At 60.9% G+C, this 57391-nt stretch carries 50 protein-coding genes (1 of these 50 cut by a window edge); 24 read left to right on the forward strand and 26 right to left on the reverse strand.

Features of this window, described 5'->3' with window-relative positions; translation table 11 throughout:
- Positions 1-10 precede the first annotated feature (10 nt).
- On the reverse strand, positions 11-1963 hold the full coding sequence (acs, locus tag ACZ9IU_RS22370) for an acetate--CoA ligase (protein WP_038547318.1): 1953 nt from the start codon (positions 1961-1963) through the stop codon (positions 11-13).
- Between the two features lie 239 nt (positions 1964-2202).
- On the opposite strand from acs, the gene ACZ9IU_RS22375 reads away from it, so the two are divergent.
- Positions 2203-2919 carry a DUF1013 domain-containing protein gene (locus ACZ9IU_RS22375; protein ID WP_038547321.1) on the forward strand — a complete coding sequence of 239 codons (717 nt, stop codon included), beginning with the start codon at positions 2203-2205 and terminating at the stop codon, positions 2917-2919.
- Between the two features lie 56 nt (positions 2920-2975).
- On the opposite strand, the gene ACZ9IU_RS22380 is transcribed toward ACZ9IU_RS22375, so the two are convergent.
- Complete coding sequence (locus ACZ9IU_RS22380; protein WP_051899900.1) at positions 2976-4907, reverse strand: propionyl-CoA synthetase; 1932 nt, start codon at positions 4905-4907, stop codon at positions 2976-2978.
- Positions 4908-5013: 106 nt separating this feature from the next.
- Positions 5014-5673, reverse strand: coding sequence for a YggS family pyridoxal phosphate-dependent enzyme (locus ACZ9IU_RS22385; RefSeq protein WP_038547325.1), 660 nt, complete (start codon positions 5671-5673; stop codon positions 5014-5016).
- Between the two features lie 177 nt (positions 5674-5850).
- On the opposite strand from ACZ9IU_RS22385, the gene leuS reads away from it, so the two are divergent.
- From leuS to holA, 3 genes are read left to right on the forward strand one after another with little or no spacing between them, the layout of a single operon-like run.
- Complete coding sequence (gene leuS / locus ACZ9IU_RS22390) at positions 5851-8481, forward strand: leucine--tRNA ligase (RefSeq protein ID WP_038547328.1); 2631 nt, start codon at positions 5851-5853, stop codon at positions 8479-8481.
- Positions 8471-9031, forward strand: coding sequence for a hypothetical protein (locus ACZ9IU_RS22395; RefSeq protein ID WP_151045332.1), 561 nt, complete (start codon positions 8471-8473; stop codon positions 9029-9031). Before leuS ends, ACZ9IU_RS22395 begins: the two co-directional genes overlap by 11 nt.
- Complete coding sequence (holA, locus tag ACZ9IU_RS22400) at positions 9019-10050, forward strand: DNA polymerase III subunit delta (RefSeq protein WP_038547334.1); 1032 nt, start codon at positions 9019-9021, stop codon at positions 10048-10050. The genes ACZ9IU_RS22395 and holA overlap by 13 nt, the downstream gene beginning before the upstream one ends.
- A 10-nt stretch (positions 10051-10060) precedes the next feature.
- Here the strand turns inward: holA and ACZ9IU_RS22405 are convergent, their stop codons facing one another.
- From ACZ9IU_RS22405 to hemE, 8 genes are all read right to left on the reverse strand, one after another.
- A complete protein-coding gene (locus ACZ9IU_RS22405; RefSeq protein ID WP_038547337.1) occupies positions 10061-10942 on the reverse strand; it encodes a ParB/RepB/Spo0J family partition protein in 882 nt (293 codons plus the stop codon).
- Between the two features lie 23 nt (positions 10943-10965).
- On the reverse strand, positions 10966-11757 hold the full coding sequence (locus tag ACZ9IU_RS22410) for a ParA family protein (RefSeq protein WP_038547340.1): 792 nt from the start codon (positions 11755-11757) through the stop codon (positions 10966-10968).
- A gap of 15 nt (positions 11758-11772) precedes the next feature.
- Positions 11773-12390: a 16S rRNA (guanine(527)-N(7))-methyltransferase RsmG gene (gene rsmG / locus ACZ9IU_RS22415; protein ID WP_038547343.1), complete on the reverse strand. Its 618-nt coding sequence runs from the start codon at positions 12388-12390 to the stop codon at positions 11773-11775.
- Positions 12390-14270, reverse strand: coding sequence for a tRNA uridine-5-carboxymethylaminomethyl(34) synthesis enzyme MnmG (mnmG, locus tag ACZ9IU_RS22420; RefSeq protein WP_038547346.1), 1881 nt, complete (start codon positions 14268-14270; stop codon positions 12390-12392). Before mnmG ends, rsmG begins: the two co-directional genes overlap by 1 nt.
- 45 nt (positions 14271-14315) lie before the next feature.
- The gene (gene mnmE, locus ACZ9IU_RS22425) at positions 14316-15620 is read right to left on the reverse strand and encodes a tRNA uridine-5-carboxymethylaminomethyl(34) synthesis GTPase MnmE (RefSeq protein ID WP_038547349.1); all 1305 of its coding nucleotides are present in this window, start codon (positions 15618-15620) and stop codon (positions 14316-14318) included.
- 86 nt (positions 15621-15706) lie between these two features.
- The gene (rho, locus tag ACZ9IU_RS22430) at positions 15707-16972 is read right to left on the reverse strand and encodes a transcription termination factor Rho (RefSeq protein WP_105404823.1); all 1266 of its coding nucleotides are present in this window, start codon (positions 16970-16972) and stop codon (positions 15707-15709) included.
- Between the two features lie 191 nt (positions 16973-17163).
- Positions 17164-17709 carry a protoporphyrinogen oxidase HemJ gene (hemJ, locus tag ACZ9IU_RS22435; RefSeq protein WP_038547352.1) on the reverse strand — a complete coding sequence of 182 codons (546 nt, stop codon included), beginning with the start codon at positions 17707-17709 and terminating at the stop codon, positions 17164-17166.
- On the reverse strand, positions 17706-18668 hold the full coding sequence (hemE, locus tag ACZ9IU_RS22440) for a uroporphyrinogen decarboxylase (protein WP_437179063.1): 963 nt from the start codon (positions 18666-18668) through the stop codon (positions 17706-17708). Before hemE ends, hemJ begins: the two co-directional genes overlap by 4 nt.
- A 476-nt stretch (positions 18669-19144) precedes the next feature.
- Here hemE and ACZ9IU_RS22445 point away from each other — a divergent pair, with 476 nt between their 5' ends.
- The 5 genes from ACZ9IU_RS22445 to dnaQ are packed head-to-tail and all read left to right on the forward strand — an operon-like array spanning position 19145 to position 22750.
- On the forward strand, positions 19145-19966 hold the full coding sequence (locus ACZ9IU_RS22445) for a pyruvate, water dikinase regulatory protein (RefSeq protein WP_038547357.1): 822 nt from the start codon (positions 19145-19147) through the stop codon (positions 19964-19966).
- Between the two features lie 32 nt (positions 19967-19998).
- Positions 19999-20592 carry a Maf-like protein gene (locus ACZ9IU_RS22450; protein ID WP_038547360.1) on the forward strand — a complete coding sequence of 198 codons (594 nt, stop codon included), beginning with the start codon at positions 19999-20001 and terminating at the stop codon, positions 20590-20592.
- Complete coding sequence (locus ACZ9IU_RS22455; protein ID WP_038547363.1) at positions 20585-21445, forward strand: shikimate dehydrogenase; 861 nt, start codon at positions 20585-20587, stop codon at positions 21443-21445. Before ACZ9IU_RS22450 ends, ACZ9IU_RS22455 begins: the two co-directional genes overlap by 8 nt.
- A complete protein-coding gene (gene coaE / locus ACZ9IU_RS22460) occupies positions 21442-22053 on the forward strand; it encodes a dephospho-CoA kinase (protein WP_038547366.1) in 612 nt (203 codons plus the stop codon). The genes ACZ9IU_RS22455 and coaE overlap by 4 nt, the downstream gene beginning before the upstream one ends.
- On the forward strand, positions 22046-22750 hold the full coding sequence (gene dnaQ, locus ACZ9IU_RS22465) for a DNA polymerase III subunit epsilon (protein WP_038547368.1): 705 nt from the start codon (positions 22046-22048) through the stop codon (positions 22748-22750). The genes coaE and dnaQ overlap by 8 nt, the downstream gene beginning before the upstream one ends.
- Before the next feature lie 50 nt (positions 22751-22800).
- Here dnaQ and secB read toward each other — a convergent pair whose 3' ends face one another.
- Together secB and ACZ9IU_RS22475 are read right to left on the reverse strand one after the other, a co-directional pair.
- Positions 22801-23277 carry a protein-export chaperone SecB gene (secB, locus tag ACZ9IU_RS22470; RefSeq protein ID WP_038547371.1) on the reverse strand — a complete coding sequence of 159 codons (477 nt, stop codon included), beginning with the start codon at positions 23275-23277 and terminating at the stop codon, positions 22801-22803.
- A gap of 85 nt (positions 23278-23362) precedes the next feature.
- Positions 23363-23878 carry an FxsA family protein gene (locus ACZ9IU_RS22475; protein ID WP_038547374.1) on the reverse strand — a complete coding sequence of 172 codons (516 nt, stop codon included), beginning with the start codon at positions 23876-23878 and terminating at the stop codon, positions 23363-23365.
- A 126-nt stretch (positions 23879-24004) separates the two neighbouring features.
- On the opposite strand from ACZ9IU_RS22475, the gene ACZ9IU_RS22480 reads away from it, so the two are divergent.
- The 5 genes from ACZ9IU_RS22480 to gyrB all read left to right on the forward strand — a co-directional run bounded on the left by ACZ9IU_RS22480 (position 24005) and on the right by gyrB (position 29333).
- A complete protein-coding gene (locus tag ACZ9IU_RS22480; RefSeq protein WP_038549860.1) occupies positions 24005-24703 on the forward strand; it encodes a Tim44/TimA family putative adaptor protein in 699 nt (232 codons plus the stop codon).
- Positions 24700-25818, forward strand: coding sequence for a murein transglycosylase A (gene mltA / locus ACZ9IU_RS22485; RefSeq protein ID WP_038547376.1), 1119 nt, complete (start codon positions 24700-24702; stop codon positions 25816-25818). Before ACZ9IU_RS22480 ends, mltA begins: the two co-directional genes overlap by 4 nt.
- On the forward strand, positions 25815-26396 hold the full coding sequence (locus tag ACZ9IU_RS22490) for a Smr/MutS family protein (RefSeq protein ID WP_038547379.1): 582 nt from the start codon (positions 25815-25817) through the stop codon (positions 26394-26396). Before mltA ends, ACZ9IU_RS22490 begins: the two co-directional genes overlap by 4 nt.
- Complete coding sequence (locus ACZ9IU_RS22495; RefSeq protein WP_038547381.1) at positions 26393-26758, forward strand: helix-turn-helix domain-containing protein; 366 nt, start codon at positions 26393-26395, stop codon at positions 26756-26758. The genes ACZ9IU_RS22490 and ACZ9IU_RS22495 overlap by 4 nt, the downstream gene beginning before the upstream one ends.
- Positions 26759-26897: 139 nt before the next feature.
- On the forward strand, positions 26898-29333 hold the full coding sequence (gyrB, locus tag ACZ9IU_RS22500; protein ID WP_038547383.1) for a DNA topoisomerase (ATP-hydrolyzing) subunit B: 2436 nt from the start codon (positions 26898-26900) through the stop codon (positions 29331-29333).
- 139 nt (positions 29334-29472) lie between these two features.
- Here the strand turns inward: gyrB and ACZ9IU_RS22505 are convergent, their stop codons facing one another.
- Entirely contained in the window at positions 29473-30072 is a 600-nt protein-coding gene (locus ACZ9IU_RS22505; RefSeq protein WP_038547385.1) for a nitroreductase family protein, read from the reverse strand.
- Between the two features lie 154 nt (positions 30073-30226).
- Here ACZ9IU_RS22505 and ACZ9IU_RS22510 point away from each other — a divergent pair, with 154 nt between their 5' ends.
- The 9 genes from ACZ9IU_RS22510 to ACZ9IU_RS22550 all read left to right on the forward strand — a co-directional run bounded on the left by ACZ9IU_RS22510 (position 30227) and on the right by ACZ9IU_RS22550 (position 39790).
- Positions 30227-31069: a fumarylacetoacetate hydrolase family protein gene (locus tag ACZ9IU_RS22510; protein WP_038547387.1), complete on the forward strand. Its 843-nt coding sequence runs from the start codon at positions 30227-30229 to the stop codon at positions 31067-31069.
- Positions 31070-31329: 260 nt separating this feature from the next.
- Positions 31330-32613 (forward strand): polyhydroxyalkanoate depolymerase, encoded by a 1284-nt coding sequence (locus tag ACZ9IU_RS22515; protein WP_038549862.1) that lies wholly within the window; start codon positions 31330-31332, stop codon positions 32611-32613.
- Positions 32614-32760: 147 nt separating this feature from the next.
- Positions 32761-33183: a DUF2852 domain-containing protein gene (locus tag ACZ9IU_RS22520; RefSeq protein ID WP_038547389.1), complete on the forward strand. Its 423-nt coding sequence runs from the start codon at positions 32761-32763 to the stop codon at positions 33181-33183.
- A 91-nt stretch (positions 33184-33274) separates the two neighbouring features.
- Positions 33275-34036, forward strand: coding sequence for a M48 family metallopeptidase (locus ACZ9IU_RS22525; RefSeq protein ID WP_038547391.1), 762 nt, complete (start codon positions 33275-33277; stop codon positions 34034-34036).
- Between the two features lie 702 nt (positions 34037-34738).
- The gene (locus ACZ9IU_RS22530; RefSeq protein WP_038547394.1) at positions 34739-35395 is read left to right on the forward strand and encodes a phosphoribosylanthranilate isomerase; all 657 of its coding nucleotides are present in this window, start codon (positions 34739-34741) and stop codon (positions 35393-35395) included.
- A gap of 11 nt (positions 35396-35406) precedes the next feature.
- Complete coding sequence (gene trpB, locus ACZ9IU_RS22535) at positions 35407-36627, forward strand: tryptophan synthase subunit beta (RefSeq protein WP_038547397.1); 1221 nt, start codon at positions 35407-35409, stop codon at positions 36625-36627.
- 1 nt (position 36628) lies between these two features.
- Positions 36629-37468, forward strand: coding sequence for a tryptophan synthase subunit alpha (gene trpA / locus ACZ9IU_RS22540; protein ID WP_038547400.1), 840 nt, complete (start codon positions 36629-36631; stop codon positions 37466-37468).
- 39 nt (positions 37469-37507) lie between these two features.
- A complete protein-coding gene (gene accD / locus ACZ9IU_RS22545; protein WP_038547403.1) occupies positions 37508-38404 on the forward strand; it encodes an acetyl-CoA carboxylase, carboxyltransferase subunit beta in 897 nt (298 codons plus the stop codon).
- 33 nt (positions 38405-38437) lie between these two features.
- Positions 38438-39790 carry a bifunctional folylpolyglutamate synthase/dihydrofolate synthase gene (locus ACZ9IU_RS22550; RefSeq protein ID WP_038547406.1) on the forward strand — a complete coding sequence of 451 codons (1353 nt, stop codon included), beginning with the start codon at positions 38438-38440 and terminating at the stop codon, positions 39788-39790.
- Positions 39791-39870: 80 nt separating this feature from the next.
- Here the strand turns inward: ACZ9IU_RS22550 and trxA are convergent, their stop codons facing one another.
- The 6 genes from trxA to ACZ9IU_RS22580 all read right to left on the reverse strand — a co-directional run bounded on the left by trxA (position 39871) and on the right by ACZ9IU_RS22580 (position 51866).
- The gene (gene trxA / locus ACZ9IU_RS22555; RefSeq protein ID WP_038547409.1) at positions 39871-40191 is read right to left on the reverse strand and encodes a thioredoxin; all 321 of its coding nucleotides are present in this window, start codon (positions 40189-40191) and stop codon (positions 39871-39873) included.
- 72 nt (positions 40192-40263) lie between these two features.
- Positions 40264-43812, reverse strand: a complete 3549-nt coding sequence (gene addA, locus ACZ9IU_RS22560) for a double-strand break repair helicase AddA (RefSeq protein WP_038547412.1) — start codon at positions 43810-43812, stop codon at positions 40264-40266.
- Entirely contained in the window at positions 43805-47008 is a 3204-nt protein-coding gene (addB, locus tag ACZ9IU_RS22565) for a double-strand break repair protein AddB (protein WP_038547415.1), read from the reverse strand. The genes addA and addB overlap by 8 nt, the downstream gene beginning before the upstream one ends.
- Positions 47005-47751, reverse strand: coding sequence for a nucleotidyltransferase family protein (locus tag ACZ9IU_RS22570; protein WP_038547418.1), 747 nt, complete (start codon positions 47749-47751; stop codon positions 47005-47007). Before ACZ9IU_RS22570 ends, addB begins: the two co-directional genes overlap by 4 nt.
- Positions 47752-47763: 12 nt before the next feature.
- Entirely contained in the window at positions 47764-49275 is a 1512-nt protein-coding gene (tsaE, locus tag ACZ9IU_RS22575) for a tRNA (adenosine(37)-N6)-threonylcarbamoyltransferase complex ATPase subunit type 1 TsaE (protein ID WP_038549863.1), read from the reverse strand.
- On the reverse strand, positions 49272-51866 hold the full coding sequence (locus ACZ9IU_RS22580) for a PAS domain-containing sensor histidine kinase (RefSeq protein WP_437179035.1): 2595 nt from the start codon (positions 51864-51866) through the stop codon (positions 49272-49274). The genes tsaE and ACZ9IU_RS22580 overlap by 4 nt, the downstream gene beginning before the upstream one ends.
- A 102-nt stretch (positions 51867-51968) precedes the next feature.
- Between ACZ9IU_RS22580 and ACZ9IU_RS22585 the strand changes: the two genes are divergently transcribed.
- Positions 51969-52139, forward strand: coding sequence for a hypothetical protein (locus ACZ9IU_RS22585; protein ID WP_157884632.1), 171 nt, complete (start codon positions 51969-51971; stop codon positions 52137-52139).
- Here the strand turns inward: ACZ9IU_RS22585 and ahcY are convergent, their stop codons facing one another.
- The 6 genes from ahcY to chvI form a co-directional block, all read right to left on the reverse strand.
- Positions 52140-53540: an adenosylhomocysteinase gene (gene ahcY, locus ACZ9IU_RS22590; RefSeq protein ID WP_038547421.1), complete on the reverse strand. Its 1401-nt coding sequence runs from the start codon at positions 53538-53540 to the stop codon at positions 52140-52142.
- Between the two features lie 174 nt (positions 53541-53714).
- Entirely contained in the window at positions 53715-54038 is a 324-nt protein-coding gene (locus tag ACZ9IU_RS22595) for an HPr family phosphocarrier protein (protein WP_405029368.1), read from the reverse strand.
- Positions 54007-54408, reverse strand: a complete 402-nt coding sequence (locus ACZ9IU_RS22600; RefSeq protein WP_038547428.1) for a PTS sugar transporter subunit IIA — start codon at positions 54406-54408, stop codon at positions 54007-54009. Before ACZ9IU_RS22600 ends, ACZ9IU_RS22595 begins: the two co-directional genes overlap by 32 nt.
- Positions 54409-54510: 102 nt before the next feature.
- Positions 54511-54999, reverse strand: coding sequence for an HPr kinase/phosphorylase (locus tag ACZ9IU_RS22605; protein WP_038547431.1), 489 nt, complete (start codon positions 54997-54999; stop codon positions 54511-54513).
- Positions 54996-56759, reverse strand: a complete 1764-nt coding sequence (locus tag ACZ9IU_RS22610; RefSeq protein WP_038547435.1) for a sensor histidine kinase — start codon at positions 56757-56759, stop codon at positions 54996-54998. Before ACZ9IU_RS22610 ends, ACZ9IU_RS22605 begins: the two co-directional genes overlap by 4 nt.
- A gap of 95 nt (positions 56760-56854) precedes the next feature.
- Positions 56855-57391, reverse strand: the 3' portion of a protein-coding gene (gene chvI, locus ACZ9IU_RS22615) for a two-component system response regulator ChvI (protein WP_038547438.1). Its footprint extends 192 nt past the window's final position; the window shows 537 of its 729 coding nt (coding positions 193-729); the start codon falls outside the window, past its right edge — the gene reads right to left on this strand; the stop codon is at positions 56855-56857.

Consider the following 57391-nt stretch of genomic DNA (forward strand, 5'->3'; position numbering starts at 1 on the left):
TTAAGTTCAATCAGCCCGCCTTGTTCTGGCGGTTGGCGATCAGATCGTCCACCACGCCCGGATCAGCGAGCGTCGAGATATCCCCCAGCGAGCCAAAGTCGTCCTCGGCGATCTTGCGCAGGATGCGGCGCATGATCTTGCCGGAACGGGTTTTTGGCAGGCCGGGCGCGAATTGGATCTTGTCCGGCTGGGCAATCGGGCCGATCTCTTGGCGCACATGCTTCACCAGTTCCTGGCGCAGCGCGTCGCTGCCTTCGTGGCCGGACATCAGGGTCACGTAGCAATAGATGCCCTGGCCCTTGATATTGTGCGGATAACCGACGACCGCCGCTTCCGACACGAGATTGTGTGAGACGAGCGCCGATTCCACTTCCGCCGTGCCGAGCCGGTGACCGGAGACGTTCAGCACGTCGTCGACGCGGCCGGTAATCCAGTAATAACCGTCCTCGTCCCGCCGGCAGCCGTCGCCGGTGAAATATTTCCCCTTGTAGGTGGAGAAATAGGCCTGGATGAAGCGGTCGTGGTCGCCGTAGAGCGTGCGCATCATGCCCGGCCAGCTGTCCGCGATGCAGAGATTGCCGTCGGCCGCGCCTTCCAGCACCTTGCCCTCGTTATCCACCAGTTCGGGCTTCACGCCGAAGAACGGTTTGGTGGCCGAACCCGGCTTCAGGTCGGTGGCACCCGGCAGCGGGGTGATCATGTGGCCGCCGGTTTCCGTCTGCCACCAGGTATCGACGACCGGGCAGCGCTTGTCGCCGACCACGTTGTAATACCATTCCCAGGCTTCCGGGTTGATCGGTTCGCCGACCGTGCCAAGCAGGCGCAGGCTTGTCCGCGAGGAGCGTTTCACGAACTCGTCGCCGGCACCCATCAGCGAACGGATCGCCGTCGGCGCGGTGTAGAAGATGTTGACCTTGTGCTTATCGATGATTTCCCAGAAACGGCCTTGATCGGGGAAGTTCGGCACGCCTTCGAACATCAGCGAGGTGGCGCAGTTCGCCAGCGGCCCGTAGACGATGTAGGAATGGCCGGTCACCCAGCCCACATCCGCCGTGCACCAGTAGATGTCGCCGTCATGGTAGTCGAACGTATATTCGTGGGTCATCGCCGCGAAGACGAGGTAACCGCCAGTCGTGTGCAGCACGCCCTTCGGCTTTCCGGTCGAGCCCGAAGTGTAGAGGATGAACAGCGGATCTTCCGCCTTCATCTTCGCCGGCTCGCAGTGCTCCTTCACAGTGGCTATTTCCTGGTGGTACCAGAGGTCGCGGCCAGGCGCCCAGCCGGTCTTGCCGCCAGTGCGGCGCACCACCACGACCTTGTTAACGATCACGTGCTGGCGGGCCGCGATGTGGATCGCCGTATCGGTATTGTCCTTGAGCGGCACCGGCTTGCCACCGCGGACGCCCTCGTCGCAGGTGATCACGAAGGTAGACTGGCAGTCGATGATACGTCCGGCCAGCGCTTCCGGCGAAAACCCGCCAAACACGACCGAATGTACCGCGCCGATACGGGCGCAGGCGAGCATCGCATAGGCCGCTTCGGGGATCATCGGCATGTAGATGGTGACGCGGTCGCCCTTCTTGACGCCGTGTTTCTTCAAGACGTTGGCCAGCCGGCAGACCTGATCGTAAAGCTGGTTATAGGTGATCTTCTTGTCGATATAGGGGTTGTCGCCCTCCCAGATCAGCGCGGTGCGCTCACCATGGGTCTTCAGGTGCCGGTCGATGCAGTTGTAGGAAACGTTGGTCAGACCGTCCTCGAACCATTTGATCGAGACCTTGCCCTTGAAGGACGTGTTCTTGACTTTGGTATAGGGCTTGAACCAGTCAATGCGCCTGCCGTGTTTGCCCCAGAACTTGTCCGGATCCTCGACGCTCTCCTCGTACCACTTCTCGTATCTATCCTTGTCGATGAGCGCTTTCGCTTTGGCGGACTTGAGAACCGGGTAGACTTTTTCCGACATGAACACCTCCCTGAATTGGCACGCATAACGACGCATCGAGCCGTCAGCGATATGTGCCGCATTCATAACAGGTGAGGCAAGAGCGGCAATTAGACAAACGGTTCATCTCGGTGCGACGATCTCGCTTCAAAGATTTGCAATTCTGTCCCAATTCGATTATAGGGCGGTAAATTCCCGGAAATTGTGGTTGATACCCACGGCCCGCGACACCGGCGCGGACGGACAGAGGACCTATACCCATGGCTCAACAATTGCTCATGCCGAAGGCGACCGCTGTATGGCTGGTCGACAATACCGCGCTTTCCTTCGAACAGATCGCCAATTTCTGCAAGCTCCACCCGCTCGAGGTGAAAGCCATTGCGGATGGCGAAGCGGCGCAGGGCATCAAGGGCCTCGACCCGATCGCAACAGGCCAGCTTTCGCGCGATGAAATCGAGCGCGGCGAAAAGGACATCAACCACAAGCTGAAGCTGTCCGAGCCGAAGGTTCGCGTGCCGGAATCGAAGCGCCGCGGCCCGCGCTATACGCCGGTCTCCAAGCGCCAGGATCGCCCGAACGCCATTCTCTGGCTGGTTCGCAACCATCCTGAACTCAAGGACGCGCAAATCTCCCGCCTCGTCGGCACCACCAAGTCGACGATCGAGCAGATCCGCGAGCGCACCCACTGGAACTCGACCAACCTGACGCCGATGGATCCGGTGACGCTTGGCCTCTGCAGCCAGATCGACCTCGACCTCGAAGTGGAGCGCGCTTCCAAGGGTCGTCCGCTGCCGACCGCCGCCGAACTCGGCGCTTCCTTGCAGCCGGCGAGCGAAACCGAAAACCTCGGTTTCAATTATCGCAACGAGCGCGAGGAAGAGAAGGAAAAGGAGATCGACGCGGACGCCGTTTTTGCCAAGCTCTCGTCGCTCAAGTCCACCCGTCGCGACGACGACGAGGAAGACGACCGCTTCTGATCGAACCATTTCGATTGCATGAAAAAGCCCCGGAGACGATCCAGGGCTTTTTTCGTTCAGGCGCTCTGTTTCAGGCCACTGCCCTCGCGGGCATAACCGTTCGCCTTCAGGATCGCGGTGATCTCGTCCAGCACCGCTGCATCCTCGATCGTCGCCGGCATTTTCCACGGCATGTCGTCGGCAATCTTCTGCATCGTGCCGCGCAGGATCTTGCCCGATCGGGTCTTCGGCAGCTTATGAACCACCATCACCGTCTTGAACGCCGCCACCGGGCCGATCTCGTTGCGCACCAGCTCGGCCACTTCTCTCGCAATATCAGTGATTTCCCGTGAAACATGGTTCTTCAGCACCATGAAGCCGCAGGGGATCTGCCCCTTGGTGGCATCATGGACGCCGATTACCGCGCATTCTGCGACATCGGGATGTTTGGCGCAGACTTCCTCCATTGCCCCGGTCGAAAGCCGATGGCCGGCGCAGTTGATGATGTCATCGGTGCGCGCCATCACGAAGATATAACCGTCCTCGTCCATCACCCCGGCATCGGCCGTCTTGTAATACCCCGGGAACTCGTCAAGGCAAGCCTCGCGGAACCGCTGGTCAGCATTCCAGAAGCTGACGAGGCAGCCGGGCGGCAGCGGCAGCTTGATGACAATATTGCCGAGCGTCCCGCGCGGCACCGGATGGCCGGCATCGTCCAGCACGTCGAGCGCATAACCGGGCATCGGCCGCGTCGGCGAACCGTGCTTGACCGGCATCAGACCGAGCCCGACCGTGTTGGCGGCTACAGGCCAGCCCGTCTCCGTCTGCCACCAGTGATCGATCACCGGAATCTTGAGCTTCTGCTCGGCCCATTTCAGTGTTTCCGAATCGGCCCGCTCGCCGGCGAGGAACAAGGCTCGCATCCCGGTCAGGTCGTATTTTTCGACCAGTTCACCCTCCGGATCATCGCGGCGGATCGCGCGAAAGGCCGTCGGCGCCGTGAACAGCACTTTCACGTCGTGATCGCTGACGACCCGCCAGAACGTGCCGGCATCCGGCGTGCCCACCGGCTTGCCCTCGAAGATCACGCTTGTATTGCCGGTCAAGAGCGGTCCGTAGACGATATAGGAATGGCCGACGACCCAGCCGATATCGGATGCCGTCCAGAACACCTCCCCCGGCTTGATGCCGAAGATGTTCTCCATGCTCCAATGCAGCGCCACCATGTGGCCGCCATTGTCGCGCACGACGCCCTTGGGCTGGCCGGTCGTCCCGGACGTGTAGAGGATGTAGAGCGGGTCGGTCGCCTTGACCGGCACGCAGGGCACGTCCCTACCCCGCGCCTTTTCGACGGCCTCGGCGAAATCCAGCTCTCCACGCTCCGGCCGCAGTTCCGCCTGGAGCTGCTCGCGCTGCAGGATGAGGCAATGTTCGGGTTTCACGCGGGCGAGCTCGATCGCCTGGTCGAGCAGCGGCTTATAGGCGACGATGCGGCCCGGCTCGAGGCCGCAGCTCGCACTGACCACCAGTTTCGCTTCCGAATCGTTCAGCCGCGCCGCCAGCTCCTGTGCCGCAAAGCCGCCGAACACCACCGAATGCACCGCCCCGAGCCGGGCACAGGCCAGCATCGAGAAAATCGCTTCCGGCACCATCGGCATGTAGATGACGACGCGGTCTCCCTTCCCGATGCCGAGATCACCCATAACCGCTGCGATCGCCTTCACCTCGTCGAGAACTTTGGCATAGGTGAAGGTCCGCTGTTTTCCAGTCATGGCGCTGTCGTGGATGAATGCGCGTTGACCGCCCCGGCCAGCCGCTACATGGCGGTCGAGACAGTTGTAGCAGGTATTGGTCTCGCCCCCGGTGAACCAGCGGCCATAGACCCCTTCGTCCTTGTCGAAGATCCTGTCCGGTTCCTTGAACCAATCGATGGCAGCGGAAGCGGCTCTCCAGAACTCTTCCGGATTCTTTTGCCAGCCTTCATAGATGTCGAAATAGCGGCTTTGCATCTGCACCTCCCGTCACATGAGCACAGCCCGGAATAGCCAATCTAGGGTGCGGGCGAGGTGCGGGAAAGCCCGACGAAAGCGCTAGGGACCTAACAAAAGCGTACTCTCAACGCGAGCCGAAGATGGCCGAGCCGACGCGAACGCTGGTCGCTCCGAATTCGACCGCCGTCTCGAAATCCCCGGACATGCCCATGGAGAGTTTTTCGACGCCACATTCCCTGGCGAGCTCGGCGAGCAGCGCAAAATGCGGCCCCGGATTTTCCTCAGCCGGCGGAATGCACATCAGCCCCTCGATCGAAAGCCCGAGTTCCTTACGGCAGAACTCCACGAAGGCAACGGCCTGCTTCGGCTCGATCCCCGCTTTCTGCGGCTCAAGCCCGGTATTGACCTGCACATAGAGTTTTGGCGCTTTGCCCTGCTTCTTGATTTCGTTGGCAAGCGCGCGGGCGATCTTTTCCCGATCCACCGTCTCGATGGCATCGAACAGCGCCACGGCGTCGGCCGCCTTGTTGGATTGCAGCGGCCCGATCAGATGCAGCTCGATTTCAGGCGTCTCGGACTTCAGTTCCGGCCACTTGTCCTGGCTTTCCTGCACGCGGTTCTCGCCGAATACCCGCTGTCCCGCGGCGATTGCTGGCCGAATGTCCTGCGCTTCGAACGTTTTCGAAACCGCCACAAGCGTCACCGACCCCACCGGCCGCTTCGACAGGCGCTCCGCCCTGTCGATCCGTGCCTTCACATCCTGCAGCCGTTCTTCGACGTTCATGGCCTCTACCTTCCGCTTTTCTTGCAAGCTCAGCGCTTAGTCCTCATATAAGGCTCTGCCAAGGGTGTTTCGCCCTGAACTTGGCCTTTCCCACCCCTGTAAAACTTGACGCTTGCCGGGTTTCATGGTGAAGGTCTCGCCCGACTCTTGATCTTATTTTCCCGGAATATCATTGAAATGGCGACTGAACGTTACAATCCGCGCGATGCCGAGCCCCGTTGGCAGCAGACCTGGAACGATGCCAAGGTTTTCGAGACCGACAACAGCGATCCGCGCGAAAAATATTACGTTCTGGAGATGTTTCCCTATCCGTCGGGCCGCATCCACATGGGCCACGTGCGCAACTATGCCATGGGCGACGTGGTGGCCCGCTACAAGCGCGCCCGCGGCTTCAACGTCCTGCATCCGATGGGCTGGGACGCTTTCGGCATGCCGGCTGAAAACGCCGCCCGCGACAACAAGGTGCATCCGAAGACCTGGACCTACCAGAACATCGAATCCATGAAGGCGCAGCTGAAGGCCATGGGCCTGTCGCTCGACTGGTCACGCGAGTTCGCCACCTGTGACGTCGAATATTACCAGCAGCAGCAGCACCTCTTCCTCGACATGATGGAAAAGGGACTGGTTTATCGCAAGCAGTCCAAGGTCAACTGGGATCCGGTCGACCAGACGGTTCTCGCCAACGAACAGGTCATCGACGGCCGCGGCTGGCGCTCCGGTGCGCTGGTCGAGCAGCGCGACCTGGTGCAGTGGTTCTTCAAGATCACCGATTTCAGCCAGGATCTGTTGGACTCGCTCGATACCCTCGACCAATGGCCGGAAAAGGTCCGGCTGATGCAGAAGAACTGGATCGGCCGTTCCGAGGGCCTGACGGTTCGCTGGGAAATCGTGAGTTCGACGGCACCCGCCGGCGAAAGCGAAGTCGTGGTCTACACGACCCGTCCCGACACGCTATTCGGCGCTTCGTTCCTGGCCATCGCCGCCGACCATCCGCTGGCCAAGGCCGCAGCCGCGCAGAATCCGGCTATCGAAGCTTTCGCCGAGGAATGCCGCCATCACGGAACCTCGCTCGCAGCGCTGGAAACGGCTGAGAAGAAGGGCATCGACACCGGCGTCCGGGTCAGGCACCCGCTGGACCCATCCTGGGAACTGCCGGTCTATGTCGCGAACTTCGTGCTGATGGATTATGGTACGGGCGCCATCTTCGGCTGCCCGTCCGGCGATCAGCGCGACCTGGATTTCGCCCGCAAATACGGTCTGCCCGTCGTACCGGTCGTCATGCCGAAGGACGGCGACGCTGCGACCTTCGAGGTCGGCGACACCGCCTACGTCGACGACGGCGTGATGATCAATTCCCGTTTCCTTGACGGCAAGACGACCGAGGAAGCCTTCAAGATCGTTGCAAACCGGCTGTCGGAAACGATTGTCGGCAATATGCCGCAGGGCGAGCGCAAGGTGAATTTCCGCCTGCGTGACTGGGGCATCTCCCGCCAGCGCTACTGGGGCTGCCCGATCCCCGTCATCCATTGCGATGACTGCGGCGTCGTGCCGGTGCCTAAAGCGGACCTGCCGGTCAAGCTGCCGGACGACGTGACTTTCGACCTGCCGGGCAACCCGCTCGACCGACATCCGACCTGGCGCCATGTCGCCTGCCCGCAATGCGGCAAGCAAGCCCGCCGCGAGACGGACACGATGGACACGTTCGTCGATTCGAGCTGGTATTTCACCCGCTTCACGGCGCCCTGGGAGAAGGATCCGACCGATCCGGCCGTCGCCAATCGCTGGCTGCCGGTTGACCAGTATATCGGCGGCATCGAGCACGCGATCCTGCACCTGCTCTATTCCCGTTTCTTTACCCGCGCCATGCGCGAGACCGGCCATGTCGAGGTCAAGGAGCCCTTCAAGGGCTTGTTCACGCAAGGCATGGTCGTGCACGAAACCTATCGCCGCGGCTCCGGCCCGAACGGTGAATGGGTGGCTCCGGCCGATATCCGCATCGAGGAAGCCGATGGCAAGCGCCGTGCCACCATGCTGAAGGGCGGCGAGGAAGTGACGATCGGCTCGATCGAGAAAATGTCGAAGTCGAAAAAGAACGTCGTCGATCCGGACGATATCATCGCCTCCTACGGCGCCGATACTGCCCGCTTTTTCGTACTTTCCGACTCTCCGCCGGACCGAGACGTGATCTGGTCCGAAGCCGGTGTCGAAGGTGCTCACCGCTTCACCCAGCGCCTGTGGCGTCTGATTTCCGAAGCCTCGGAGAACTTGGCTGGTATCGATCCGGTGCCGGCTAACGATGGCGAAGCGCTGGCAATCTCGCAGCTCGCCCACAAGACTCTGAAGGCGGTTCAGGGCGATTACGACAGGCTCTCGTTCAACAAAGCCGTAGCGCGCATCTATGAACTGGTGAATGCGCTTGCGGCGCCGCTCGGCCGGGTCGCTACCGGCGAGGGCGATGCTGCCTATCGCGGCGCCGTCCGCAACGCTTCGGAAATTCTGATCCAGCTTGTCGCCCCGATGACACCGCATCTGGCGGAAGAATGCTGGGCGGTTCTCGGCAACAAGGAACTGCTTTCCGTAGCTCCCTGGCCGCAGTATGACGAAGCTCTCGTCATCGAGAACGAGATCACACTGCCGATCCAAATCAACGGCAAGAAGCGCGGCGAATTGACAATCGCGCGCGACGCGGATCAAAGTGCGGTCGAAGCTGCGGTTCTGGCACTGGATACGGTCAAAGCGGCTCTTGAAGGCCGGGCGCCGAAGAAAGTCATCGTCGTCCCACAGAGGATCGTAAACATTGTCGTCTGACCGCTCTCTTCGTCGTTTCGGGTTCATATCCGGCCTGGTAATGTTGACTGTGCTTGCCGGCTGCCAGGTCCGCCCGCTCTATTCCGAGGCTTCCGGTACGGGCGAACGCCTGGCTTCGGTCGGTTTCGAACAACCTCACACCCGCCTCGATCAGGTTGTCCGCAACCATCTCGTTTTCCTGACCTCCGGTGGTGCCGGCGAGTCTGCCCATCCGGCTTATGAAGTGAAGCTGACGACAAAAAGTACCTCCTCGAACATCAGTGAGGACGAGGATAACGATAGCGTCTCTCCGACCGGCGTGCCTGTCCCCGGCCGCGTCCGAGTGGAAGGGATCTACACGATCACCCGCATCAGCGACGGAAAGATCTTGAAGTCCAGCAAGCGTGAAGTGGTATCGCTCATCGATGTGTCGGGTCAGGGTTATGCCTCGCTCCGCGCCGTTCGCGATGCCGAAAACCGCGCGGCAAGAGAGCTCGCTGAATTCATCCGCGCCGAGATCGCCATCGCGCTCGCCCGCGAACCTCAGCCGCAGACGGTATGGCAGAAGTAAAGTCCCACGAATTCGATCGGTTTGCCGAAAAGAGCTCGGATCTTTACAAGATCTTCGTGATCTACGGACCGGATCGCGGCCTTGTCTCCGAACGGGCAGCACTCATTGCAGGCAAGACAGGCGTCTCCCAGGACGATCCGTTCGCCATGCTCAAGCTCGACGTCTCGGATCTGCAGGGTGACCCCGGACGGCTTCTCGACGAGGTGAACTCGCTCGGCCTCTTCGGCGGCTCCAAACTCGTATGGCTGCGCGGTGCCGCCAACGAAAAACCCCTTCTCGACGCGATGCAGGCTCTCGTGGATGGTCCGCCGCCGGCCAACATCCTGATTGTCGAAGCGGGAGACCTCAAGAAGGGGAGCGGACTGCGCAAGATCGCGGAACCTTCGCGGTCGATCGCTGTCATTCCCTGTTATGCGGACGACGTGAAGGCGCTGAACGGGCTGATTGATTCGGAACTGGGGAGCGAAGGCCTCAGAATCAGCCAAGGCGCGCGCCAGAGGCTCCTGGAACTGCTCGGCGGGGATCGCGTAGCCTCCCGTAACGAAATCCGCAAGCTCGCTCTCTATTGCCGTGGTATGGGCATGGTCGAGGAAGAGCATATCGATGGGATTATCGGCGACGCGAGTGCCGTTTCGGCCGACGAAGCCGTCGACGCGATCCTCAGCGGCGATTTGCCGAGCCTGCACCGGGCCATCCAGAAGGTCGTCTCATCGAAGACCCCGGTTTTTCTCGTCCTGCAATCCTGCCTGAAGCAATTCCAGCTGCTGGATCTGATGAAGGCGGAAATGGAGGAAAAGAAGCTCCAGACCGCCCAGGTCATGATGACGCTCGGCCGGCATATTCACTTCAAGCGCAAACCGCTCATAGAAAAAGCGCTGAGAACATGGAGCTCACCAGCGCTCTCGCGTGAAACGGAAAGGCTGCAAGCCGCAATCCTGATGTCGCGGCAGAGGCAGAGCCTGGAATCCAACATTGCCTTTCACACGCTGATGGCCACGGCCATTCAATCAAGCCGTTGAATTTCCTAGATTATCTCCGTTCTAGAAGACGGCAGATCTCCTCGAGCTGCTCCAGCGTCCGATAACCAATCTTGATCTGGCCCCCACCATTCTTGTAGTTGATCTTCACCTCCAACCCGAGGGAATCCGAAAGGGTCCGCTCAAGCGCCAGCGTATCGGAATCTTTTTGTTCCGCTTTCGAAACGGTTGTCGGCTCGGCTTGAGCCTTGATATCGTTCTGAGCCAGCTTTTCGGCATCCCGCACCGACATTCCCTTGGCAATAATGGTACGCGCCAGTGAAGCCGGATCCGACGTCGTGATCAAAGCACGGGCATGCCCCGCGGAAAGGCTCCCTGCTGCCAGCATATCCCGTACCGGTTCGGGCAGCTTCAGCAGGCGAAGACTGTTGGCGACATGGCTTCGGCTCTTGCCGATGATCTCGCCCAGATCGTTCTGAGTATAGCCGTGCTCGGCGATCAGCTGGTCGTAGCCAAGGGCCTCTTCCAGGGGATTGAGGTCCGAACGTTGAACGTTCTCGACGATTGCGATCTCGAGTGCCGTCCGATCGTCCACGTCGCGGACGATGACAGGAATTTCGATCAAGCCTGCCAATTGGGCGGCACGCCAACGACGTTCGCCGGCTATGATCTCATATTGCGCAGGGCCTCGCGGCCGAACAACGACCGGTTGAACGATCCCATGCTGACGAATGGAGCTGGCCAGATCCTGCAGCTCGCCCTCATCGAAACTCCGACGCGGATTCTTCGGATTGCGGGATACATGCTCAATCGGGACCATACGATCCGGATTAACGCTCCGGGCACCATTATCGGCCGGCGCCTGCTGATCCATTTCGCCTATGAGCGCTGCAAGACCGCGCCCGAGGCGCCGTTTCGATAGGTCGTCGTTCATTCTTATCACTCACTTGGTCTGAATCAGGCGGCTTTACGCCTGCGTTCTCGCTGGATGACTTCGGAAGCCAGTTGCAAATAAGCTTGGCTGCCCGCGCATTTCAGATCGTAGAGGATCGCCGGCTTACCGTAAGAAGGCGCCTCGGATACACGGACATTGCGCGGAATCAGCGTATGATAGACTTTTTCGCCAAGATGCGTCCGCACATCATTGACAACCTGTTGAGCCAGGTTGTTTCGGGCATCGAACATGGTGAGGACGATTCCCTGAATATCGAGCGACGGATTGACACTGCGACGCACCTGATCGACCGTTTCGAGCAACTGGCTCAACCCTTCCAGTGCAAAGAACTCGCATTGCAACGGCACCAGGATGGAATGAGCCGCGGCCATGGCATTCATCGTCAACAGATTGAACGATGGAGGGCAGTCCAAAAGAATATAGGAATAGACCAGGGCGTCATCGCCGCTCAACGCGCTTCGCAGCTTGAATGCCCGATCAGAAGCCTGGGAAATTTCCATTTCGAATCCAAGCAGGTCCATCGTCGAGGGAACGATGTGCAGGTTTGGAACCGCCGTCTCGAGCGCCGTCTCCGCTATGGAGTTGTATCCCATCAACAAATCATAGGAAGAGAGCTTGCGGTCTCGACGGTCGATACCCAGCCCGGTGCTGGCATTGCCCTGCGGATCAAGGTCGATGATCAGAACGCGTTCGCCAATTGCCGCAAGGGCCGTCGCTAGGTTGATTGCCGTCGTTGTCTTGCCCACGCCGCCTTTTTGGTTGGCAATCGTGATAACCCGATTTCTTTCAAACATTCAGCACCTGAAAATCTAGGGTTCTTTGTGCCTTAAATTGCTAATCTCGAGGATAATTGAATCCGGCTCGACGGCACTCTGATGTTTTACCAGATCGAACGACCAACGGCCACGGGCTTTCTCGACTTCCGCGGCGTAATCCCTGCCTTTATGGAAAAAAGCTCTTGTATCTTTGCCAATCATCCAAGGCGATGTGTAGGCAAGAAGTGGATCGAGCTCGGCAAGGGCTCTGGCGGAGATGCGCTCGCAATCGGGAAGGGCCGTGAGGGCTGATTCGATTCGCAAAGGATGGACTGAACCCCTGGCACCCGTTTCATTGAGCGCCACTCGAAGAAACGCGGCCTTTTTCTGATTGCTCTCAACCAGATGAACCCATCCCTGTTGTGTCTCGGCCAGAAAAATGGCCGTTATCACGCCAGGGAAGCCACCCCCGGAACCAAGATCGAGCCATCTATATGGATAAGGGGAGAGTTGGAAGATTTGGGCGCTATCAGCAATATGACGCCGCCACAGTTCGTCCAGTGTGGAGGGAGCAACCAGATTGATGGCCTTTGCCCACTTCTGGAAAAGCGCTGCAAAGTGCTCAAGCTTCTCCTGCGTTTCACGTGAAACACTCTTGCCGTTCAGAAGCATTACAGGACTCGCTTGACGCGCTGCGGTGCAGCTTCTTCTTTGCGAAGGAGTGCTAGGATGAGCGCAAGGGCAGCGGGCGTCATTCCGTCGACCTTGGACGCCTGTGCCAGATTGCCGGGGTTTGCCGCCGTTAGCTTCAGTTTGAGTTCATTGGAAAGTCCAGGAAGCGCTGAAAAATCAAAGGCTTGCGGGATAACTCGCGCCTCGTCCCGGTGAGTGGCATGGATGTCGGCTGCCTGCCGGTTCATATAGACCGCGTAGGACGCCTCGATCTCCAATGCTTCAGCAACCTTTGGCGGAAGTTGCTCCAATTCCGGCCAGATGGTCGTAAGCGCATTCAGCGATTGGTCGGGATAAGCCAATAACTCATACGCCGTCCGTCGCTGGCCGTCCTTATTCAACTTCAGACCAAAGCGATGTGCCTCATTGGGCGTCAGGTTGCGAGACTGCAGTAATTCCCTGCCGGCATCTAGTGCCTGGGTATAATCGCGAAACCTTGATGCCCGTTCTGCTCCCACGCAACCAAGTTCGATAGCATTTTCAGTCAATCGAACATCCGCATTATCAGCTCGAAGCGAAAGGCGATATTCAGCGCGCGACGTAAACATTCGGTAAGGTTCGGTCACCCCACGGGATGTCAGATCGTCCACCATGACTCCGATGTAGGAATCGGCGCGACTGAAGTGATAGGCGTCGTCGCCGGAAGCTTTACGCGCGGCGTTCAGCCCGGCAACCAAGCCCTGAGCCGCAGCCTCCTCATAACCCGTCGTTCCATTGATCTGGCCCGCAAGAAAGAGGCCGGGAATCTTCTTGACTTCAAGGGCGGCGGTCAACTCCCGCGGATCCACGTGATCATATTCGATTGCGTAGCCGGGCTGGATGATCGACACCGCCTCCAAGCCTGGAATGGTGTGAATGAACGCTGCCTGAACCTCGGCGGGAAGCGAGGTCGAAATGCCGTTCGGATAGACAGTCGAGTCGTCCAGGCCTTCCGGCTCCAAAAAGATCTGATGCCCGTCGCGTTCGCCAAAGCGGACGATCTTGTCCTCGATCGATGGACAATAACGCGGACCGACACCCTCGATCTGTCCGGAATACATCGCAGACCGATGGATATTGTCCGAAATGATCCGATGCGTCGCCTCCGTCGTGCGGGTGACGCCACAGGCAATCTGCTTCGTGGTAATCCGCTCGGTCATAAAAGAGAAGGGCACCGGATCTTCGTCGGCTTCCTGCCGGCCAACCCGTGCCCAGTCGATCGTATTTCCGTCCAGCCGAGCAGGCGTACCGGTCTTCAGCCTGCCGAGCCGCAGGCCGAACCGTAAAAGGGTCTCCGATAACCCCAGGGAGGGAGCCTCGCCGACGCGACCTGCGGGGACCTTTTGGTCACCAATATGGATCAAACCCCGAAGGAACGTGCCGGTCGTTAGGACAACCGTTCCGCATCCGAATCGACGGCCATCCTTCAATTCCACGGCTGTCACGCAGTCAGCCTGGATTTCCAGGTCAAACGCGTCCCCTTCAATGACAGTAAGATTGGGGTGGCTGAAAATTTCGCGCTGCATCGCCTGGCGGTAAAGCTTGCGATCGGCTTGCGTCCGCGGCCCGCGCACCGCCGGCCCCTTCTTTCGGTTGAGAAGGCGGAACTGGATGCCCGCGGCATCCGCAACACGTCCCATCAGCCCATCGAACGCATCGACTTCACGCACAAGGTGACCCTTGCCAAGTCCGCCAATTGCGGGATTGCAGGACATGACACCCACCGTCTGCCGATTATGGGTTATAAGAGCGGTCTGTGCGCCCAAGCGCGCAGCGGCACTCGCAGCCTCGCAGCCAGCATGTCCGCCACCGATGACGATTACGTCGAATGTCTTTTCCATTTGGTCACCTTATGAAACCGCGCAAAGCGCCCTGTTTCACGTGAATCACTTACCGATGCAGAACTGCGAAAAGATTACGTCAAGGAGCTGTTCCACATCGACCCGGCCGGTGATGCGGCCCAATGACGACGCGGCCGCCCGAAGGCTCTCGGCTCGAAGATCAAGTTCCTGGCCGTTTAGCGCTTCTGCGATAAAATGGGAAGCCTCTTTGAGATACTGAAGGTGCCGCTGCCGGTTGGGAACCAGCGATCCGGACCAGGTCTCCTTGAGCTCTAACAGTATCCGCGAACGCAATTCCTCCAGTCCATCTCCCGTCTCACTGGAAATGGCAAGGTCATAACCAGCCGATGGTCGGTGCATATCGACCTTGGTGCCGATCCGCAGAACCTCAGCTTTCACGCTGTCGTAAGTCTGTTTCGAGTCCGAATCGATCTCTTCGAGCTGCAAAACGAGATCGGCCTGCTCGATGGCTATCCTGGCCCTGCGAACGCCTTCCTGCTCGACGCGATCCTCGCTTTCGCGCAGCCCGGCCGTATCGAAGAAACGAACGAGGTAGCCCTCCATATCGATATCGACATGCAGGAGATCCCTTGTTGTCCCAGCAATCTCGGTGACGATTGCAACGTCCCGTTTTGCCAAAGCATTGAGCAGGCTGGATTTACCCGCATTGGGCGGCCCGGCGATAACCACCTTGTAGCCGTCTCGGATAATCTCGCCCGCCTTTGCAGAAGCGATATGTCCCTCGATCTCGAAATAAAGATCACCGACCTCTGTCCAGACCCTGTCGGACACCGACCCCGGGACGTCATCCTCATCGGCAAAATCGAGTTCAGCCTCGATCAGCGCGCGAGCTCGGGTCAATCTCTCGGCCCAACCCACATAAAGCGCCGACTGTCCACCAAAACCCTGCTCGACCGCCAGGCGGCGTTGCATCTCGGTCTCTGCGGCGATGAGATCCGCCAGACCTTCGACCTCGACCAGATCCAACTTGCCGTTCTCGAACGCGCGGCGCGAAAACTCGCCCGCATCCGCCAACCGAAGTCCGATCGCCTCCAGTTCCTGATAGACGGCGGAAACGACGGCCCGACTGCCATGCAGATGCATTTCAACGCAATCCTCGCCGGTAAACGAATTCGGACCAGCAAATGCCAGAACCAGAGCGTGGTCGATCACCAGACCGTTGCGGCTCCGAATCGTTCTGAGTCCGGCCTTCCGATCGGCCGACAGTTCACCAGCCAAAGCCACCGCGGCGTCGAAAGCCTGCGGACCGCTCAAGCGGATAACAGCGACACCCGCCGGCAAGGTGCCGCTCGAGAGCGCGAAGATCGTATCGTTGTCTGCCTGGGCCATGGGTTCAACTTACCAGAGGCGGCACTAAACTGAAAAGCGCCCGGCAAAACCGAGCGCTCCATATCTAATTTGAATCCGGCTAAGGATCAGGTGTTCATCGAGTCGAAGAAATCGCCATTGGTCTTCGTTTGCTTCAGCTTGTCGATCAGGAATTCAATCGCATCCGTAGTGCCCATCGGGGCGAGGATACGGCGAAGCACGAAGATCTTTTGGAGATCCTGGCGCGGCACCAGTAGATCTTCCTTACGTGTGCCGGACTTGAGGATGTCCATCGACGGGAAGATGCGCTTGTCGGCGACCTTGCGGTCGAGCACGATTTCCGAGTTACCGGTGCCCTTGAATTCTTCGAAGATAACTTCGTCCATGCGGCTGCCGGTATCGATCAGCGCCGTCGCAATGATCGTCAGCGAACCACCCTCTTCGATATTACGAGCGGCACCGAAGAAACGCTTCGGACGCTGCAGGGCATTGGCGTCGACGCCGCCTGTCAGGACCTTGCCGGAGGAGGGCACGACGGTGTTGTAGGCGCGGCCGAGGCGGGTGATCGAGTCGAGCAGGATGACGACGTCGCGGCCATGCTCAACGAGGCGCTTGGCCTTCTCGATGACCATCTCGGCGACCTGCACGTGGCGTACGGCCGGTTCATCGAAGGTCGAGGAGACGACTTCACCCTTCACCGACCGCTGCATGTCCGTGACTTCTTCCGGCCGTTCGTCGATCAAGAGGACGATCAGATAACATTCCGGATGATTGGCGGTGATCGAGTGGGCGATGTTCTGCAGCAGAACGGTTTTACCGGTGCGCGGCGGCGCGACGATCAGGCCACGCTGGCCTTTGCCGAGCGGCGCCACAAGGTCGATGACGCGGGCGGAGAGATCCTTGGAAGTCGGAACTTCCAGTTCCATCTTGAACCGCTCGTTCGGATAGAGCGGCGTCAGGTTGTCGAAGTGGACCTTGTGGCGGATCTTTTCCGGGTCGTCGAAATTGATCGTGTTGACCTTGAGAAGGGCGAAATAACGCTCGCCTTCTTTCGGACCGCGGATCGGGCCCTCGACCGTGTCGCCGGTCTTCAGCGAGAAGCGGCGGATCTGGGAGGGTGAGATATAGATGTCATCGGGACCGGGCAGATAGTTTGCGTTCGCGGAACGCAGGAAACCAAACCCGTCCTGCAAGACCTCGACCACGCCTTCGCCGATGATTTCGACGTCCTGGCTCGCCAGAACCTTGAGGATCGCAAACATCAGTTCCTGCTTGCGCATGGTGCTGGCGTTCTCGACCTCCAGTGATTCGGCGAAGGTCAGCAAATCGGTGGGGGATTTGCTCTTGAGTTCTTGAAGCTTCATTTCAGCCATGAAGGGGGGACCATATTGAGAATTTCGGGGGGATAGGCGTGTCGGTGAAATTCGCTACCGCGGAAGATGATCCGGGGACGACAGGAAATTACACGCATGCCACGAGATGAGATGGGGAGGAAAATAGCGATTCACGTGGAACGCCGCAAGGGGCAAGACGGAAATCTTGCCAAAGAAAGAATATCCTCGCGTCAGAACGGTTTCACGATCACCAGAATGACGATCCCGATCATCAGAACGGTCGGAAGTTCATTCATCATCCGCCAGTAACGCGGCGTTTTTCGCGGACCATCGACCGCGAAGTTGCGCACCGCGCGGCTGAACAGCACATGCACCATTGTGAGCAGCACGACAAGCCCGATCTTCGCATGCAGCCAGCCGCCACGAAACTCGTAGACGTCCCAAGCGAGAAAAAGACCGAGAACCCAAGTGATCATCATCGCCGGGTTCATGATGATCTTCAGCAGCCGCTGCTCCATCATCTTAAAGGTTTCGGACTGCGCCGAGCCGGGTTCCGCATCGCTGTGATAGATGAATAGCCGCGGCATGTAGAGCAGGCCCGCCATCCAGGACATCACTGCGATGACGTGGAAAGCCTTGACGTAGAGAATGAAATCATTCGGTTGACCGAGATAGACGGCAACCAGGATGGCGATGAAGACTGCAAGTGCGACGAAGGCGCGCAGTGCCGATCTCCTCCCTGCCGGCGTGCCCGTCTGCAGCTCCTCTCCGCTCACGCGTTCGCTCCCCGCACACGTTCAATCAGCTGGCGCACATGATCCGGATTAGCCTCCGGGGTGATGCCGTGGCCGAGATTGAAGATCAGCGGCCCATGCCCAAGCTTAGCGAGAATGGCGTCGATACCCTCCTCCAGCGACCTGCCGCCGGCGACGACCCGCATCGGATCCAGATTGCCCTGCACCGGGCCATCCTTCTGCAACTCGGCCGCAAACGACAGCGGCACCGACCAGTCGAGGCCGATCGCATCGGCTTTGGTCTTCTGCCGATAGGATTTCAGGTTCAGGCCCGCACCCTTGGCGAAGGCGATGATCTTCGCCTGTGGTCGCGCGCTGCGAACGATCTCGATCATCCGGGCCACAGGCTTCACGGCATAGGCGTCGAATTCCTTCTCGCCCAGAACACCGGCCCAGGAATCGAAGATTTGCACGGCGTCGGCGCCAGCATCGATCTGTGCGATCAAATATTCGGCGGAGATTTCCGCAAGCAGCGACAGCAGCCTCTCGAAGGCTTCAGGATGCCGGTAGGCGAACAGCCGGGCAGGGGCCTGGTCCGGCGTCCCGTGGCCGGCGATCATGTATGTCGCAACGGTCCAAGGCGCCCCACAGAAACCAAGCAGGGTTGTTTCATCAGGCAGTTCACGCCTCAGCCGGCGAACCGTTTCCATGACCGGAGCGAGATGGGCAAGAACGCCTTCGTCGTTCAACGCCTGAATACCAGCGACATCGATCGGATCCATTTGGGGACCTTCGCCCTGCACGAACCGCACGTTCCGGTGCAGCGCATCCGGGATGACCAGGATATCGGAAAACAGGATTGCCGCATCGAAACCGTAGCGCCGGATCGGCTGCAAGGTCACCTCGACAGCCAGATCCGGCGTGTAACAGAGATCGAGAAAACTTCCGGCCGCCGCCCGCGTCTCCCGATATTCCGGCAGATAACGCCCTGCCTGTCTCATGAGCCAGATTGGTGGTGGACTGACCGTCTTGCCTTCCAGCACTTGGATGATCTTCCGGTATGCGCCGGTCAATGGGTTCTCCCTAAAAATATAAGAAATGAATCTTTCTAGATTTCTATTTCTTAGAGTCGGTGAGTAGCAAGGATTAAAGTCAAATCACAGCCGACGCGACGATCCGCCGCTTTGCAGCCACTCGCGGGACAGAAAATCACCTCCGGTTGACGGATCTTGGGATAGCTTCAATTTCGCAAGTTATTTCAGGAGGATGGCGGGAAATGGAATTCGGCGCTATCTGTGGATAAGCTGGGGAGGAAAAAGAGCGACGAAGAGCCTATCCCCAGAACGCACAAGCAGGCCTGATCCGCATCCGCAGGAACTGCGAATGTGGAAAACCGGGCGGTTTTCCCGAGGCCTGGTTCCGGCCTGGGAGAACCCGATGGTCTCTCCCGAGTTATCAACAAAGGGTTAAGTTTAGCGTGGAGAACAGAAAAAACTTCTTCCATCTGCATCTCATATCTGACTCGACGGGCGAGACTCTCATCTCCGCCGGCAGGGCGGCCTCGGCGCAATTCCAGTCGTCGCTGGCGGTGGAGCATGTTTATCCGCTGATCCGCAACCGCAAGCAGTTGCTGGCCGTGCTCGAAGCGCTCGATCGCGAGCCGGGCATCGTCCTTTATACCATCGTCGATCAGGAACTGGCCGAGCTCATCGATCAGCGATGTCGGGAAATGGGCCTACCCTGCGTCAATGTTCTCGAACCGGTCATGGCAACCTTTCAGGCTTATCTTGGGGCGCCGTCCCGTCGCCGTGTCGGCGCCCAGCACGCGCTCAACGCTGATTATTTCAAGCGCATCGAAGCGCTCAATTTCAGCATGGATCACGACGATGGCCAGATGCCGGAGGATTATGACGAGGCGGATGTCGTGCTGATCGGCATCAGCCGCACTTCGAAAACCCCGACCAGCATCTATCTCGCCAATCGCGGCATCAAGACCGCCAACATTCCGATCGTGCCGGGTGTGGAACTGCCCGATAGCCTGTACCGGGCGACCCATCCGTTGATCGTCGGTCTCATTGCGACCACCGATCGCATCAGCCAGGTGCGTGAAAACCGCGAACTTGGTGTCACCCAGGGTTTCGACCGGCGCCACTATACGGACCGCGCGACGATCAATGAGGAACTGAAATATGCCCGCGCGCTCTGCGCCCGCCAGAACTGGCCGGTTATCGATGTGACGCGCCGGTCGATCGAGGAGACAGCCGCTGCAATCGTTGCGCTGCGCCCGAAGCTGCGTTAAGCGAATCCGCTCGCAGCCTTTGGGAGATTTTCGTGACAGTGCCCCTCATACTCGCCTCCTCCAGCCCGTTCCGCCGGATGCTGATGGAAAATGCCGGCCTGACGTTTGAAAGCCGTGCGGCCGAGATCGACGAGCGAAAGATTGAAGCTGGGTTGGAAGGCGCAAGCCCTGACCAGGTGGCGTTGACGCTTGCCAAGGCAAAGGCGGCCGACGTGAGCACACATTTTCCGGGCGCACTCGTGATAGGCTCGGATCAGACCATGTCGCGCGGAAGCCGGGTTTATCACAAACCGGAGACCCTTGCCGAAGCGAAAGAGAATCTGCTTTCCCTTTCAGGCAAGACCCATCGACTGAACAGCGCAATCGCTTTTGCGCGCGACAACGAGATCGTCTGGGAGCATGTCGCGCATGCGGACCTGACCGTCCGCGAGCTGAACGAAACCTTCGTCGATCGCTACCTGTCGCGGGTCGGCGAAAAGGTCTACGGGAGCGTCGGCGCTTATCAGCTGGAAGGCGAGGGCATCCAGTTGTTCTCGAAGATCGAGGGCGATTATTTCACCATTCTCGGCCTGCCCATGCTGCCGCTCCTCGAAAAGCTTCGCGAGCTGGGAGCGATCAATGGCTGATTCACGTGAAACATTTTTGGTTAATGCTTTCGTAACCGGCTGGCCGGTGAAGCATTCCCGCTCGCCGCTGATCCACGGTCACTGGCTGAGACAGTTCGGCATTGCCGGGTCCTACACCGCTGAGGCTGTCACAGAAGCGGATTTTCCCGCCTTCATCCAATCGCTGAAAGACGGGAGCTCCGGTTTTCGCGGCGGCAATGTCACCATCCCCCATAAGGAACTTGCCTTTAAGCTGGCTGACCGGCCGGATGATCTTGCCGAAGAACTCGGGGCATCGAACACGCTCTGGATGGAAGACGGACTGCTGCATGCCACCAATACCGACGGCCACGGTTTTACCGCCAATCTCGACGACCGCCATTCGGGCTGGGACAAGATCGGCCGCGCCGTGATTTTGGGCGCCGGCGGCGCAAGCCGTGCCGTCATCCAAGCGATACGGGATCGCGGCGTCAGTGAGATCCACGTGGTCAACCGGACTGTTTCACGGGCCGAGGAACTCGCCGATCGCTTTGGTTCGAAAGTCCATGCCCATCCTGTCGAAGCGCTTGACGAGGTCATGTCCGGCGCAGGCCTTTTTGTGAACACGACCTCGCTCGGCATGGACGGCAGCGAAGCGCTGAAGATTGACTTCTCACCGCTGGCGTCCGGCGCGGTCGTCACCGATATCGTCTACGTCCCGTTGAAAACGCCGCTGCTTACTCAGGCCGAAGAACAGGGTTTCGCGACCGTCGACGGGCTCGGCATGCTGCTTCACCAGGCCGTACCGGGTTTCGAGAAATGGTTCGGCCGTCGCCCAGTCGTCGATAAAACTCTTCGGGATCTCGTCATCGCCGATATGGAAAACCACGGATGATCGTCATCGGCCTCACCGGCTCCATCGGAATGGGAAAATCCACGACCGCGAAAATGTTCGCGGAAGAGGGTGTTCCGGTGAATGACGCCGATGCCGTCGTCCATGATCTCTACCGCACCGATGCAGCGGCACCCGTCGGTGAAGCGTTTCCGGGCACGGTCAGGGATGGCGTCATTGACCGCCAGGAACTGTCCCGGCAGCTTTCGGCCGCGCCCGAGAAATTCCAGGCCCTCGAAGCGATCGTCCATCCGCTGGTCCGCAAGCGTGAAGTCGATTTCCTGTCGCGCCACAGAGAGGCCGGCACTGACCTCGTGCTCCTCGATATTCCGCTTCTCTTCGAAGTGAAGGGCGAGGATCGCGTCGATGTTATTGTTGTTGTCACCTGCGATCCACAGATACAGCGTGACAGGGTGCTTGCGCGTCCGGGCATGACGGAGGAAAAATTGGCGATGATTCTCTCCCGCCAGATGCCCGACGCGGAAAAACGCAAAAGAGCCGATTTTCTCGTCGATACGGGCCTTGGACTGGACGCGGCGAGAGAACGGGTTCGCGAGATCATCGCGTCTCTGAAGGCCGGAAAGACGAGCGAGAAAAAGCCAAATGCGTGAGATCATCTTCGATACGGAAACCACGGGCCTCGAATCGAAGGTCGATCGGGTGATCGAAATCGGCGGCATCGAGCTGATCAACAATTTTCCGACCGGCAGGACGCTTCATCTCTACATCAATCCGGGCGACCGCAAGGTTCATCCGGACGCGCTGGCGGTTCACGGCATCACCGACGAGTTCCTGAAGGACAAGCCGAGCTTTGGCGATGTCGTCCAGCAGATCATCGAATTTTTCGACGGCGCCAAATGGATCGCCCATAACGCCACCTTCGACATGGGCTTCATGAATGCGGAATTCGCCCGCCTCGGCTTGCCGCCCGTAATGTCCGACCAGGTCATCGACACCCTGGCTATGGCCCGCCGCAAACACCCGATGGGTCCGAATTCGCTTGATGCGCTCTGCCGCCGCTACGGCATCGACAACGCCCACCGCACCAAGCACGGCGCGCTGCTCGACTCCGAACTGCTCGCCGAAGTCTATATCGAGATGACGGGCGGCCGTCAGACCGCGCTCGGCCTGATGGGCAACGAACGGTCTGCGACGGTGATCGAGGTCGATGAAATCGTGGTGGCGGTGACCGGCCGTCCGCGGCCTCTTGGCCGCCGGCTGACAGAAGCCGAGATCGAAGCGCATGCGGCCATGGTCACGTCGCTGAAGGACAAGGCGGTCTGGCTGAAGTACAAGCAGGCCGAATAAAAAAGCCCAGGTCGAAACCCGGGCTCTTTCGTCAAATCAAAAATCCGATCTCAGCTGTCGAGCGCCTGGACCTTGGAGCGGGTCTGTTCTTCGGCCATGCGCTGCGTGAACATCTGTGCGAAATCGATTGGGTCGATCATCAACGGCGGGAAACCGCCGTTGCGCGTCACGTCGGCGATGATCTGGCGGGCGAACGGGAACAGGAGACGCGGGCACTCGATGAAGAGGAGCGGCAGCATGTGCTCCTGGGGGAAACCCGTGATGCGAAAAACGCCGCCGTAAACCAGCTCGGCCGCGAAGACGATCTTGTCGCCTTCCTTGGCTTCGGCGTTCAGCGTCAGGATAACATCGAAATCGGCGTCCGAAAGCGGATTGGCGTTGACGTTGACATTGATGTTGATCGCCGGCGCCTTGTCGCGCGCCTGCAGCGAGCGCGGAGCGCCCGGGTTCTCGAAGGAGAGATCCTTGGTGTATTGCGCCAGGATGTTGAGGGACGGCGTTTCGGCCTGGTTGTTATCATCTGCCATTGGGATTTCCTCGAGGCTTTGGAGCGTTGAGGCCCTCTAACATTTCGCTTGTGGGCTTACAACCCTGGCCAACGGGCTGAACCGCTCAAGGTTCCTTGCTTTTAGGTCCGGCCCAGGGCGAGGAGGGATCGGGATCGCGATGGTAGTCCTGCTCGTCGAGATCGACCACCGGCCCGGTTTTGTTGGCCTCCGGCGAAGGCCTCGGACTTTCGTAGCGATAGCTCTTGCTGCGAGGCGAACGGACGACCACGATACGCCGGCCGATCACAGACCAGATCAGGCTGCGCACGAAGGGAATGAACAGCGCAAGCCCGATGATGTCGGTGATGAAACCGGGCAGCAGCAGCATGATGCCGGCAACGACGATCATCGCCCCGTCGATCAGTGCGCGGCCGGGCGCGCGGCCGTCGCGGCTCTCGGTGGAAATCTGTCTCAGGATCTGAGTGCCCTGGTTGCGCAGCAGGATGGCTCCGAGCACCGCCGTACCGATCACCAGGCCGAGCGTCGCCCAGAGGCCGAGTGCTTTGCCGACCAGCACGAAGCCCGCGATTTCGGCGAGCGGCCAGCCGATAAGAAGAAGCGGCACGAGAAAGAAGCGCATGGTATTCCCTGTGTCGTGATATCCAGAAGTGCGCAAAGCGCTAACGTCTTCGCCATTTGAATGATAGGCGTATGCAGACTATATGAGAAACTGCACCGAACTTTTAAACGCCAAATGCGGGTTAAGATGGGCTCTAACGACTTTATAACACTCTTTTTCCTCGTCGCAGCGGTTCTGATCTTCCTGCAACTGCGCAGTGTGCTCGGACGCCGGACGGGAAGTGAGAAGCCGCCGTTCGATCCTTACAGCCCCCGCGACGTCGCAAAAAACCCGGGCGGTGACGACAGCAAGGTCGTGACCCTGCCGCGCCGGGATGCCACGGAGGACGAGCAGCGTTATGCGGATGTCGATGCCGTCGCCAAGCCGGATACGCCGCTTAACGCCGCGCTGCGCGAATTGGTCAAGTCCGATCCCGCTTTCCGTCCCCGCGAATTTCTGAATGGCGCCCGCATGGCGTACGAGATGATCGTCATGGCTTTTGCCGACGGCGACCGGAAGACGCTGAAAGGCCTTCTCTCCAAAGAGGTTTTCGACGGTTTCGATACGGCGATCACCGACCGGGAATCCCGCGGCGAAGTGGTGAAGTCCACATTCGTCGGCATCGACAAGGCGGATATCACCCATGCCGCGGTCAAGGATGCCGAGGAACAAATCACTGTCCGCATCGTCAGTCAGCTGATTTCCGCAACCTATGACAAGGCTGGAGCGCTGATCGACGGTGATCAGGAAACCGTGGCCGAAGTCACCGATATCTGGACCTTTGCCCGCGACATCCGCTCCCGCGATCCGAACTGGAGATTGGTCGCCACCGAATCCGAACAATGACCTTCAACTCTGCGGATTACACTCTTCGGCCGGTATCCTTCTCCGATCTTGCGGGGTGGGGCGATGACGATCCGACGGCACTGTTTGCCGGCATGCGCGCGTCGCTCGAGCATATCCGCAAGGTCAAGCCATACCGCACCGGTTCCCTCGGCCTGACCGCCGAAGAACTCGGCACCCTCATCGAAGCCGCCCGGGACCTCCCGGGCGATGCCGTTTCCGCCAGGGCCTTTTTCGAAACCCATTGCACACCCTTCCTGGTCGCGCGCAACGACGGCCGGCGCGGTTTCGTCACCGCTTTTTATGAGCCGGAAATCGAGGTCTCGGAAACGCGGGACGATGTCTGGGTGCATCCTTTCTATTATCGCCCGGATGATCTCATTGATCTCGACGACGGCAACCGTCCGGCAGGATTGGACTCCGGCTACATGTTTGGCCGGCGGACACCTGACGGAATCGAGCCTTATCCGAATCGCGGCGAGATCGACCGTGGTTTGCTCGAAGGCCGCGGCCTGGAGATCGCCTACGCGAAATCCAAGGTCGATGTCTTCTTCATCCACGTCCAGGGCGCCGCAAGGCTGAGATATCCGGACGGCAACATCCGGCGGATAACCTATGCGGCCAAGGCAGGTCATCCGTTCTCGCCGATCGGCAAGCTGCTGATCGACCGCGGCGAGATCGATCCTGCGAAGATTTCCATGCAGAGCATCCGAACCTGGCTGGCTGAGAATCCGGCTAAGGTTGATGAAGTGCTTTGGCACAATCGTTCGTACATCTTCTTCCGGCAAGCGGACGTCTCCGATCCGTCGCTCGGACCGGTGGCCGCCGCCAAGGTGCCGCTGATCCCGGGGCGCTCGCTGGCGGTCGATCGCCAGATCCACACGTTCGGTTTTCCCTTCTTTATCCGTTCCGAGACGCTGACCCATATGGATGGTGGCAAACCCTTCGCGCGACTGATGCTGGCGCTCGATACTGGATCTGCGATCGTCGGCCCGGCGCGGGGCGACATTTTTACCGGTTCCGGCTTCGAGGCGGGCGAGCTCGCTGGAACCGTGCGCAACGACGCGGACTTCTATATCCTCATCCCCAAGGTAGCGGCTGTCAGGTACGGCGGATGAAGGGCGGTCGCAAACTCGATCCGGAAGAGCGGATATTGTGGGGAAGGGTGGCGAAGTCTGCCCGCGCCTTGCCCGGCCGTATGAAGGAGATCCTGCAATTCGAGGAAGCGGAGGCCGCAAAGATCGCCGCGGAGGAAGCGGCCGTCGAAGCGAAAAAACCGAAACCCGCGCCGCGGCAGGAGAGTTATGCGGTCGAGCTTCCGGGGCCTGTCCCGGCCAGGCGTCCCGTAGGCTCTCATCAGCCGCTCGAAAAGCCCGTCAAGAGAAAGCTCGCCAAGGGCCGGCTGCCGATCGATGCCCGGCTCGATTTGCACGGACTATTTCAGGGCGAGGCCCACGACCTGCTTCTCGACTTTTTGCTGCGGGCCCATGAACGCGGGCTCCGCCATGTCCTGGTGATCACCGGCAAGGGCAGTTCGATGGGTAGCGAAGGCGCGCTCCGACGCGCCGTGCCCCTGTGGTTTTCGAAAGCCGAGTTCCGCTTCCTGATCTCCTCTTATGAATGGGCTGCGCGCCATCACGGCGGAGAGGGCGCCATGTATGTGCGGCTTTCCCGCAGCCGCGGAGATCGGGAATGACTCCCTTCGGTCATGCATTGAGAGAGCTGCGCCGCCGCAAGGGCATCACCCAGCGCGAGCTTGCCGAGGCGATCGGCGTCACGCCCGCCTATCTCTCCGCCCTGGAGCATGGAAAGCGCGGCCGTCCGACGTTCGAACTGCTGCAGCGGATCGCCGGATATTTCAACGTCATCTGGGACGAGGCGGAAGAACTTTTCCGCCTTGCCGAGGCGTCCCATCCGAAAGTCGTGCTCGATACTGCTGGTCTGCCGCCATCATACACCGGCTTTGCCAACCGTCTGGCGCAGCGGATTCGCTCTTTACCGCCCGACGTGATAGAGGAAATGGACACGCTCCTCAAAAAAGCCGAGATGCGAGGCTGAATTCGCTACGCATCCACGGCTTTCATGCCGTATTGGCGAGGCTCAACCTTTAGAAACCGCCCCGATTTCCCTATATTCTGAGGGTGGAATAGCCGGTGATTCGCTTCACCGGCATCTCAAACGAATTGGAAGATAATTGATGACCGATACACCCGTCAGCGATAATGGCGCGAGTGCCGAATACGGTGCCGACTCGATCAAGGTTCTGAAGGGCCTTGATGCAGTGCGCAAGCGCCCCGGCATGTATATCGGCGATACTGACGACGGCTCCGGCCTGCACCACATGGTCTACGAAGTCGTCGACAACGCGATCGACGAAGCGCTTGCCGGTCATGCCGACCTGGTTACCGTGACCCTTAATGCCGACGGTTCGATCACCGTCACGGACAACGGACGCGGCATCCCGACCGACATTCACACCGGCGAAGGCGTCTCCGCTGCCGAAGTGATCATGACCCAACTCCATGCGGGCGGTAAGTTCGACCAGAACTCCTACAAGGTGTCCGGCGGTCTGCACGGCGTCGGTGTCTCGGTCGTCAACGCATTGTCCGTCTGGCTGAAACTGCGCATTCGCCGCAATGGCAAACTCCACGAGATTTCCTTCACACATGGTGTCGCCGACGGACCGCTCAAAGTCATCGGCGAATACGAAGGCCGTTCCGGAACCGAGGTCACCTTCCTCGCCAGCTCCGAAACGTTCACGATGACCGAATACGACTACGGCACGCTCGAGCATCGCCTGCGCGAACTGGCCTTCCTGAATTCTGGCGTTAGAATCCGGCTAACGGACAAGCGCAAGCCGGACATCAAGGAGGAAGAGATGCTGTATGACGGGGGTCTTGAAGCCTTCGTCCGTTATCTCGATCGCTCCAAGAAGCCGCTGGTCGACAAGCCCGTCGCCATCAAGGGCGAAAAGGACGGCATGACGGTCGAAGTGGCCATGTGGTGGAACGACAGCTACCACGAAAACATGCTCTGCTTCACCAACAACATTCCCCAGCGCGACGGGGGCACCCATATGGCCGGCTTCCGGGGCGCGCTGACGCGCCAGGTGACGTCCTATGCGGATAGTTCCGGTATCACCAAAAAGGAAAAGGTAACGCTGCAGGGAGAAGACTGCCGCGAGGGCCTGACCGCCGTGCTTTCCGTCAAGGTGCCCGATCCCAAGTTCTCGTCGCAGACCAAGGACAAGCTCGTGTCGTCGGAAGTTCGGCCGGTGGTCGAAAGCCTGATGAACGAAGCGCTGAGCACCTGGTTTGAAGAACATCCGACCGAAGCGAAGATCCTCGTCGGCAAGGTGGTCGAAGCTGCCGTCGCCCGCGAAGCCGCCCGCAAGGCCCGCGAATTGACCCGCCGCAAGGGCGTGCTCGACATCGCCTCGCTGCCCGGCAAGCTTGCCGACTGCTCCGAGCGCGATCCGGCCAAGTCCGAACTTTTCCTCGTCGAGGGCGATTCCGCCGGCGGTTCCGCCAAGCAGGGTCGTTCGCGAGAGAACCAGGCGATCCTCCCGCTCCGCGGCAAGATCCTCAACGTCGAGCGTGCTCGTTTCGACAAGATGCTCGGAAGCCAGGAAATCGGCACGCTGATCACCGCGCTCGGCACGTCGATCGGCAAGGACGAGTTCAACGCCGACAAGCTGCGTTACCACAAGATCATCATCATGACGGACGCCGACGTTGACGGCGCCCATATCCGCACCCTGCTTCTGACCTTCTTCTTCCGCCAGATGCCGGACCTGATCGAACGCGGCCATATCTATATCGCCCAGCCGCCGCTCTATAAGGTCAGCCGCGGCAAGTCGATCCAGTACCTGAAGAACGAAGGCGCGCTGGAAGAATACCTGATCACCATGGGCCTTGAGGAAGCGACCCTGACGCTCGGTTCCGGTGAAGTGCGGGCCGGCCAGGATATGCGCGAAGTCATCCAGGATGCACTGCGCCTACGCAGCCTGGTCGAGGGCCTGCATTCCCGCTATAGCCGCTCGATCATCGAACAGGCTGCGATCGCCGGTGCGCTCAATCCGGAGCTTACCGACAATCACGAACGGGCCCAGCAGACCGCCGACGAAGTCGCTCGTCGCCTCGATATGATCGCCGAGGAGACCGAACGCGGCTGGTCAGGCCATGTGACCGACGAGGGCGGCCTGCGTTTCGAGCGGATGGTGCGCGGCGTCAAGGAAGTCGCGGCCGTCGACGTGGCGCTGATCGGCTCGGCCGATGCCCGCCATATCGACCAGATGACCCCGCGCCTGCAGGAAATCTACCGCACCCCGCCGGTCCTTACCCGCAAGGACGGCCAGCAGGAAATGTCCGGCCCCCGCGCCCTCCTGGAATCGATCTTCGCAACCGGCCGCAAGGGCCTCTCCATGCAGCGTTACAAGGGCCTCGGCGAGATGAATGCCGAGCAGCTCTGGGAAACGACGCTCGATCCGAACGTCCGCTCGCTGCTGCAGGTCAGGGTGAACGATGCGACCGATGCCGATGGTCTCTTCTCACGCCTGATGGGCGACGAAGTCGAACCGCGCCGCGAGTTCATCCAGGATAACGCCCTGAGCGTTGCCAACCTCGACATCTGAGGTCTAAGCTTCATTAACAATGAAAGCGGCGGTCCGGATCGGGCCGCCGCTTTTTGTTTGTCCAGTTCGAAAGTGTTTCACGTGAATCTTTTCTGTGGATAGGGATTCACGTGAAACAATTTCGAGAGATCGCCGGCGCTCAGGGCTCTCCGGTAAATTTTCCTTCGAAGGCGATTTCCGAAACCGGCTTGCGCTTGCTTGGAAACTCCCGCTCGGCAAGATCGTCGGGAAGCGTGCTCCGGTCCGCAATCCGGCCGATCGCCGCCGCTGCCTCGACCCGATAACCTTCCGGGATGCCCAGCACTTCTACGGCCTTCTCCTTGTCGAGACCCTCCATGCCGTGCGCGTGATAACCGAGCTTCATCGCCTGGCAGATCACCGAGAACCAGGCAGCCCCCGTATCGTAGGAATGGGTGTAGGCGAGCCGGTGCTCGCCATTGCTTGCCACGCGATAGGTCTTCGAGACGACGATCATCAGCGCTGCCGCGTTCCGCGCCCAGCGCTGGTTACCCGGCGAAAGAATATCGACAAGCACCGGAAAAAAAGGCGTCCCACGCAGTGCATAGATGAAACGCCAAGGCTGGTTGTTGCCGGAGGAGGGCGCCCAGTGAGCGGCATCGAGGATCGTCAGCATGGTCGCCTGATCGATCGTCTCCTCGGTAAACGCCCGCGGCGACCAGCGGTCGAGGAAAAATGTATCGATCGGAAACTCCGAGTCGCGGGTGTTGCTGCTGGTCATGGGCATTCTCCGAAATTGCAGGCCGGGAGGAGATTTAGGATTAACAATAAGCCCGGCGACCTGGTTGGCAACAGACTTCTGGTTGGCTGAAAACGGGGGTGACAAGCCGTGGCGCATGTTTCATAAACCTCCTCGATAAATGGAGGACCATGTTTTGAAACTGATGCGCATTGGTGAGCCGGGCCATGAAAAGCCGGCACTTTTTGACAACAAGGGCAAGATTCGCGATCTGTCCGGCCATGTAGCCGACATTGCCGGACCTGCGATTTCCCCGGAAGGCCTTGCCAGGATCGCCGCTCTCGATCCGGAAAGCCTGCCCGAACTGCAACCGACCCGCATCGGCGCCTGCGTCGCCGGCACCGGGAAGTTCATCTGCATCGGCCTCAACTATTCCGACCACGCCGCCGAAACCGGCGCGACCGTGCCGCCGGAGCCGATCATCTTCATGAAGGCGACCTCCGCCATCGTCGGCCCGAACGACGACGTGGTCATCCCGCGTGGTTCTGAGAAGACAGACTGGGAAGTCGAGCTCGGGGTGGTCATCGGCAAGACTGCGAAATATGTCTCGGAAGTTGATGCGATGGATTATGTCGCCGGCTACTGCCTGACCAACGACGTTTCCGAACGCGCCTTCCAGAGCGAGCGCTCGGGCCAGTGGACCAAGGGCAAGTCCTGCGACACCTTCGGCCCGATCGGCCCCTGGCTCGTCACCAAGGACGAAATCGCCGATCCGCAGAACCTCGGCATGTGGCTCACGGTCAATGGCGAGAAGATGCAGAACGGCTCCACGAAGACGATGGTCTACGGCGTCCGTTATCTCGTCTCCTACCTCAGCCAGTTCATGTCGCTGCGTCCGGGCGACATCATCTCCACCGGCACGCCTCCGGGCGTCGGCCTCGGCATGAAGCCGCAGCGCTTCCTGAAACCCGGCGAAGTCGTCGAACTCGGCATCGACGGCCTCGGCACCCAGCGCCAGACCTTCGTCGCTGACGTCTAAATAAAAGGAGGACTCATGCCCGCCGGCGGGCATGAGTCCTTAACCAGGCTTGGAAGGTGGAACTTTAAGGCTTACATGTCATTCTCAAGACAGCAGAATGATCTGCCGCCCCGCCTTCCTCTTGGCCAATTCAGCCGGTATTCCCCATAATGTTGCATCGCAATAGAAAAGTGCTTGCCTATCCTCACACTGCTCCTGAACCGATCGGTTCGATGTCCCTGTCGAATGCGCTGTCGGAAATCACGAAAGGTAGCACGTCGATGTTCTATCAGTTCTACGAGATGAACCACGCCGCAATGGCTCCCGTCCGCGCCGCCGCGGATGCCATGCACTTCTTCTATTCCAATCCGCTCAATCCGTTTTCCCACACCACGATGGGCCGCACGCTGTCCGCCAGCCTTGAAGTCTTCGAGCGCGTCACGCGCCGTTACGGCAAGCCGGCCTTCGATCTCCCCTTCACGACTGTCGATGGTGAGACCGTCGCGGTAACGGAAGAGATCGTCTGGACCAAGCCTTTCTGCAATCTTCTGCATTTCCGCCGCGATCTGCCCACCGGTCGTGCCCCGGATCAGAAGATCCTGATCGTCGCTCCGATGTCCGGCCATTATGCGACCCTGCTGCGCGGCACCGTGGAAGCGCTGCTGCCGAGCGCGGACGTCTACATCACGGACTGGATCGATGCCCGCATGGTGCCGATCACCGACGGCCGCTTCGATCTCGACGACTATATCGACTACATCATCGAGATGCTGCACGCGATCGGCCCCGGCGCCCATGTCATCGGCGTCTGCCAGCCCTCCGTCCCGGTGCTTGCTGCCGTAGCGGTGATGGAATCGCAGCGGGATTCGATGGTTCCGGCCTCGATGATCCTGATGGGCGGTCCGATCGACACCCGTATCAATCCGACCGCCGTCAACAAGCTTGCGGAAGAACATCCGATCGAATGGTTCCGCGACAACGTCATCATGAACGTGCCGTGGCCGCATACGGGTTTCATGCGCCGCGTCTATCCGGGCTTCCTGCAATTGTCCGGCTTCATGTCGATGAACCTTGACCGCCATGTCAGCGCCCACAAGGAATTTTTCCAGCACCTCGTCAAGAACGACGGCGAGTCTGCCGAGAAGCATCGCGAGTTCTACGACGAATATCTGGCGGTCATGGACCTCACCGAGGAGTTCTACCTCCAGACGGTCGACACGGTCTTCATCAAGCATTCATTGCCGAAGGGCGAGATGATGCACCGGAATGTACCGGTCGATACCAAGCTCATCCGTCAGGTGGCGCTTCTGACCGTCGAGGGCGAGAACGACGATATCTCCGGTCTCGGCCAGACCAATGCGGCGCAGACCATCTGCCCCAATATCCCCGATGACATGCGCCTGCATTACATGCAGCCGGATGTCGGCCATTACGGCGTGTTCAACGGCTCGCGTTTCCGCCGCGAGATCGCGCCTCGCATCGTTGCCTTCACCCAGAAACATGCCAGGTCTGTGGTCAAGAAGACTCCGGTCAAGCGGGTCATCAAGGGCGGCAAGGCCGGCTAGTCCGGTCGCGTCTTCGAATTCTGGTTTATATTTCAGCATCTTCTTGAATTTAATGATCCGTCTTCTTGAAGGCGGATCATGGGCTCACCAAATCGAATTCAGTCGGGCTGGCATGTGGCCACCCGCTGAAACATCAGGGTGTGACCAATGAACCAGTCAGCATTGATTCGTCCGGAGTGGACGCCGGCTACCATCGCGCTCATGGTGCTCGGTTTCGTCGTTTTCTGGCCGCTCGGCCTTGCCATGCTCGCCTATATTCTGTTCGGGGAGAGGCTCCGCGGCTTCAAGCGTGATGCCAACCACCGCGCCGACCGGATGTTCGCCGGCTGCCGTCGGGCGAAGTCCCGCTACAACACGCATTTCACCACTGGCAACGTCGCCTTTGACGACTGGCGCAAGACCGAGATCGACCGGATCGAGGAAGAGCGCCGCAAGCTGGATGAGATGCGCGAAGAATTCGACAACTATGTCCGCGAGCTTCGCCGCGCCAAGGACCAGGAAGAATTCGACCGCTTCATGCGCGAGCGGCAGAACCGTTCCTCCGGTCAGAACCCGGTTGTCGATCTCTGATCCTCCCAGGGATTCACGTGAAACGTGATGGGGAGCCGGCGTCGTTTAGACGCCGGCTTTCTTATGGAAAGGAATCGGCTAGAAAGGGTCCATGTTCGCGCTTCTGAAAAAGCCAGTCCGCTCCAAGCCGAAACCGCTCGAAACGGTGAAGCGGACGCTTGATGTCGGTGATCGGGCGATGCCGCTGACGATCAGGGAAAACCGCCGCGCCACCCGCATCACGCTCAGGATCGAACCCGGCGGCCGCGCGCTCAACCTTACGGTGCCAGCGGGTCTGCTGAAGCGCGAGATCGACGATTTCCTCGACCGTCACCAGGGCTGGCTCCTCACCAAGCTCGCCAAATTTTCGGCCGATAACCCGATCCGATCAGGCGGCCGCATCGCCTTTCGCGGCATGCCCCATCGGATCGAACATACCGGCACGCTGCGCGGCCTCACCGAAGCAGTCCTGGTCGATGGCGAACCGGTGCTGCGGGTCAGCGGCCTCGAGGAGCACATGGGCCGGCGGCTCTCCGCCTTCTTCAAGAAGGAAGCGCGCAAGGATCTCGAAGTGCTGGTCGCCCGCCACGCCGCCGGCATCCGCAAACCGGTCAAATCGGTCTCCATGAAGGACACCCGCAGCCGTTGGGGCTCCTGTTCCTGGGATGGAAACCTCAGTTTTTCCTGGCGCATCGTCATGGCCCCGCCTCTCGTCATCGATTATCTCGCCGCCCATGAAGTGGCGCACCTGAAGGAGATGAACCACGGCCCGAAATTCTGGGCGCTGTGCCGAGAGCTCTGCCCGCGCATGGAAGAAGCGCGCAAATGGCTGAAACATCATGGGTCCCAACTACATGCGATTGATTTCGAGTGACGAAGAAGGAAGCGCGAAAGGCGGTCGGCAGCGGCGGACGTGGCACCCCCCTCTGCCCTGCCGGGCATCTCCCCCTCAAGGGGGGAGATTGGCTGGGAGCCTGCTCACAGTCCTCCATTTAGCGTCATATTTTTCGCGGCGGCGTTTTGGAGGCGGGGAGCGTGCCGCTTGTGATCTCCCCCCTTGAGGGGGAGATGCCCGGCAGGGCAGAGGGGGGTGGCTTAGGCAAATCAGTCGCTTGAGAAACAAAATCACAAAAATCGGCCCTCTTTCATCCCCGCCCCTCAAACCCATGCCTACAATCCACCCGTCCCGTTTCGGCTACACCGGCCCGCATAACCGGCGAGACGGGACCGGTGCCTTGATGATCCGCCGTCATGCAGGCGGGTTGCCAGGGGCTGCGCAGAAAATGGTCCTCCTCTCGCCTTCTGGCGGGGCGTGCGTGTGTCGCACACAACCCGGTATGGCATTCCGCAAGGACGTAAGACCATGCCGCCGCAGAGGGACCGGAGTTGCGCGGAAAAATACACCGAACGGGGCACGTCGCGTGTCATTATTAAATTTCAATTCGAGGCACACGACGTGTCCCGGCCGATCCTCGGGGAGAACCCGAAGACGAAAATAACCAGGATCGCCAAGGGGGCACTCCGTCTGCTATGATTTGCCTCGACTCCGGCGGAATTTCATGCCACTCCGCACCTCATGAAACCTGATATCAAGATTTGCGGGTTGAAAACCCCCGAGGCTGTTGATCGCGCCGTGGCGCGGGGCGCCTCGCATATCGGCTTCATCTTTTTCGCCAAGAGCCCGCGTTATGTGGAACCGGACCTGGCCGGAGACCTCGCCGATCAAGTCCGCGGACGGGTGAAGCTCGTCGCGGTGACGGTCGATGCCGACGACGAGGAGCTGGACGACATCGTCTCGATGGTGCGGCCGGACATCCTGCAACTGCATGGCAGTGAGAGCCCGGAACGGGTTCTGCAGGTAAAAGCGCTTTTCGGTCTGCCGGTCATGAAGGCATTTTCCGTGAAGGAAGCTGGCGATCTCGACCGGATCGATCCTTATATCGGCGTTGCCGATCGCTTTCTTTTCGATGCCAAAGCGCCTGCCGGATCCGAATTGCCGGGTGGCAACGGCATTTCCTTCGACTGGAGCCTGATGGCTTCCCTTGACGAGGGCGTGGATTACATGCTTTCGGGAGGATTGAACAAGGATAATGCCGTTATTGCCCTCAAATCGACGCGGGCAAGCGGTATCGACTTATCGTCCGGCGTGGAAAGCGCGCCGGGCATCAAGGACCTTGGAATGATCGATGCCTTTTTCGATGCCGTCGCAGAGGCGGGTCGAAAGGGCGCGTGAGGGAGTAGAGAGTGAACGAGACGCCACAACCCAATTCGTTCCGTGCCGGCCCCGACGAGGATGGCCGTTTCGGTATTTTCGGCGGGCGCTTTGTCGCCGAAACGCTGATGCCGCTGATCCTGGATCTCCAGGGCGAATGGGAAAAGGCGAAGAACGATCCCTCCTTCCAGAAGGAACTGGCTGATCTCGGCGCCCATTACATCGGCCGTCCGAGCCCGCTTTATTTCGCCGAGCGTCTGACCGAACATCTCGGCGGCGCCAAGATCTATTTCAAGCGCGAAGAGCTGAACCATACCGGTTCGCACAAGATCAACAACTGCATTGGCCAAATCCTGCTCGCCAAGCGCATGGGCAAGACCCGAATCATCGCCGAGACCGGCGCCGGCCAGCATGGCGTCGCGTCGGCGACCGTTGCCGCCCGCTTCGGTTTCCCTTGCGTCGTCTACATGGGTGCGACCGACGTTCAGCGCCAGGCGCCGAACGTTTTCCGCATGAAGCTCCTCGGTGCTGAAGTTCGTCCGGTGACTGCCGGTCACGGCACGCTGAAGGACGCCATGAACGAGGCGTTGCGTGACTGGGTCACCAATGTCGACGACACCTATTACCTGATCGGCACCGCCGCCGGCCCGCATCCCTATCCGGAAATGGTCCGCGACTTCCAGTCGGTGATCGGCACCGAAGCCCGCGCCCAGTTGCTGGAAGCCGAAGGCAGGCTGCCGGATGTCGTCATCGCCGCCGTTGGCGGCGGTTCGAACGCGATCGGCATCTTCCATCCGTTCCTGGACGACAAAAGCGTCCGGATCGTCGGCGTCGAAGCTGGCGGCCGTGGCCTCCAGGGCGTCGATCATTGCGCCTCGATCACTGCCGGATCGCCGGGCGTCCTGCATGGAAACCGCACCTATCTGCTGCAGGATGGCGACGGCCAGATCCTCGAAGGCCATTCGATTTCGGCCGGCCTCGATTACCCGGGCATCGGTCCGGAGCATAGCTGGCTGCATTCCATCGGCCGCGCCGAATACGTGCCGATCATGGACGACGAAGCGCTCGACGCCTTCCAGATGCTGACCCGTCTCGAAGGCATCATCCCGGCGCTGGAGCCGAGCCATGCGCTCGCCGAAGTGATCAAGCGCGCCCCGAAGATGGGCAAGGACGAAATCATCCTGATGAATCTGTCGGGCCGTGGAGACAAGGACATCTTCACCGTCGGCAAGATTCTCGGCATGGAGCTTTGATATGACCGCTCGTATGGACAAACGTTTCGCGGCCCTGAAGGCCGAGGGTCGCCCCGCGCTGATCACCTATATCATGGGCGGCGATCCGGATTTCGAGACCTCGCTCGGCATCATGAAGGCATTGCCTGATGCCGGTGCCGATCTCATCGAGCTCGGCATGCCGTTTTCCGACCCGATGGCCGATGGCCCGGCGGTCCAGATGGCCGGTCAGCGCGCCCTGAAGGGCGGCCAGACGCTTGCAAAGACGCTCAAGCTTGCGGCCAGTTTCCGCGAAACCGATACCGAGACGCCGATCGTGATGATGGGTTACTACAACCCGATATACGTCTACGGCGTCGAGAGATTCCTCGATGACGTGATTGCGTCGGGCATCGACGGCCTGATCGTCGTCGATCTGCCGCCGGAAATGGATGACGAGCTTTGCATCCCGGCACTGGCCAAGGGCGTCAACTTCATCCGCCTCGCCACCCCGACCACCGACGACAAGCGCCTTCCGGCCGTTCTCAAGAACACATCGGGTTTCGTCTATTACGTCTCGATGAACGGCATTACCGGATCGGCCCTTCCGGATCCGTCGCTGATCGGCGGAGCCGTCAAGCGCATCAAGGGCCACACGGCTCTGCCGGTCTGCGTCGGTTTCGGCGTCAAGACCGCGGATCACGCCAAGGCAATCGGCGCTGCGGCGGATGGCGTCGTTGTCGGCTCGGCAATCGTCAGCCAGATCGCCGGAAGCCTCACCAAGGATGGCAAGGCTGGTCCGGATACCGTCGCTGCGGTCGCAACCCTGGTTCGCGGTCTTGCAACCGGCGTGCGCGCTGCCCGCCTTGTTGCCGCCGAATAGTTTCCCACATTAGGCTTCAGTTAATCGGGAGTACGCCAAGTGAACTGGATCACCAATTACGTCCGGCCGCGCATCAACTCCATGCTCGGTCGTCCCAACCGGGACGTTCCGGAAAATCTCTGGATCAAGTGCCCGGAAACCGGCGAGATGGTCTTTCATAAGGACCTGGAAGAGAACAAGTGGGTCATCCCCGCTTCCGGCTTCCACATGAAGATGCCGGCCAAGGCCCGCCTCGTCGATCTTTTCGACGGCGGTGTCTTCGAGGCGCTGCCGCAGCCGAAGGTCGCCCAGGATCCGCTGAAATTCCGCGATTCCAAGCGTTATGCCGATCGCCTGAAGGATAGTCGCGTCAAGACCGAGCAGGAAGACACGATTCTCGCCGGCCTCGGCGAGGTCCAGGGCCTGAAGCTGGTCGCCGTCGTGCATGAATTCAACTTTATCGGCGGTTCGCTCGGCATGGCGGCTGGTGAGGCGATCGTCCGGGCTTGCGAACGAGCACTCACCGAAAAATGCCCGCTGGTGATCTTCCCGGCCTCCGGCGGCGCTCGCATGCAGGAAGGCATCCTGTCGCTGATGCAGCTTCCGCGCACCACGGTTGCGGTCGACATGCTGAAGGAAGCAGGCCTGCCTTATATCGTCGTGCTCACCAACCCGACGACCGGCGGCGTCACCGCCTCCTACGCCATGCTGGGTGATGTCCATATTGCCGAGCCCGGCGCCGAAATCGGCTTTGCCGGCAAGCGCGTCATCGAACAGACGCTGCGCGAAAAGCTGCCTGAAGGCTTCCAGACGTCGGAATACCTGCTGGAGCATGGCATGGTCGATATGGTGGTAAAGCGCCACGAGATTCCATCGACACTGGCCAAGATCCTGAAGATGCTGACGAAACAGCCTGTTCAGGAAGTGCTTCCGGCGCCCATCGCGCTCAGCGCTTGACCGAGAGAGAGCATCGAGAGCCGGAGCGGCGGGATGACCACCATGAACGAGCCCGTTGTGAGCGAGGCCGAGCGGGAAATTGAACGACTGATGACCCTTCATCCGAAGGGTTTCGATCTTTCGCTCGACAGGATCACCCGCCTGCTCGAGATACTCGGCAATCCGCACAGGAAGCTGCCGCGCGTCATCCATGTGGCCGGCACCAATGGCAAGGGCTCCGTGACCGCCTTCTGCCGTGCCCTGCTCGAGGCAGGCGGTTACGCCACGCATGTCCACACGTCCCCGCATCTCGTCAACTGGCATGAACGTTATCGAATCGGCGTCAAGGGCGGCCGCAGCCAGATCGTCGGCGACGAGATGCTGGCGGATGCGTTACGACGCATCGCGGCGGCCAATAACGGCCAGATGATTACCGTCTTCGAGATCCTCACAGCGGCGACTTTCCTCCTGTTCTCCGAACAGCCTGGCGATGCGGTGATCCTCGAAGTCGGCCTCGGCGGTCGTTTCGATGCCACCAATGTCATTTCAGATCCTGCGGTTTCGGTCATCATGCCGATCTCGCTCGACCACCAGGCCTATCTCGGCGACCGCGTCGAACTGATTGCCGCCGAGAAGGCGGGAATCATGAAGCGCGGCCGTCCCGTCGTCATCGGCCATCAGGAATTCGAAGCGGCCCGTGATGTACTGGTTTCGACTGCAGAACGGCTCGGCTGTCCGACCGCCGTTTATGGCCAGGAATTTTCGGCCCATGAGGAATTCGGCCGGCTGATCTATCAGGATGAGTTCGGTCTTGCCGACCTGCCTTTGCCACGCCTGCCGGGGCGTCACCAATACGCCAATGCCGCCGCCGCCATCCGCGCCGTCAAGGCGGCCGGTTTTACCGTCACCGAAGCGATGATGGAAAAGGCGATGGCGACCGTCGAATGGCCGGCCCGCCTCCAGAAGCTGACCGAAGGCAAACTGCTGCAATATGCGCCCGAAGGCTCCGAAATCTGGCTGGATGGCGGGCACAATCCCGGTGCCGGCGAGGTGATCGCCGAGGCAATGGCATCCTTCGAGGAACGCCAGGCCCGGCCGCTTTACATCATTGCCGGCATGATCAACACCAAGGACCCGATCGGCTATTTCCGTGCCTTTGCCGATATCGCCGAACACGTCTTCACCGTGCGCATCCGCGGCAGCGAATCGGGTCTCGACCCGGTGGTTCTTGCCCATGCCGCCTTCGATGCGGGCCTTGTGGCCGAGCCCGCCGGCTCCACGGCCGAGGCGTTGCAGGAAATCGCCCGCCGCCAGGTGCCGGGCGCTCCGCCACCGCGCATCCTGATCGGCGGTTCGCTTTATTTCGCCGGCAATGTACTGGCCGACAACGGTACCCCGCCGACCTGACGGGAAGGGCGAGACCGACATAGAAAAAGCCCGGCTGCAGGGATCAGCCGGGCTTTTTTATGCGGGCATGCGACTGGAAGTTAGGCGGCGCTGGAAATCCAGGCCGAAAGGGCGGTCTTCGGAGCGGCGCCAACCTTGATGTCGGCCACTTCGCCACCCTTGAACATGGCAAGCGTCGGGATCGAGCGCACGCCGAACTGGGCAGCCAGTTCAGGATTTTCGTCGATATTCAGCTTTACGACCTTCACCTTGCCGGCGAGCTCGTTCGAAATTTCTTCGAGGCTCGGACCGATCATTTTGCAGGGGCCGCACCATTCAGCCCAGAAATCCACGATCACCGGTTCGGCTGCATCGAGGACTTCGGCTTGAAAGTTGCTGTTATCGACTTTAACGGTAGCCATAGGGCTCTCCTTCACGATTCTCTGTTGGTGTAAATGTGAGCTTCCCGCTCAAAGTTTTCAATGGCCGCTATCTCACTTTGTTTTGAGTTCCGCAAGCGAGCGTGACAGCAGTTCCGCGGGCAGCGTAACCACTTGCGCCGACTCGGTATAGACCAGCACGCATTCGAAACTTTTCGCCGGATAAAGCGGCCGCAGGATTTCGCAATAGATGGCAAGCTGAGCTCGATGCGAAAGCGGCACGTCCTCCAACGTTTTCGGCGGTACGCGATTGGTCTTGTAGTCGAGGATGATCACCCGGTTCTCGGTCACCACCAGCCGGTCGATGCGGCCGGAGATCGCGTAGTCACGGCCTTCCAGCGCCAGCGTGCCCATGATCGAGACTTCCGACTGGCTGCGCTGCGAAAAGACCGGCCCGAGTTCGGCATGCGAAAGCACCGACATGACGCTGGCGACGAGCTTTTCGCGCTCCGCCACCGGCCAGAAACGGGCCGCACGGTCCGCATACCGCCGGGCGGCAGAGGCACGTTCGGCCTCAGGGAAATCCGTCAGCATCTGCAGCATGCGGTGGACCAGCTTGCCCTTCTGCAGCGCCAGCCCGGCACTGTCCTTCTGGTCAGTGGCGAACAGCGGCGATGTGACGATCAGGTCATCCGCGTCGTCATCGATCATCGTGCCGGCGCCGGAAGGGCTGAGCGGCCGCGGCAGGATCTTTTGCGCCGGCAGGGGACGAGAGAGGGCCGTGGGAAGCGGCTTTCTGTCCGTTGCCGCCGCCTCCTTGTGCGTTGCCTTCGGCGTCTGTCCGGGAGCGGCCGGAAGCCGCCATTTGAAACCGCCCCATTGGTCGTCCGAACCCTGAAATTCCACCGCGCTGCAATGGTGTTCGTCAGCGGCAAGCGCCTTGGAGATCATCGACTGCCAGGTATCCGGATTGTCGATCTTGCCGCGATAGCCGCAGACGATCAGCCGGTCGGCGGCTCGCGTCATGCCGACATAAAGCAGCCGGCGATATTCCTCCTCGGTCGAAGTCCTGATCCGATCGTCATCGGCTGATGTCATCGCATTGGTCAGCATCTTGCCCGGAACCCAGGCCGGCACGCTGTCACCACCGATCCGGAGCAGCCGGAATTTCGGCACATGCGAGGAGATGAATGCCTTCGAGCCGCTGTCGACCAAGAACACCACCGGCGCTTCCAGCCCCTTGGAAGCGTGCACGGTCATGATCCGCACCTCGTTGCGGCCGCCGTCCTGCTCGCGCTTCACCTCCGGCGACTCGATCTCCAGGGTCGAAATGAACGCCTGCAGGCCCGGCAGTCCATTGGTTTCGTGGTCGAGCGCAAAGGTCAGGAACTCGTCGAGAATGTCGCCTGCCTCGGTCCCGAGCCGGCCCAGGAATTTCCGCCGCCCGCCCTGCGTGCCGAGAATCCGGGCAAACAGATCGTGCGGGCTGAGCTGCCGCGAGAGGCTGAGAAGGTCCTGAAGCCGGTCGGCCGCATCGCGGAACCGGAGCGGCTGTTCCTCACTCAACCGGTTGAGCTGTGCCCAGGCGCTGATGTTCTCCGCTCGCCGCGCCGCGACTTCGAAGACGTCCTCTTCCGAGAGATTGAAGAGCGGGCTTTTGAGCAGCGCCGCCAGCGAAAGGTCGTCCTGCGGCAAAAGCAGGAAACGACCGAGCGCCAGGAGATCCTGCACGGCGATATGGCTCGTCAGCCGCAACCGATCGGCGCCGGCGACGGGAATATTGTCGCGGCGTTTCAGCGCCCGGGTCAGCGCGTTGACGAAAGCATCTCGCTTGCGGATCAGAACGAGGATATCGCCGGCCTCGATCGGCCGCTCGACGCCCTTTTCGATGATCGTTTCCTTGCCGATCATCTCCTCGATCCGATTGGCGATCCGGCCGGCGAGAATGGCGGAAGGCGCCTTGTCGGGCGTCGAATCGAATGGCGCCGTCCAGTCTTCCTCCTGTTCGGCGACTTCCGGCACTACCACGTCCCAGAGATCGACAGCGCCCGGGTGGCCGATCCGGTTGGAGCGGTGCTGCACCGGTTCGCCCAGCGCGCTGAGGCCCCGAAAATTCTCCTCCAGAGAAAACACCTGGTCGACGGCTGCGAGCACATCGGCCGTGGAGCGGAAGGAGAGGGGCAGCCGCACTGAGTGGAAGGCCTGGTCGCTGGCCCGCACCCGTTTTTCCGTTTCGCTGCGTTCTTCCGCAAACCGCTCCGGCCGGGCGCCTTGGAAGGAATAGATCGACTGTTTTTCGTCGCCGACTGCGAAGATGGTGCGGCGGGTCTCGCGGGCGCTGGCGCCGGAATAGAAATCCTCCGCCAGCGACTTGATCACCGTCCACTGGATCGGGCTGGTGTCCTGCGCTTCGTCGACGAGGATGTGGTCGATGCCCTGGTCGAGCTTGTAATGCACCCAGGCGCCGACGCCATCGCGGGTTAGAAGATCGGCGGTGCGGGCGATCAGGTCCTCGAAGTCGAGCAGACTGCGTTGTTTCTTGAGGTCCTCGTAATCGTCGTTGAGGCGTTGCGCCAGCGTCAGCGCCGCCTTAGTCGCGAGGAACATCCGGACCAGCCGCAGCCGGTCGCGACAAGCGACGACATGGGCACGGGCAGCGGCGATCGCATCGGCAAGTTCCGGCGCCGTCGTCGTCATCGCCTTGGCGATCAGCGAACTGTCGGCCTTCGGCTTACCCTCGCGGGTCAGGAAAATCTGGTCGAGATGCTGGGCCCGCTTCAGGACATCTGGCTCCTTGGCGACCAGCCGAAGGCCGTAAGCGACCTCCGTGACCTTCTGCCCGCCCTTCTGGTCGGCAAGCGCCAGATAAAGATCGAGCGTCAGGCCGGAAAGTCCGGGCAGGGGCCAGTAACCGGCAGCGATACTGTCTTCCGTGTCGGCTGGCCCAAGCCCCAGGGCGCGCTTCAGTTCGACGCCGATGCCGCCATGGCGCTCCGCATGGGCGATGAAACGGCGGATCGCGGTGCGGTTGGCGATGATATCGCCGAGCAGCGTTTCCAGCCCGAATTCGTCGCCGAGATCCAGCACGTGCGCAAAGGCTTCGGCCAGCACCGGGTCTTCTTCCGCAGAGGTCGCCGTCAGCAGCGAGCGCCGCGCATCGGCGAGCAGGGCGGAGGCGGCGCGGTCGTCAAGCACAGAAAAATGCCCGGCGACATTGGCTTCGAGCGGAAACTGGTGCAGCAGCGCTTCGCAGAACGCGTGGATCGTCTGGATCTTCAACCCGCCCGGCGTTTCCAGAGCCTTGGCGAACAGCCGCCGCGCTTCGGCAAGTTTCAGCGAATCCGGCTCAGCACCTTCGATGCCGGCGATCCGCTTGCGCAGCTCGTCGTCGGAAAGCACCGTCCATTCCGAAAGCCGCTGGAAGACGCGGTTCGACATTTCCGATGCCGCGGCCTTGGTATAGGTGAGGCAGAGGATCGACGAGGGGCGGCAGCCGGCGAGCAGCAGCCGGATGACCCGCTGGGTCAGCACATGCGTCTTGCCGGAACCGGCATTGGCCGAAACCCAGGCGGAACTGATCGGATCGGAGGCAAGCGATTGCTGCACCGTCGTCCAATCGATCCACTTGAGCGGATCGTCACCCTCGGGAGCCAGGTCACTCATCGGCTTCCGCCTCCTCGTCGTCGGCCGTCGACCATTCGGCGACGCGCGCGAGATGGTCGTATTCGCCGCCGAAATCATTCTGGGCCATCGGCACGAGCCGCGATGCGAAGCCGGCTTCGCCATTGCGCAGCGTGATCACGAAGCGGGTGAGCTGTTCGATCGATTCGTCGGCCAGATCGATCGCCGATTTCGGTTGCCGCTTGGCCGTCGCGCTCGAACCCTCGTTGTTGACTTTGTCTTCCCGGAACCGGTCGCCGGGACGCAGCCGGACATAGAGCAGCTGGTCGGGCGTCAATGGCCCCGCATCCTTGAAAGCTCCGGCTCTGAGCGCTGCCGCCTCAAGCCCGAGCTGCGGATCGAGCAGCGCCCGAGCCTGGGATACCGACGGGTTGAGACCGGTCTTGTAGTCGATGAGATCGGCGAGACCCGATCCCTTGATATCGATCCGGTCCGCGATACCAGTGACGCGGATACCGGCTGGCTCCAGCTCCCAGCCGGCGCCGACTTCCGTCATCGTCCTGCGGATATCCGGCGCCCGCTCAACTTCCCAATCCAGGAAGGCACGGGCGACTTCGACAAACCGGGGCCGCCAGACGCGGTCGATATGGGTTGGCAGCTGTTCGGCGTCGAACAATTCCTCGGTAATCCGGCGCATCGCTTCCCTTGCGGCAGGCGTACCGGGTTTATGGCCTTCACGGGTGTAGCGGTCGATGATTGCATGATAGAGCGTGCCGCGTTCGGAGGCGCCGGGATCGCGGTTGAACGGAGCGAGCGGATCGAGCTTCAGGATACGGCGGGCATAGATCGAATACGGGTCACGGCGCAGGCGCCCGACCTCGCTGAAGGAATATTTCGTCGGGTGCAGATCCGCCGGCGGCTTCGGGGCCGGGCGTCTGGCGACCGGCTGGTTTTCGCCGGCATCGATCATCGAAGCCCAATCGCGGTACTGATGGCCGCGCGTCCGGAGGTCGTCCGCAAACTGCCGTCCACCCAGCGCAAGCAGCCTCTGCAGCCAGCGCGAGGCGACCGTCGGCGTCGATCCTTGGCGCATCGAGCGCGAAAGGATCAGATGCCGCGTCCCACAGGCCATCTCGAAATCGTGGGCAAGCTGGCCGATCCGGCGTTCCGGCGGTTCCAGGCCCATATCGGTCTTCATGGTGCGGGACAGGAACGGGTTGTTGACCGTCTGCCCCGGCCAGGATCCTTCGTTGAGCCCGCCGAGGATCATCGTATCGACGCTCTGCAGCCGGGCTTCGAGCGTGCCGAAGATGAAGATGCGCGGATGGCTCAGCGAACGGGGCTTTACCGCCTCGCCTGTTGTCAGCGCCATGACGATATCGATCCACTGCGGACCGTCCGCCTCCATCTGCCCGTCGGTATCGATGACTTCGGAGAGCAGCCCGGCCAGCCGTTCGCCAGCCTCGCCAGACCAGAGGGCCGCAAGATCCCGCCGTTCATCGATGCAGATCGCTTCAAGCGCGCGGCCGGTGCGTTCGGCCCATTCGGATAGCGTGAGTTTTGCCGTAAGGCCGCGCCCATCCGGCCGGCGGCGGACGAGGGCGGAGGCGAGCGGCTCGACCGCATTCGCCAGCCGATGCGCAAGATCGCGCGCCCTACCGGCGGCATCGGCCGGCAGCGATAGCCGCCAGCGTGGCGCATGCCTGTCTTCGAGCTGGGCGGCAAGCTGGATTTCCAGCAACGGCTCCAACGCCGAAATGTCCATGTCGCCGAGGCCGCCGCGCAGCGCCAGGATTTCGAGCGCTTCGACGGCCGATCGCAGCTCCGCTGCCGGCAGGCCGAGGCGCATCAGCGGGTGCTTGATCAGCGCGACGATCGCCACGGGGTCGCCCGGCCGAAGCGTCGCTTCGAGCAGAAGCTGGGCCAGCGTGCCCTGCGGCGTGCCGGACAGCGGCGAACCGGCGGAATCGTCGGCGAGCAGGCCGAAACGGGAAAGCTCGGCGGTGACCCGGCGGGCAAGCGCACGATCGGGTGTGATCAGTGCCGCCTGGCTCTCGCCGCCTTGCCTGCCCGGCTGTTCGAGTGCCAGCCGAAGCGCGATGGCGATTGCGACAGCCTCCTCGCGTTCGTTCGAGGCTTCGATCAGCGAGACATCGGCAAAGGCCTGGGCCAGGAGGGAGGGGTCGGCGCTGTCCCGCCAGGTGCTCCAGCGGTCCGTCGCCTTGGCGGGCACCAGCGCCTGGGAGAGCGCTTCGGCGCGGAAGGCGAGATCGTCGGGCACCTCGCCGAGGACTTCCACGTCTTCCCGCATCACGCCGAGTTTTTTAAGCAGCCGTGACAGGCCGAACTGCGAATGGCTGCGGCTGGCGGGTTCGGGTTTGCCGTCAAAGGCCTCTTCGCCGATCATCGCCCATTGATCCGCCGGCATCGAAAGATCGAGCCCCGGCAGCACGACGGTGCCGTTCGGAAGGTTGGAGATCGCGGCGATCAGATCGGCAGCCGCCGGCACGGAGCCGGTCGAACCCGCGACGATCACCGGTCCCTTGTGATCCCTGGACGAAATCCGCCTTGCCTCGCCGCGCAGGATCGCCGCCTGGTGTTTTGCCGGCGAAGAACGGCGTAGTTCTTCGAGGCGGATAGGCCAGAAGGCACTGGCGATCGACAGGAACTCCGCGGTCAGCTGCCACCAGAGCGCATGTTCCCCGGTATCGAGCTTCTTGAGATCAGCCCAGTCGCGTTCTTCGGTTTCGACCGCGTCGATGAGTTCGGCGAGCGCCCGGGCGAGCCATATGGCATCGGCTGGGCTGGCGGGTGCGACGAGCGGTGATTCCGAGTGCACGTCGAGCACGATTTTCGGAAGCTGGTTGCGCCAGGCAAGGATCAGCCGGCCGAGTTCGAGCAGGCGCGCGGTGCCGCCGATCGGCAGCGCCAGGTCCATCTCCTCAGGTGCTACGAGATCGAAATAACCGCTGTCGTCGTCGGTTTCACCAAGCGGCCGGATGACCGGCAGGATCGCCGAGCGGCCACCGAGCAGATCGACGAATTCCGAGCGTAGCACGCGGGCAGACCGTCGCGTCGGCACGTAGATGGTCACATCGGCGAGCGAAAGTGGATCGGCCGCATCATAGCGGAAGGTCTCGTTGAGCCGGCCGTCGCAGAGTGTCTGCGCCACGGTCTTGAGGAACGGCGCTCCGGCGGGGATCGAAAACACCCGCTTCTTGCCGGATAACGTGGTCATGCCTCCACCGGATAACGCGCGATCACCGCTTCGGCTTCCGGCAGCGCTTCCGGCGTGCCGACGGTGATCCAGTGGCCGTCGAGCATGGTACCGTAGAGCCGGCCGCGGGCGATCGCCTTGTCGAAATAGATATTGATGTTGAAGGCGTCGGACGGCGCGTCGTCCAGAAAGGACGGGCTCATCGCGAAGGCGCCAGCATAAACGACCGGGTTGGCCGGATCATCCCGGTAACGCCTCAACCGGCCATCCGCATCCATGCCGAAATCGTTGATACCATTGTGCCCGGTCGTGTTGTCGATATCGACGCAGAGCATCGCCATGTCCATGCGCTCCGGATCGAAGAACTCCGCCAGGTGCCGCAGGTTGGTCGGCTTGCCGGGTGTCTCGCCGATCCAGAAGAGGTCGGCATTCATGACGAAAACCGTGCTGCGATCGAGAAGCTTCAGTCCCTTCACGATGCCGCCGCCATTATTCATCAGCGCGTCGCGCTCGTCGGAGATCAGGATTTCGAGGCCCTGATAAGCTTCGAGATGCGCCGCCATCTGGTCGGCGAAGTGGTGCACATTGACGACGGCGCGCTCGACGCCAGCCTCTCTCAGCGAATCCAGCACATAATCGATCATCGGCTTGCCGGCGACCGGCACCAGCGGCTTCGGCATCGTGTTGGTGATCGGCCGCATACGGGTGCCGAGCCCTGCGGCAAGCACCATCGCCTGTTTGATCGGGGCTCGTTGAATGGTCATCGGCAACCGTAATTATGATTCGGGCAGTTCTATTCCAGCCCGACGGCACCAATCGCGCAAGGGGGCGAGCACATCGTGGCTCAGCGCCGTCGCGAGATGGCGGAGCGTCCGCGGCATGTGCTTCAGATAGCCCGGCTTGCCATCCCGCTGCAAGAGCCGCACCCAAAGGCCGGCGAGTTTGCAGTTGCGCTGCGCAGCCATGATCGCCCAAGCCTTGAGGAAGGTCGGCTCGTCGAAGGCTCCGAGTGCGCGGCGAAGCGTCACGTAATCCAGCATCAGCTGATCGGCGAGTGCCTTCGGGATGTCGACGCGGGCGTCCTGGACGATAGAGGCGAGGTCGTAGGCGGTCGGGCCGATCATCGCATCCTGGAAGTCGATCAGGCCGACGCGTCGCACGCCCGATTCATGCGGCCGCCAGATGATATTGGGCGAATGGAAATCGCGCAGCAGCAGGTTTTTCTCGACGCCGTCAAGCTCGCGGATCAGATTGTCCCAGATCGCCAGATATTCCTGCCGTTCCTCGTCAGTCGCCGGCGTTCCGCGTTTCCACGGCAGGTGCCAGTCAACGAGGAGCCGCGCCTCCATCTTCATCGCCGTCGGGTCGAAATCGGGAATATGGTGGATATGGCCGTCGCCGACCGGCAGGTCCTGTCGCATCTCGTGGCTGTGCAGGAAGGCGAGGCACACGATGCTTTCGCGGTAACGTTCCTCGACAGGATTGCCGTCTTCGTCGACGGCTCCCTCCTCGCCGAGATTTTCGATCAGTAGGATGCCCTGGTCGTAATCGACATGCAGCACTTCCGGCGCCGCAAGTCCCAGTTCGCGCAGGTATTCGTCGATCGCCACGAAGGGGTAGGGGTCTTCCGCCAGATGCGCGACCTTGGGATAGGGCTTTCCGTCGAGAACCGGCGGGCCTTGCGCCGGGCGCGGCCAGTCCATCAGGATCAACGTTTCGCCGTTTGCGATTTTTACGCTCTCATAGGCGCGGGTCGAGGCGTCGCCGGTGAGGAAACGCCGCCGGGCGCCGGGGTAACCGTGGCTGTCGAGAAATTCCCGGATCGCCAGCACGCGGCGAATGCGCTGCATCTGCGCCTCCGGTGCCGTGATCGTCGCGGTCCGGCCGCTGCCGCTCTGTTCGAGCTTGAGCTGAATGCGGGCCTGCGGCAGCAACGCGTCGGCGACTTCCGGCCATTCCACCAGGCAGATGCCGCTGGAAAGTGCCTCGTCGAAACCGAGCTCGTCGAGTTCCGAGGCATCGCCAAGCCGATAGAGATCGAAATGCGCGACTGGGATGCGTAGCTCGTAGCTCTGCACCAGCGTGAAGGTCGGGCTCGGCACTTCAAGCTCGTCTTCATCGCCAAGCGCGCGCAAAAAGGCCCGGGCGAAGGTCGATTTGCCAGCGCCGAGATCGCCGGAAAGGGCGATCCAGTCGCCCTTGTTCAGCGCCAGCGCCAGGTCTTCGCCGAGGCGGATCGTTTCGGCCTCGTCGGCAAGCGTCAGGGTAAGAGCTGCCTCACCACTCATTCGGCGGCGACGGACCGCGCCGTCGTGCCGCTCGGAATGCGGCACGTAACCGTGGTTCCCTGGCCAGGCTTGCTGTCGATCGCGACATCGCCGTGATGCAGCGTCACGAAGCTCTCGACGATCGAAAGGCCGAGGCCCGCGCCCGAGCGCTTGCCGCCCTTGGCATTGGCCGAGAAGCGGTCGAACACGGTTTTTAGGATATCTTCCGGAATGCCCGGGCCCTTGTCGGTCACCGAGAAGAACACGTCGCTATGGGTGCGCCAGCAGTTGAGCGTGATGGCGGAGCCTTCTGGCGCGAAATTGGTGGCATTGGTGAGCAGCTTGATGAGAATCTGCTTCAGCCGCTGCTGGTCGGCAACGATGGTGCCGAGCCCGGCCGGCGCAGTGATCGCCAGCGCCACGCCATTTTCGTGCAGGCGATCTGCGATCTGCATCGCTACGTCGTCCAGCAGGTCGTCTATCGCCATTTCCGAATAGTTGAGCTGCATGATGCCGGCATCGACGGTCGCCAGATCGAGGATGTCGTTGACGATCGTCAGAAGAACCGACGAGGATGTCGAGATATGGTCGATATATTCCGACTGGCGCTCGTTCAGCGTACCGATGCCCGGTGTCTTCAGGAGGTCGGTGAAGCCGATGATATTGGTCAGCGGCGAGCGCAGTTCGTAGGAGACGTGCTGGACGAAATCGTTCTTGAGCTCGTCGGCCTTCTGCAGCGCCTCGTTCTTCTCCTTGAGCGCCCGTTCCGCCCTGGCACTCGCCGTCATGTCGACGAATGTCAGCATTGTCTGGGCGTTCGGCAGCGGCGTCACGGCATAATCGAGGATCAGGCCGGAATAGAGCTCGAACGTGCCCTGCAACGAGGGGCGCTCGTCGTCGAAATTGGTCAGCATCTGGCCGAAGCGGCGCCAGCCGTCCGGCTTGTCATAGGATGGCGAGCAGGCGGTCTCGATCGCCTTGATATGCGTGCCCGGCTTGGATTCTTCGGCGGTGATGCCCCAGAGCGCCCGGAAGGCCGGGTTTGACAGGCGGATGCGTCCGTCCGGCCCGAAGACGGCGACACCTTCGGACAAATGGTCGATCGTTTCGCCCTGGACCTGGACCAGCGTGTTGTAACGGGTCTCGAGATCCACCTGTTCGGTAAGGTTCTCGAACACCCAGGTAGCGCCGCCCTGCGGATGCGCGGTTGCGATGACGCGCAGCGTCTGGCCGTTCGGCAGGTGCCACAGGTCGGTCTGCGTATCCGGCGACTGGTAGACAGAAAGAGCCGTTTCCTTCCAGCTCCGCCAGCTCAGCTGTTCCGGCAGCTTGCCGTCGCTTCTGAGCTTGTCGAGCAGCTCGCTATTGTCCGGCCTCTGGTCGAGGAAGGGAAGCGTGAAACCCCAAAGCTGCACGAAGGCCTGGTTGTAGAACTGAAGCCGGCGGTCGCCGTCGAAGATAGCGACCGGCGTTGCCAGGTGGTCGAGCGTTTCCGCGTGGCTCTTCAGGGTGCGCTTGAGTTCCTCGCGCACCGCTTCCACTTCGGAAACGTCGATCGCAATGCCTGTGGAACCGCCCGGCACGACGACGTCGACGACGTCGAACATGGTGCGATTGCCGTGCACCACGGTGGAAATCCGGTCGTGGAAAGGCGAGGTGGAGGTCGCTGCCGCCCTGATCTTTTCGCGGGCGATCGAACCCAGAAACTCGCGGCCGTCCTCGATCGCCTGGGCCGGGGTCGAAGCCTCCACGGCATCGCCATAGGCATGGTTGACCCAGGTCAGTTTGCCGTGTGAATCGCGACGCCAGACCGGCTGCTCGATGGCGTCGAGCAGTGAATGGAACAGCATGATCGAGTTGGTCAGCCGCTCGCGCTCGATCTTGAGTTCAGCGAGTTCGGCGCGCAGATTGTTGAGTGCGATGAAACGGACGAAGGCCTTGCCGCCCGAAACGCGCCCCTGCACTTCCAGGATTTCGTCCCGGTTGGTTTCTACCACCATGTCGAAGGAGCGGGCTTCTACCCGCAGGAGTTCGATCGATTTCTCGAGTTCGCTGGCGGAACTGCCGCGCATCCAGCGGCCGAAGGCGAGAAACTCGCGGTCCTGCTGCGGCGCTCCGGTTTCCACTGGCAGCTGGCCGAGGAATTCAGGCTTGGAGGAGCCGCTTTCCCACACGACGATCCGGCGGTTCTTGTCGGCAATCAGGGCCTCGAACTTGGAAATCCGCTGCTGTGCGTCGGAAAGGGCGCTGCGCATTTCCTGCGTTTCGGCTTCCATATTGCCGCGCTGGCGCACCAGCCAGATGGCGGAAAACAGGGCAGCTCCGAGGGCGCCCATCACCAGCGACGAAACGATGACCTCCGTCGAGGAAAACAGGCGGACGGCGGCGTCACCCGATTGCTGCGCAAGCGCCGCGGTCGCGAGCCCGGAAAGGGCGGTGCCCGAGAGAAAGGCGCTGCCGAACAGCGCCAGGCGGCGAAGCCTGCCGACGATTGCATTGCCGTCTGGAGATCCGAAACCGGAACGCCCCGCAAAGGGACGCAAGGCTGGAGCTTCCGCTCCGCCGCAAAGGGGATCGGCCCGTTCTGACGAGCTCATTTTTCTTACCGACATATCCGGTCTGTCTCCGTCCAATTGCCGCTCATCGACAAGACATACCACTCCGTGCCTTGCCCGTAGCCGGACGGCTCCCAATCAGATGGTGGGAGCGCGACGATGTCCGAAAACCGCTGGCGGCTTTCGGCATCACGCTCCAGGGAAGGCGCGAATCAAGTTCTAAAACAATACTTGCTTAGGGAATCGCCGGGAAGGGATGCGCCCAAAAAAGAAGCCGCAGCCTTTGTCAAGGCTGCGGCTACCATATCTTGTGGATTAACCGGCTATTGATTAATAGCGGTAGTGTTCAGCCTTGAACGGGCCGGTCTGCGGGACGCCGATATAGGCAGCCTGCTCGTCGGAGAGTTCCGTCAGCTTCACGCCGAGCTTGGCGAGATGCAGGCGGGCGACCTTCTCGTCGAGGTGCTTCGGCAGGATATAGACGTCGTTCTTGTATTCGCCCTGCTTGGTGAAAAGCTCGATCTGGGCCAGCGTCTGGTTGGTGAACGAAGCCGACATCACGAAGGACGGATGGCCGGTAGCGTTGCCGAGGTTGAGCAGGCGGCCTTCCGAGAGAAGGATGATGCGGTTGCCCTTGGGGAACTCGATCATGTCGACCTGCGGCTTGACGTTGGTCCACTTGAGGTTCTTCAGCGCCGCGACCTGGATTTCGTTGTCGAAGTGGCCGATATTGCCGACGATCGCCATGTCCTTCATCGCACGCATGTGGTCGATGCGGATGACGTCCTTGTTGCCGGTCGTGGTGATGAAGATGTCGGCGCTGTCGACGACGTCTTCGAGGATGACGACTTCGAAGCCGTCCATGGCAGCCTGCAGGGCGCAGATCGGGTCGACTTCGGTGACCTTGACGCGGGCGCCGGCGCCGGCAAGCGAAGCGGCAGAACCCTTGCCGACGTCACCGTAACCGCAGACCACGGCGACCTTGCCGGCCATCATCACGTCGGTGCCGCGGCGGATGCCGTCGACCAGCGATTCCTTGCAGCCGTATTTGTTGTCGAACTTCGATTTGGTGACCGAGTCGTTGACGTTGATCGCCGGGAAGGGCAGCAGGCCCTTCTTGGACAGTTCGTAAAGGCGGTGCACGCCCGTCGTGGTTTCCTCGGTAACGCCCTTGATCGCGTCGCGCTGCTTGGTGAACCAGCCAGGCGAAGCCTTGAGGCGCTTCTTGATCTGCGCGATGAGGATTTCTTCTTCTTCCGAAGTCGGGTTCGAAAGAACGTCTTCGCCGGCTTCGGCGCGGGCGCCGGTGAGGATGTACATGGTGGCGTCGCCGCCATCATCGAGGATCATGTTGGAGAGGCCGCCATCGGCCCACTGGAAGATCTTGTCGGTATAATCCCAGTATTCCGTCAGAGATTCGCCCTTGACGGCGAAGACCGGAATGCCGGCGGCAGCGATTGCCGCAGCAGCATGGTCCTGGGTCGAGAAAATGTTGCAGGACGCCCAGCGGATTTCTGCACCGAGGTGCTGAAGGGTCTCGATCAGAACGGCCGTCTGGATGGTCATGTGGAGCGAGCCCGAGATGCGGGCACCCTTCAGCGGCTTCGTTGTGCCGAATTCTTCGCGGCACGACATCAGGCCCGGCATTTCGGTTTCTGCGATGTCGAGCTCCTTGCGGCCGTAGGCGGCAAGATTGATATCCGCGACGACGTAATCCTTCTCAGTGCTCATAAAGCTCTCCATGTTCGGTGGTGCCTTCTCCGGCGGGGTACCGACGGACGTGGCAAGACCCGCCTTGGCAGACGGAAACTGGCCAGCGGTTTAGCAGGCTTCCTACAAACTGGCAACGGGATATAAAGAGGTCTTTATATGTTTATGTCATCGGAGGGTTAAATCGCGGGTGCGTCAGGCTTCTTCGCCGAACTTGTTGGCGACGAGTTGCTCGAGCGCATCCAGCGCTTCTTTGGCCTGGTTTCCTTCCGCTGAGACTTCGATCGTGCAGCCGGTGCTGGCAGCGAGCATCATCAGGCCCATGATCGACGTGCCGCCGACGGTTGTTCCGTCCTTGGAGACGGTGATCCGCGCATCGAAACTTTCCACCATCTGCACGAACTTGGCAGAGGCACGAGCATGCAGACCACGCTTGTTGATGATCAGGAATTCACGGGGAGAGGGGGATGACATCCGGTCTGGGTTCTCATTTGCCGCTGAGGACGCGGCTTGCGACATTGATATATTTACGACCGGCTTCGGAGGCTTCGACGAGCGCCTTGTCCATGTTGTTGTCGCTGCGCACGCCGGCAAGCTTGATCAGCATCGGCAGGTTCATGCCGGCAATGACTTCAATCCGGCCGCTTTCCATGACGGAAATGGAAAGGTTGGAGGGGGTGCCTCCGAACATGTCCGTCAGGATGATGACACCATGACCTTCATCGGCATTGGTAACGGCATCGACGATATCCTGCCGCCGCTGATCCATGTCGTCCTCTGGACCGATCGATACGGTTTCGATGAATTTCTGAGGTCCGACGACATGCTCGACCGCATGACGAAATTCCTCAGCCAGCTTGCCATGGGTGACAAGCACTAGTCCGATCATGAAAACTGCCCCCTGCTATGGAAACTCGGCGCCATTATCGCATTGCAATAAAGCGGTCCAGCGGTGGGATGCCATCTTGTCCAAGTAGATTCGAAGTTCAAGTCAAAAAATCAGGCTGCCGGATGATGAAAACGGCATCTCGCCGTGAAAATCCGGCGTAAAGGCCGCCAGAACGGCCAGCGGATCAGGTACACCGCGCCATATCCGGACAAGCGGAAGGATACCCACACCGGGGATCTGGAAACGTTCGTTCTCCGGTGGAAGCCTTTCGCTTTCCGGCAGGGATATGACGTCCACCGCCAGATCCAGCGCCGCCGCGGAGACGCTTTCCACATGGGCGATGCCGCTGCCGCGCAGTTCGATAAGGCCGGCGATCGCTTCCGGCCGGGTGGCGAGCAGATGATTGTCGTGGCGCGAGACGAGCACCTGATCGTCGGCGACAAGAGCCGCGAAAGCGCCTTGGCGCCGGGCAGCTGCGATGCAGGAGAAGGCGAGCATGGACTTGCCGCTGCCGGACGGACCGGTAAAGAGCACGCCCCTGGTGCCGATGGCGATCGCGGTCGCATGGATGTTGACCGGCGCCGGGCTCATTGAATTTCGCCGCCCGGCAGCGACAGCGTGAAGCGGGCGCCGGTGATGGCACCTGTCTTGGCGTCGTATAGGTTTTCCGCCTTCAGCGAGCCGCCATGCGCCTCGGCGATCTGCCGGCTGATCGACAGGCCAAGGCCGGAATTCTGGCCGAAACTCTCGCCGTCCGGCCGGTCCGTATAGAACCGTTCGAAGATACGGTCGATATCCTCCGCCTGGATGCCGGGCCCGTTGTCCTCCACGGTCACGACGACACGATCCTTGGAGTGAGACAGCCGGATGGCGACGCGGCCGCCCTTTTCGGGCACGAAGGATCGCGCGTTCTCGATGAGGTTGGTGATGATCTGCCCAAGGCGCAGATCATGGCCGTTGACCAGGAAGGCGGACCTGTTGCCGGCCTTGTTGTCGGTCGTCAGGCTGATTTCCACCGGCTTGCGGCCGGTGCGAATCTGCCGGGAAATATCGACGAGATTGCCGAGCAGGTTTTCCATGTCGACGGGCGTCGAATCCGACCGGGCGAGTTCGGCGTCCAGCCGCGAGGCGTCGGAAATGTCGCTGATCAGGCGATCCAGACGGCGTACGTCGTGGAAAATGACTTCCGTCAGCCGCTGTTTGGACTCCTCGGTTTTGGCGAGCGGCAGCGTCTCGACGGCGCTGCGAAGCGAAGTCAGCGGGTTCTTGAGCTCGTGGCTCACATCCGCCGCGAAACTCTCGATCGCATCGATGCGGTCATAGAGCGCGTTGGTCATCTCGCGAAGCGCGATGGAAAGATTGCCGATTTCGTCCTGGCGATAGGAGAAGTCGGGGATCTCCTCGCGCTGCTTGGCGCCGCGCCGCACTCGGATCGCAGCCGCCGCCAGCCGCCGCAGCGGGTTGGCGATGGTCGAAGACAGCAGCAGCGACAGGAGGATGTTGACGAGCGTCGCGACGCCGAAGACGCGCATGATCGCCAGCCGTTCCGCATGCACGATCTTGTCGATGTCGCCTGCCTGGGTCGATAGCAGAAGCACGCCGAGCACGGCACGGAAACGCTGCACGGGTACGGCGACGGAGACGATCAGCTCGCCGCGCTCCGTGACCCGCACCAGCGCGCCGCGCACGCCGGTCAGCGCGTTCATGACTTCCGGATAGATCGAGCCGTCGCCACCCGGCGCTTCCTTGTAGACCGGCAGGTTGCCCGGCTGCAGCAGGCGGTTGATCAGCCCTGCGAACCAGTCGCTCCAGGTCTGCGATTCGTTTTCCACCGGCGGCAGGTCGAAACGCAGCACCTGGCCGCGCGAATAGAGATGGCGGGAATCGAGCAGCAGGTTGGCGTCGGCATCGAAGATTCGGGCGCGGGTGCGGGTCGGCGAAATGAGGCGTCTGAGGACCGGCGCAACGCGCTCCGGGTCGATCGGGAAATCGAGGTCCTCGTCGTTCGGCACCGGCGTAATGCTCTGGCCGGCCTGCAGTTCGAGGAGTTTCTGGGGATCGATGGTGATCGAGTTGGTATCGACCGAGGCGGAGGCGGAAATCGCGCCGGCGATGATCTCGCCCTGCGTCAGCAGGCTTTCGACGCGAGCATCGATCAGGCCCTCGCGGAACTGGTTGAGGTAGAGAATGCCGGCGACCAGCACCACCGTTGCAGCGATGTTGAAGAACAGGATGCGGCGGGTGAGGCTCGAAAACACCGCATGGCCGAACACTCGCCGAATGAGCGTGAAAGGGCGCGACCAGAACCGCCGCGGCGCACGTCGTGTCCCAGCCTTCTCCATTCGGATCATATTGCTATCAAATGTTTGATCTGCCACTGCAGTCCTTCCACCGGGCCAGCTTAGCGCTGGTCCGGCCGTGGCCTCAAGTTAACCTTTCGCAAGGGTCAAGCGGCCTCACGGAATCGATAACCCACGCCATAAAGGGTTTCGATCATATCGAAGTCGTTGTCGACCATCTTGAACTTCTTGCGCAGCCGCTTGATGTGGCTGTCGATGGTGCGGTCGTCTACATAGACCTGCTCGTCATAGGCGGCATCCATCAGCGCATCGCGGCTTTTGACGACGCCGGGCCGCTGGGCCAGAGAATGCAGGATCAGGAACTCGGTCACGGTCAGCGTCACCGGTTCACCCTTCCAGGTGCAGGTATGGCGCTCCTGGTCCATGACAAGCTGGCCGCGTTCGAGCGTGCGGGCGGCCTGCTGATCGGCTGCCGTCTTGGCCCCGGCACCGCCGGCGGCTTGCGCCTCGCGGCTGCCGGCGCGTCGCAGGATCGCCTTTACCCGCTCCACCAGCAGACGCTGCGAGAACGGCTTGGTGATGAAGTCGTCGGCGCCCATCTTCAGCCCGAACAACTCGTCGATCTCTTCATCCTTGGAGGTGAGGAAGATCACCGGCAGGTCGGATTTCTGCCGCAGGCGGCG

The sequence above is a fragment of the Mesorhizobium sp. USDA 4132 genome, assembly GCF_056279545.1.

Excerpts from the sequence above, each read along its gene's own strand:
- acs (WP_038547318.1), bottom strand. The coding sequence starts at position 1,963 with ATGTCGGAAAAAGTCTACCCGGTTCTCAAGTCCGCCAAAGCGAAAGCG.
- ACZ9IU_RS22375 (WP_038547321.1), top strand. The coding sequence starts at position 2,203 with ATGGCTCAACAATTGCTCATGCCGAAGGCGACCGCTGTATGGCTGGTC.
- ACZ9IU_RS22380 (WP_051899900.1), bottom strand. The coding sequence starts at position 4,907 with ATGCAAAGCCGCTATTTCGACATCTATGAAGGCTGGCAAAAGAATCCG.
- ACZ9IU_RS22385 (WP_038547325.1), bottom strand. The coding sequence starts at position 5,673 with ATGAACGTCGAAGAACGGCTGCAGGATGTGAAGGCACGGATCGACAGG.
- leuS (WP_038547328.1), top strand. The coding sequence starts at position 5,851 with ATGGCGACTGAACGTTACAATCCGCGCGATGCCGAGCCCCGTTGGCAG.
- holA (WP_038547334.1), top strand. The coding sequence starts at position 9,019 with ATGGCAGAAGTAAAGTCCCACGAATTCGATCGGTTTGCCGAAAAGAGC.
- ACZ9IU_RS22405 (WP_038547337.1), bottom strand. The coding sequence starts at position 10,942 with ATGAACGACGACCTATCGAAACGGCGCCTCGGGCGCGGTCTTGCAGCG.
- ACZ9IU_RS22410 (WP_038547340.1), bottom strand. The coding sequence starts at position 11,757 with ATGTTTGAAAGAAATCGGGTTATCACGATTGCCAACCAAAAAGGCGGC.
- rsmG (WP_038547343.1), bottom strand. The coding sequence starts at position 12,390 with ATGCTTCTGAACGGCAAGAGTGTTTCACGTGAAACGCAGGAGAAGCTT.
- mnmG (WP_038547346.1), bottom strand. The coding sequence starts at position 14,270 with ATGGAAAAGACATTCGACGTAATCGTCATCGGTGGCGGACATGCTGGC.
- mnmE (WP_038547349.1), bottom strand. The coding sequence starts at position 15,620 with ATGGCCCAGGCAGACAACGATACGATCTTCGCGCTCTCGAGCGGCACC.
- rho (WP_105404823.1), bottom strand. The coding sequence starts at position 16,972 with ATGGCTGAAATGAAGCTTCAAGAACTCAAGAGCAAATCCCCCACCGAT.
- hemE (WP_437179063.1), bottom strand. The coding sequence starts at position 18,668 with ATGAGACAGGCAGGGCGTTATCTGCCGGAATATCGGGAGACGCGGGCG.
- ACZ9IU_RS22455 (WP_038547363.1), top strand. The coding sequence starts at position 20,585 with ATGGCTGATTCACGTGAAACATTTTTGGTTAATGCTTTCGTAACCGGC.
- coaE (WP_038547366.1), top strand. The coding sequence starts at position 21,442 with ATGATCGTCATCGGCCTCACCGGCTCCATCGGAATGGGAAAATCCACG.
- dnaQ (WP_038547368.1), top strand. The coding sequence starts at position 22,046 with ATGCGTGAGATCATCTTCGATACGGAAACCACGGGCCTCGAATCGAAG.
- secB (WP_038547371.1), bottom strand. The coding sequence starts at position 23,277 with ATGGCAGATGATAACAACCAGGCCGAAACGCCGTCCCTCAACATCCTG.
- ACZ9IU_RS22475 (WP_038547374.1), bottom strand. The coding sequence starts at position 23,878 with ATGCGCTTCTTTCTCGTGCCGCTTCTTCTTATCGGCTGGCCGCTCGCC.
- ACZ9IU_RS22480 (WP_038549860.1), top strand. The coding sequence starts at position 24,005 with ATGGGCTCTAACGACTTTATAACACTCTTTTTCCTCGTCGCAGCGGTT.
- mltA (WP_038547376.1), top strand. The coding sequence starts at position 24,700 with ATGACCTTCAACTCTGCGGATTACACTCTTCGGCCGGTATCCTTCTCC.
- ACZ9IU_RS22490 (WP_038547379.1), top strand. The coding sequence starts at position 25,815 with ATGAAGGGCGGTCGCAAACTCGATCCGGAAGAGCGGATATTGTGGGGA.
- ACZ9IU_RS22495 (WP_038547381.1), top strand. The coding sequence starts at position 26,393 with ATGACTCCCTTCGGTCATGCATTGAGAGAGCTGCGCCGCCGCAAGGGC.
- gyrB (WP_038547383.1), top strand. The coding sequence starts at position 26,898 with ATGACCGATACACCCGTCAGCGATAATGGCGCGAGTGCCGAATACGGT.
- ACZ9IU_RS22505 (WP_038547385.1), bottom strand. The coding sequence starts at position 30,072 with ATGACCAGCAGCAACACCCGCGACTCGGAGTTTCCGATCGATACATTT.
- ACZ9IU_RS22515 (WP_038549862.1), top strand. The coding sequence starts at position 31,330 with ATGTTCTATCAGTTCTACGAGATGAACCACGCCGCAATGGCTCCCGTC.
- ACZ9IU_RS22520 (WP_038547389.1), top strand. The coding sequence starts at position 32,761 with ATGAACCAGTCAGCATTGATTCGTCCGGAGTGGACGCCGGCTACCATC.
- ACZ9IU_RS22525 (WP_038547391.1), top strand. The coding sequence starts at position 33,275 with ATGTTCGCGCTTCTGAAAAAGCCAGTCCGCTCCAAGCCGAAACCGCTC.
- ACZ9IU_RS22530 (WP_038547394.1), top strand. The coding sequence starts at position 34,739 with ATGAAACCTGATATCAAGATTTGCGGGTTGAAAACCCCCGAGGCTGTT.
- trpA (WP_038547400.1), top strand. The coding sequence starts at position 36,629 with ATGACCGCTCGTATGGACAAACGTTTCGCGGCCCTGAAGGCCGAGGGT.
- ACZ9IU_RS22550 (WP_038547406.1), top strand. The coding sequence starts at position 38,438 with ATGACCACCATGAACGAGCCCGTTGTGAGCGAGGCCGAGCGGGAAATT.
- trxA (WP_038547409.1), bottom strand. The coding sequence starts at position 40,191 with ATGGCTACCGTTAAAGTCGATAACAGCAACTTTCAAGCCGAAGTCCTC.
- addA (WP_038547412.1), bottom strand. The coding sequence starts at position 43,812 with ATGAGTGACCTGGCTCCCGAGGGTGACGATCCGCTCAAGTGGATCGAT.
- addB (WP_038547415.1), bottom strand. The coding sequence starts at position 47,008 with ATGACCACGTTATCCGGCAAGAAGCGGGTGTTTTCGATCCCCGCCGGA.
- ACZ9IU_RS22570 (WP_038547418.1), bottom strand. The coding sequence starts at position 47,751 with ATGACCATTCAACGAGCCCCGATCAAACAGGCGATGGTGCTTGCCGCA.
- tsaE (WP_038549863.1), bottom strand. The coding sequence starts at position 49,275 with ATGAGTGGTGAGGCAGCTCTTACCCTGACGCTTGCCGACGAGGCCGAA.
- ACZ9IU_RS22580 (WP_437179035.1), bottom strand. The coding sequence starts at position 51,866 with ATGTCGGTAAGAAAAATGAGCTCGTCAGAACGGGCCGATCCCCTTTGC.
- ACZ9IU_RS22585 (WP_157884632.1), top strand. The coding sequence starts at position 51,969 with ATGTCCGAAAACCGCTGGCGGCTTTCGGCATCACGCTCCAGGGAAGGC.
- ahcY (WP_038547421.1), bottom strand. The coding sequence starts at position 53,540 with ATGAGCACTGAGAAGGATTACGTCGTCGCGGATATCAATCTTGCCGCC.
- ACZ9IU_RS22595 (WP_405029368.1), bottom strand. The coding sequence starts at position 54,038 with ATGTCGCAAGCCGCGTCCTCAGCGGCAAATGAGAACCCAGACCGGATG.
- ACZ9IU_RS22600 (WP_038547428.1), bottom strand. The coding sequence starts at position 54,408 with ATGATCGGACTAGTGCTTGTCACCCATGGCAAGCTGGCTGAGGAATTT.
- ACZ9IU_RS22605 (WP_038547431.1), bottom strand. The coding sequence starts at position 54,999 with ATGAGCCCGGCGCCGGTCAACATCCATGCGACCGCGATCGCCATCGGC.
- ACZ9IU_RS22610 (WP_038547435.1), bottom strand. The coding sequence starts at position 56,759 with ATGATCCGAATGGAGAAGGCTGGGACACGACGTGCGCCGCGGCGGTTC.